The following is a 57,671-nucleotide window of genomic DNA, read 5'->3' as shown; positions in this document are numbered from 1 at the left end:
GCAGCAGCTTCAGATAAACCGGGTGATACATGCGCATGCCGCCGGCACCCTGAATCAACGGCTCGACGATCACTGCCGCGACGCTGTCATGATTTTCTGCCAAGGTCTGTTCCATGGCGGCGAACATATTGCGCGAATGGTCTTCCCAGCTCATGCCTTCGGGGCGTCCGTAGCAATCCGGGCTCGGCACCTTGATGGTGTCCATCAACAGCGCTTTGTAGGTTTCGGTGAACAGCGGCACGTCACCGACCGCCATCGCTGCCATGGTTTCACCGTGGTAGCTGTTGGTCAGGGTGACGAAGCGCTTCTTGTTCGGTTGGCCGCGATTGAGCCAGTAGTGAAAGCTCATTTTCAGCGCGACTTCGATGCAGGACGAACCGTTATCGGCGTAGAACACCCGGTTCAAGCCTTCCGGGGTCATCTTCACCAGACGCTCGGACAGTTCGATCACCGGTTGATGGCTGAAGCCAGCCAGAATCACGTGCTCCAGCTGATCGACCTGATCCTTGATGCGCTGATTGATGCGCGGGTTGGCGTGGCCAAACACGTTGACCCACCACGAGCTGACGGCGTCGAGGTAGCGCTTGCCTTCGAAGTCTTCGAGCCAGACGCCTTCGCCGCGCTTGATCGGGATCAGCGGCAGCTGTTCGTGGTCTTTCATCTGGGTACAGGGATGCCACAACACCGCGAGGTCGCGTTGCATCCACTGGTTATTCAGGCCCATTTACAGTCTCCTCGAGGCGGCTCGCGTCAGGCGCGGGCAAACAATCGCGCAAGCCTATGCAATGCATCGCGCGGGGACAACCCATTGTGTCGATTGAGCTACTTTGTATGAGCCGATAGACGTCGCTGGCGGCGTTTTGATGGCTAACGTATTCTTCGCGGTTCTTTGGGTCGTCTGACCCGCAAAACTGCTTTTTCCTACGTGTATTTCCGGAGTTCGCTGAATGTCTGTCGGTTGGCTGCGCGCCTGTGCGCTGGTGATGTTGGGGCTGTTCAGCGTTACAGCGCTGGCCAAGGATAAAACTGCAATCGTGATCGGCGGTGGCCTGTCGGGCCTGACCGCCGCTTATGAGCTGCAAAACAAAGGCTGGCAGGTCACCCTGCTGGAAGCCAAACCGAGCCTGGGTGGTCGCTCGGGTATGGCCACCAGCGAGTGGATCGGCAACGACAAGACCCAGCCAGTGCTGAACAAGTACGTTTCGACGTTCAAGCTGGGCACCACGCCGGCGCCGGAATTCGTGCGGACCCCGGGCTACCTGATCGACGGCGAGTATTTCTCTGCCGCCGATCTGGCGACCAAGCAGCCGGCCACCGCCGATGCCTTGAAGCGCTACCAGAAAACCCTCGATGATCTGGCGCGTTCGATCGACGACCCGCAAAACCCGGCGGCAACCAGCACCCTGCACGCACTGGACCAGATCACCGTATCGAGCTGGCTCGACAAGCAGAACCTGCCGGCCACCGCACGTCAGTTGATCAACCAGGACATCCGCACCCACTACGACGAGCCTTCGCGTCTGTCGCTGCTGTATTTCGCTCAGCAGAACCGCGTGTATCGCGGCATCTCCGACCGTGACCTGCGCGCTTCGCGTCTGGTCGGCGGCAGCCAAGTGCTGGCGCAGGCGTTCGTCAAACAGATCAAAACCATCAAGACCAACTCGCCGGTGTCCGCGATCACTCAGGACAAGGACGGCGTGACCGTCAAGGTCGGCAGTGTTGGCTATCAGGCTGACTACGTTGTGCTGGCTGTGCCGCTGCGTGCACTGAACAAGATTGCCCTGACGCCGGCGCTGGACGCTCAGCATCTGGCTGCGATCAAGGGCACCAACTACGGCTGGCGCGACCAGATCATGCTGAAGTTCAAGACGCCGGTGTGGGAAAGCAAGGCGCGCATGTCCGGCGAGATCTACAGCAACACCGGTCTCGGCATGCTTTGGATCGAACCTGCCCTGAAGGGCGGCGCCAACGTGGTGATCAACCTGTCCGGCGACAACGCTCGTGTGATGCAGGCGTTTGGCGACAAGCAAATGGTCGATCAGGTGCTAATTCGTCTGCACGCGTTTTATCCACAGGCTCGTGGCTCGTTCACCGGTTATGAAATCCGTCGCTACAGCACCGACCCGTCGATGGGCGGCGCCTACCTGGCTTACGGCCCGGGGCAGATCAGCAAGTTCTGGCGTCTGTGGGAACGTCCGCTGCAACGCGTGACGTTCGCCGGCGAACACACCGACACCTTGTACCCGGGCACCCTGGAAGGCGCGCTGCGCACCGGTCAGCGGGCGGCGAGTCAGGTTGAAGATCTGGCGGCAGGCAAATCGTTTGAGCCAGCCAAAGTAGTGCCGGCTGCAGCAGCGGCAGGCGCGGCGGGTGCCGTGGCGGCGAAGAAGGGCAACTTCTTCAGCAACCTGTTCGGCGGTTCGGATGACGAGAAGAAGCCTGAGCCTGTGAAGGCGCCAGAGCCGGCACCTGCTCCGGTCGCTCCAGCACCTGCTCCGACCCCGGCACCTGCGCCAGCTCCGGTGGAAGCACCGAAGCCTGCGGCACCAGTGAAAGCTGAACCGGCGAAGAAAGCGGCGGCCAAGCCAGCGGTGAAGAAGCCAGCGGCTAAAACCGAGGCGAAAAAGCCTGCGGTGAAACCGGCAGCGAAGAAGGCTGAGCCGGCGAAGAAGCCAGCGGCCAAGCCTGCGGCAACGACCGAGACCAAGGCGCAGTAAGCCTTTGCTTCAATAAAAACGCGGCCTTCGGGTCGCGTTTTTTTTCCTGCATTTTTGTCCTTCGCCATCCGGTCACGGAGCTTACTTGTGTACCGGAGCCTTCCCACAAAGTACTCAGAGTGAGGTGATAGCGGGTGCCCCGGCGCCAATTCTATGCTGGGAAAAATAGGAGGCACTTGATGAAAACGTTCACGCTCATGCTTTTGCTGATTGCACTTCCAGGTTGCTCCAACGGGCGTTTCTTACCTGGCGGTTATAGTTCAGAACTCGCGCATAAATGCCAGATAGATCCCTACAGCGCCGATTGCCTGCAACCACCGGCGGTACTTCATAACTAATCAGCCATGAATAAAGAACCGGTTACTTGAATAACTCTGTCCCGTTCGGCAGTTTCCCTTGGCCACCTTTGCTTGCGCTTGTGCAGGCGCCCGAGGGTTCAGCAACGATCATTTGTCCAGACGTCCCACGCCAAAATCGCCTTTAATCTTTCCTTAACACGCCACTTTCAGACTCTTGATCGTATTTCTCGATATTTCAAAGCAAAATTTTCCGCTTTAATTCGATAGATAACTCGCTAGTCTTGGTTCGCAGTTCTCACAGGATTTGGGCAATGCAGCTACGTAACTCTTCTTCGCGCTATGGTTGGGTCAGCATCTTCATGCACTGGGGCGTGGCGCTGGTGGTCTTCGGGCTGTTTGCGCTGGGCCTGTGGATGGTCGGGCTGGATTACTACAGCAGCTGGCGCAAAGAGGCGCCGGATCTGCACAAGAGCATCGGTCTGGTGCTGCTGGGTGTGATGGTGTTGCGGGTGCTGTGGCGCTTTATCAGCCCGCCGCCGCCGACGCTGCAAAGCTACAGCCGGATGACCCGTATCGGCGCCAAGTTCGGCCATGGGTTTCTGTATCTGGCGCTGTTCGCTGTGATGCTTGCCGGTTACCTGATTTCCACCGCAGACGGTGTCGGGATTCCGGTGTTTGGCCTGTTTGAAGTTCCTGCACTGGTTTCCGGGCTACCGGATCAGGCAGATACCGCTGGGGTGATTCATCTCTGGCTCGCGTGGGCACTGGTAATTTTTTCCGGCCTCCATGCGTTGGCAGCATTGAAGCACCACTTTATCGATCGTGATGCGACCCTGACGCGAATGCTCGGTCGCAAAGCCTGAAATTCAACCTCGACTCAAAGGAAAAGAAAGCATGTTGAAAAAGACTCTGGCCGCTCTGGCAATCGGTTCTGCACTGCTCTCGGCTGGTCAGGCCATGGCTGCGGACTACAAAATCGACAAGGAAGGTCAGCACGCCTTCGTTGACTGGAAAATCAGCCACCTGGGCTACAGCTTCATTCACGGTACTTTCAAGGATTTCGACGGTACATTCTCGTGGGATTCGGCCAAGCCTGAAGCCAGCAAGATCTCGGTTGATGTGAAAACCGCCAGCCTGTGGTCGAACCACGCTGAACGTGACAAGCACATCGCCAGCAAAGACTTCCTGGATGTTGGCAAGTTTGCTGATGCCAAGTTCGTCTCCACCGCCGTTAAATCGACCGGTGAAAAGACTGCTGATGTGACTGGCGACCTGACCCTGCACGGTGTGACCAAGCCTGTGACCTTCAAGGCTACGTTCAACGGCGAAGGCAAGGATCCATGGGGCGGCGAACGCGCTGGCTTCAACGCCAAGACCACCCTCAACCTGAACGATTTCGGGATCAAGGGCCCAGGTCCTACCTCGCAAACTGCGGATCTGGATATCTCGCTGGAAGGCGTGAAAGTTAAATAACTTTCCTCCCGCCACACAAAAACGCCCCCGGTCGAAAGATCGGGGGCGTTTTTTATTGCCTACGACACACACACACATCCCCTGTGGGAGCGAGCCTGCTCGCGAAGGCGGCGGGTCAGTCAGCAATGATGTTGGCTGAATGACCGCTTTCGCGAGCAGGCTCGCTCCCACAGGGTATATGCGGTGATTCAGGGGGATTCGTGGCGGCAAAAAAATGCCCCGGCTCTTGCGAGTCGGGGCATTTTATATGGCGGCGTTAACTCAGCGATTGCGGGTCAGCAATGCTGGTTTTTCGCCACGCGGGCGGCTTGGCAGTTGATCGAGCTGCTCAGGCGTCGGGAAGCGGTCGGCTTTCGATTCCTTGTGCATGATCTTCGGGCCGTTGCTGCGCGGGTTCTGTACGGCTGGCTCGCTGCGTGGCTGATCGTCACGGGCCGGACGACGATTGCGCGAGGACGAGGAGGATTCGTCGCGACGACCCGACTGACCATCACGCGGTGCGCCGTTGCGCGGGCCGCTACGCTTGGCTGGCGGGGTGCCGGTGCTCGAACCGTTGCTGTTGCGCGGACCGTTCTGACGACCCTGCGACTGACCGCCACGTGGTGCACCCGAACCTGCGCCTGCACCTTGAGCCGGTGCGCCTGGACGACGGCCACGGCCGCCGGCAGGGGCTGGTTTTGGTACGTAATCAACACGGTTACCGAAGTTATCGATATCGTCGTCGAGGAACTCGTCCGGTGCACGATCAGCCGCCGCACGTGGCGGTTGGCTCGGACGCTGTTCGCGGCTCGGAGTGCCTTCGCGCGGTTTCTGCTGACGAGCAGGGCGCTCGCCACGTTCGCTGGCCGGTTTTTCCTTGCCCTTGTCTTTGCCTTTGTCTTTACGACCGCCGCCACCGCCGCCATTCGGGCCGTCGCCGCGTGGGCCACGTGGATTGCGTGGGTTACGCACGTCCGGACGCTCACGCACTTCCGGCTTCTCGGCTTCAATGGTGCTCGAATCGAAGCCCATCAGGTCGCCGTCGGCGATTTTCTGCTTGGTCATGCGTTCGATGCTTTTCAGCAGCTTTTCTTCGTCCGGCGCGACCAGCGAGATCGCCTCGCCCGAACGACCGGCACGGCCAGTACGGCCGATACGGTGCACGTAGTCTTCATCGACGTTCGGCAGTTCGAAGTTGACCACGTGTGGCAACTGATCGATGTCCAGGCCGCGTGCGGCGATGTCGGTCGCAACCAGGATGCGTACCTGGTTGGCCTTGAAGTCGGCCAGCGCTTTGGTGCGCGCGTTCTGGCTCTTGTTACCGTGGATCGCTACAGCCGGCAGGCCGTGCTTGTCCAGGTACTCGGCCAGACGGTTGGCGCCGTGCTTGGTGCGGGTGAACACCAGCACCTGTTCCCACGCGCCGGCGGTGATCAGGTGCGCCAGCAGCGCACGCTTGTGGCTGGCCGGCAGACGGAACACGCGTTGTTCGATGCGCTCGACCGTGGTGTTCGGCGGCGTCACTTCGATGCGTTCCGGGTTGTGCAGCAGCTTGCCGGCGAGGTCGGTGATGTCTTTGGAGAAGGTCGCCGAGAACAGCAGGTTCTGACGCTTGGACGGCAGGCGCGCGAGGACTTTCTTCACGTCGTGCACGAAACCCATGTCGAGCATGCGGTCGGCTTCGTCGAGGACGAGGATTTCCACGTGGGACAGGTCAACGCTGCCCTGGCCGCAGAGGTCGAGCAAGCGACCCGGGCAGGCAACGAGTACGTCGACGCCGCGGGACATGGCCTGAACCTGTGGGTTCATGCCGACGCCGCCGAAGATGCAGGCGCTGACGAATTTCAGGTCACGGGCGTAGATCTTGAAGCTCTCGTGAACCTGGGCCGCGAGTTCGCGGGTCGGGGTCAGGACCAGTACGCGCGGTTGGCGCGGGCCATGACGCTGGGATTTGTCCGGGTGACCGTTGGGGAACAACCGCTCCAGGATCGGAAGGGCGAAACCGCCGGTTTTACCGGTACCTGTCTGTGCCGCAACCATCAGGTCGCGACCTTGCAACACGGCGGGGATGGCCCGCTGTTGCACCGGAGTAGGCTCGGTATAGCCCGCATCTTCGATGGCGCGGACTAAAGCCTCGGAGAGACCGAGGGAAGCAAAGGACATGAGTAATCCTGTTTTAGTTAGGGCTTGGCCCAATGGGAGTCTTGCCTGGCGCGAATCACGTTTAAGAGGACGCAATCCCGTCCGGTCCTGCTGCGGTTCCGAAGGCACGTCTGGAGTGCTCGCGCGGGCTGCAAAGCTGCGCTGTAGCGGGTCGAGAGGCCTGTTACGGTTCCGGGCGTCCGGGCGTGAGCCTGGCGGGAACGCCGGAGTATAACAGAGCAATCACTGCGCGCTGCTTTCCTGCTGCTCAACGGTTTTGCCGCTGGCCGTGGCATTGCCCAGCGGCGCAGCCATGGCGGGAGCCGCGCCGTAGCGTGCGCTCAGCTCGGCGTAAGCCGGTTCGCGCTTGAATCGCTTGAGCTCGGCGCCAAATCGCTGCACCAGCAAATCCATGCCGGCATTGCGTCTAACCGCGAGAAACTGGCTCTGGCGGCTAATGACAGTGGGGTTTTCGGTGATCTGATCGCGAATATCCAGCTCATCGAGCAAGTGCTGACCGACACGGCGATCGGTGATCAGCAAGTCGATGCGGCCGCGCACCAGTTTGCCGAAGTTGGCTTCGTGGGTCGGTGCCGGTTCACGGGTAAACAGTGTTGATTCGCTGAAATCGGGGCTGTACAGATAACCCGGCGAGGTGCCGATGGTCAGGCCTTTGAGCTCTTCGAGTTTGCTGAACGGGTGCGGCCGGTCGTTGGCGTAGAACAGGACGAACTCGACGTCCGACAGCGGCTCGCTCGGGTAAAGCAGGGTGGCGTCGCGCTCGTCGCTGTGAAAAATGTCCAGCGCGCCATCGGCCTGACCGGTCTCAAGCATCGACAGGCAGCGCTTCCACGGCAAGAACTGCCATTCGACTTCGATGCCCAGACGTTTGAAGACAATGGCCGTGGTTTCGTAATCCAGCCCGAGGTTTTTACCGTTCTCTTCGTAGACATAGGGCGCCCACGGCTCGGTGACAATACGCAACTTTTCGCCTCGAGCGGCGAAGCTCAGGCAAGCAAAAACCAGCACGGCGAATAACTGCGTGATCAAAGGCATGGCTTGAGATTACGACGAGAAACGCGAAAGAGCCAGAAAGTGCCTGCACAAGCTCTGTTTCGGGCCTTTAAAAGCAAAGATCGCAGCTGCGACACCCCTGTAGGAGTTGCCGAAGACTGCGATCTTTTGATCTTTCTATGATGCTTAACGCGGCAACTTCAGGTTATTCCAGATCGCCAGACTAGGCTCAGCCTGGTTCATTGAATAGAAGTGCAGACCCGGCGCGCCACCTTGCAGCAGGCGTTCGCACATCTCGCTGACGACTTGCTCACCAAAGCGCTGAATGCTTTGCGTGTCATCGCCGTAGGCTTCCAGTTGCTTGCGGATCCAGCGCGGGATTTCCGCACCGCAGGCATCAGAGAAGCGCGCGAGTTTGCTGTAGTTGGTGATCGGCATGATCCCCGGAACGATCGGCAGATCCACACCCTGCGCCTGCAAACGCTCGACGAAATAGAAGTAGCTGTCGGCGTTGAAGAAGTACTGGGTGATTGCGCTGTCGGCGCCGGCACGGGCCTTGCGGATGAAATTGGCCAGATCGTCTTCGTAGTTGCGTGCTTGCGGATGCATCTCCGGGTAAGCGGCAACTTCGATGTGGAAATGATCACCGGTTTCTTCACGAATGAATTCAACCAGTTCATTGGCGTGACGCAGCTCACCGCTGGTCATGCCCATGCCGGATGGCAGGTCGCCACGCAGCGCGACGATACGCTTGATGCCGGCAGCCTTGTACTCGTTCAGCAGGCCGCGCAGGTCGTCCTTGCTGTCGCCGACGCACGACAGGTGCGGTGCGGCCGGTACTTTGACTTCGCTTTCCAGTTGCAGAACGGTGTTGAGGGTGCGATCACGGGTCGAACCACCAGCGCCATAGGTGCAGGAGAAGAAATCGGGATTGTACGTTGCCAACTGACGGGCAACGTTGAGCAGCTTTTCATGCCCAGCATCGGTCTTGGTCGGGAAGAACTCGAAGCTGTAGCGACGGTCTTGGGACATGGTCATACCCTTGGAAACAAGAACCTTCGAGGCGCTGCAATCCCGTGTGGGAGCGAGCCTGCTCGCGAAAGCGCCGGGTCAGACAACACGGATGCTGAATGATAAACCGCCTTCGCGAGCAGGCTCGCTCCCACAGGGAGAGCGAGCAAGCACCTGTTAGTAGCGGTAAGCGTGCGGCTTGAACGGGCCTTCGACGGTCACGCCGATGTAGTCAGCCTGTTGCTTGGTCAGTTGGGTGACCACGCCGCCGAAGCCGCGAACCATTTCCAGGGCCACTTCTTCGTCGAGTTTCTTCGGCAGTACTTCAACAGTCAGGCGCTCGGCTTTCTGGGCTGGCGACAGGTCGGCGTACTTCTGGCCGAACAGGAAGATCTGCGCCAGAACCTGGTTGGCGAACGAACCGTCCATGATGCGGCTTGGGTGGCCAGTGGCGTTACCCAGGTTAACCAGACGGCCTTCGGCCAGCAGGATCAGGTAGTCGTCGTTCTGCGCGTCGAACGCGCCCGGGCCGGTACGGTGGATCTTGTGTACCTGTGGCTTCACTTCTTCCCATGCCCAGTTCTTGCGCATGAAAGCGGTGTCGATTTCGTTGTCGAAGTGACCGATGTTGCAGACAACAGCGCGCTTCTTCAGGGCTTTGAGCATGTTCGCGTCGCAAACATTGACGTTACCGGTGGTGGTCACGATCAGGTCGATCTTGCCCAGCAGCGCTTTGTCGATGCTCGCTTCGGAACCGTCGTTGATACCGTCGATGAACGGCGAAACCAGTTCGAAACCGTCCATGCATGCTTGCATGGCGCAGATCGGGTCAACTTCGGAGACTTTAACGATCATGCCTTCCTGACGCAGCGACTGAGCCGAACCCTTGCCCACGTCACCGTAACCGATGACCAGCGCTTGCTTGCCGGACAGCAGGTGGTCGGTACCACGCTTGATCGCGTCGTTCAGGCTGTGACGGCAGCCGTACTTGTTGTCGTTCTTGGACTTGGTCACCGAGTCGTTGACGTTGATGGCCGGGATTTTCAGCTCGCCTTTGGCCAGCATGTCCAGCAGACGGTGTACGCCGGTGGTGGTTTCTTCGGTCACGCCGTGAACGCGATCCAGTACTTGTGGGTACTTATCGTGCAGCAGCTGAGTCAGGTCGCCGCCGTCGTCGAGGATCATGTTGGCGTCCCATGGCTGGCCATCCTTCAGGATGGTCTGCTCCAGGCACCACTCGTACTCTTCTTCAGTTTCGCCTTTCCAGGCGAAAACCGGGATACCGGCAGCAGCGATAGCGGCAGCAGCCTGATCCTGAGTCGAGAAAATGTTGCAGGACGACCAGCGTACTTCGGCACCCAGGGCAACCAGGGTTTCGATCAGCACGGCAGTCTGAATGGTCATGTGGATGCAGCCGAGGATCTTGGCGCCTTTCAACGGCTGTTCGCCGGAGTACTTGCGACGCAGACCCATCAGGGCCGGCATTTCCGATTCGGCGATGATGGTTTCGCGACGGCCCCAGGCAGCCAGGGACATGTCGGCAACTTTGTAATCGTTAAAATCTGCAGGCGTGATAACAGCGCTCATGAAGAGCCTCCATTCGTAATGTATGCGAATGGGCGCCGTTGTGCGTTTAGTGTCCGGCCTGAGCCAGTCAACGCCCCATCCGAGCCTGACAGGTTGAACCTGCTGCAGCGCCCCTCGGACAGGTGGCGGGAAAACGGTAGCAAGTGAACGTTACCGTTTTGAAACGGGGGCGATTATAGCCGTCTAGACTGATCTTCCAAAGGGTTTCTGTCGGCCAGATGAAGATCGTTAATGACGACCATAGTCGAAGCCGCATGGAGCATGACCGCTCAGTCTGCCAAGATACCGTCCATCGTTCGGCAAGACACTCAGGAGTGAAGATGAATTTCCACACCCGCAAATGGGTAAAACCCGAAGACCTCAACCCCAACGGCACCCTGTTCGGTGGCAGCCTGTTGCGCTGGATCGACGAAGAAGCGGCGATTTACGCGATCGTCCAGTTGGGCAACCAGCGCGTGGTGACCAAGTACATTTCCGAAATCAATTTCGTCAGCGCCTCGCGCCAGGGCGACATCATCGAACTGGGCATCACCGCCACCGAGTTCGGCCGCACCTCGATCACCCTGACCTGCGAAGTGCGCAACAAAATCACCCGCAAAAGCATTCTGACGGTTGAGAAGATGGTGTTTGTGAACCTCGGTGAAGACGGTTTGCCGGCTCCGCACGGGCGCACTGAAATCAAATATGTGAAAGATCAGTTCCAGGAAGATGAATTGGTCACCAAATAACATCGGCGGTGCTTTCTTCGCGAGCAAGCTCGCTCCCACAAGGATTACGCTTTACCTGTGGGAGCGAGCTTGCTCGCGAAAGCGGTTGTCCTGTTACCGAAGATTGATCAGGCCACTGAACAGCCATGAACCGCCGGGGTCGTAGGTAAACACCACCCCCACGGTTCCCACGCCATGACCACCCCCACCGACGGCAAGACCCCCGATCTCTCGGCCGATGAGCAACACGAAGTCGAGAAAAGCCAGCCGCCCCGCGCGGCCGTTCTGCATGAAATCATCCGCACCCAAGGCGATCAGGAACTGGAACGCAGCATCGCCGCGCTCTGGTGGTCGGCGTTGGCGGCGGGGTTGACCATGGGCCTGTCATTGATGGGCATGGGCCTGCTCAATTCGCGTCTGCCCGAAGGTGACGAGTTCAAGGTGATCGCCAGTTTCGGCTACTGCGCGGGTTTTCTCGCAGTAATCCTCGCCCGCCAGCAACTGTTTACCGAAAACACCTTGACCGCCGTATTGCCGGTCATGACCAAACCGACCCTGAAAAACTTCGGCCGGCTGATCCGCCTGTGGACAGTGGTTTTGGTCGGTAATCTGTGCGGGACGATTCTGGTCGCGTACGTGATGCTCGAACTGCCGATCTTCGACACCAAGACTGACCACGCCTTCCTCGAAATTGGCCGCAAGGTGATGGAGAACCACGCCAGTCAGATGTTCGCCAAGGGCATTGTCTCCGGCTGGATGATCGCCACCATGGTCTGGATGATCCCGTCCATGGAGAGCGCGAAGATGTGGATCATCATCCTCATCACCTATCTGATGGCGCTCGGCGATTTCACCCATATTGTGGTGGGTTCAGCGGAAGTGTCGTATCTGGTGTTTGCCGGCGAGTTGCCGTGGAGCGATTTCTGGATGGTCTTCGCAGGTCCCACGTTGGCGGGGAATATCATTGGTGGCAGCTTTATCTTTGCGCTGATCAGCCATGCGCAGATTCGCAGCGAGAGCGGTGCGCCTAAGGAGCCTGCGGATCAGGCCGGGAAACCTGATCCGCAGGAGATCAAAAAATGATCAGTGGTGAGCGGCTTCGCTGATGGTCACGGGCTCGTTGCGAGTTGCGTACTTGACCAGTTTGCCGATGGTCAGACCCTGCAACAGGATCGATGACAGCACCACGATGTAAGTGATGCTCAGCAGCAGATCGCGCTCCGGGCCCAATGGCAGGGCCAGCGCCAGTGCCACCGAAACACCGCCGCGCAAACCGCCCCAGGTCAGAATCCGGATGGTGCCGGCCGGCACCGTCCGCCAGCGGCGCAGCAGGACAATCGCCGGGGCCACGGTGAGCAGGCGCGACAGCAGAATCGCCACCGCCAGCAAACCCGCTGCAGCCATGTGCAGCCAGTTGAATGGCAGCAGCAACAGCTCCATGCCGATCAGCGCGAACAGCAGCGCGTTGAGCATGTCATCGAGCAATTCCCAGAAACCGTCGAGATAACGACGGGTCATGTCATTCATCGCCAGATTGCGCCCGACGTTACCGATGATCAGACCTGCGACCACCATCGCAATCGGTGCGGAAACGTGAATCTCGGTAGACATCGCCGAACCACCAATGACCAGCGCCAGCGTCAGCATCACGGTGATCTGGTGTTGCTCGACGCTTTTGATCATTCGATAAACCAGATAACCGATCAGGCCGCCAAACAGCACACCGCCAATCGCTTCGTGAACGAACAACATCGCGGTGGCGCTGATGGTCGGGGTTTCGCCGAGTTGGGCGATGCCCAGTAACACGGTGAACACCACTACAGCGGTGCCGTCGTTGAACAGCGACTCGCCGACGATGGTGGTTTTCAGCGGTTTCGAGGCATTGGCGGTACGCAGCACGCCGAGCACCGCAATCGGGTCGGTCGGCGAAATCAGCGCGCCGAACAACAGGCAGTACAGGAAACTCACGTGCCAGCCGAACAGGGCAAAAATGTAATAGGCGAGACTGCCGATCACCGTGGTGGCAATCAACACACCGAAAGTCGCCAACAGACCGATGGGCCAGCGGTAGCTGCGCAGGTCGTTGAGGTTGACGTGCAGGGCGCCGGCGAACAGCAGGAACGAGAGCATCCAGTTCATCAGCAGATCGCCGAAGTCGATCTGGCCAATCAGTTGCTGCACGCGTTCTTCGAGACCGGGGTAACCGAGCACGCTCAGGCCTTGCAGGATCAGCGAGAACAGTAGCGCGGTGACCATCACGCCGATGGTCGGCGGCAGGCCGATGAAGCGGAAATTGACGAAGGTGAGGAGGGTGGTGAGGCAGATGAAAGCGGCGACAAGTTCAAGCATCCGGGGTCCTTTGGATGAGGGGTGGAAGATAGCGCACCGAATCTTTGGTGCAGGGGTTGGATGGGTTGAGGGCGATTGAGGGCACAGTTCAAATGATGAGGAGATCAAGAGCCCCTCACCCCAGCCCTCTCCCAGAGGGAGAGGGGGCAAACCGAGGTGTCTGGCGTCAGACATCGACCTGGAAGACCTTATCGCTTATGGATTCAGCAAAGCGGTTTCACGTCGGCGTATCTCTCAAATATCCCCCATTCAGTCCCCTCTCCCTCTGGGAGAGGGTTAGGGTGAGGGCTAGCCGGACACATTGACCGCAGCCGCTTCGCGACGTTGCAGATAGATGAAAAACAGCGCCGTCAGCACCGTCAATACACCGACCAGCGCACCCGTCCATGGCAAGTCCGCCAGATCCGCGCCACTGGCCACCACCAGTCCGCCGATCCACGCACCCGCTGCGTTGCCAAGGTTGAATGCGCTCTGGTTCAACGTCGAGCCCAGGTTCGGTGCTTCATGCGCCTGATCGATGATCAGCAGTTGCAGAATCGGGCACAGCGCAAAAGCGAAAATCCCCCACAGCACCAGCGTGATTGCCGCTGGCACCACCGAGCGACTGGTCTGACTGAACGCCGCCAGAATCACCACCACCGCCAAGGCCACACCGACCAGCGACGGCAACAAACGGCTATCAGCCAGACGCCCGCCGAGCATGCTGCCACCGGTCAAACCGACGCCGAACAACAGCAACATCACCGTCACGCCATGCGGGCTGACGCCGGTGATGTCCTGGAGGATCGGCGCAATGTAAGTGAACACACTGAACAGACTGGTCGACGCGAGCACACTCATGCCCAGCGCCAGCAACACGTTGACCTTGCCCAGTACCTTGAATTCGCTGGCGAGATTGGCCTTGTCCATGGGGATGTGTTTTGGCAGCCACAACCATTGCGCGAGCGCCGCAATCACACCAATCACCGACACCGCCCAGAACGTCGAGCGCCAGCCGGCATACTGCCCGAGCGCCGTGCCCAGCGGCACGCCGAGAACGTTGGCCAAGGTCAGGCCGGTGAACATCATTGCAATCGCCTGCGCGCGTTTGTTCGGTGCGACCAGCCCGGCGGCAACCACCGAGCCAATGCCGAAGAACGCGCCGTGACAGAGGGCTGTGACCACACGAGCGGCCATCAGCGTCGCGTAGTTGGGCGCCAGTGCGCAGAGGATGTTGCCGAGGATGAACATCAGCGTCATGCCCAGCAACGTTGCTTTGCGCGGCATGTTTGCGGTGCCGATCGCCAGGATCGGGGCGCCGAAGACCACGCCCAGGGCGTAGCCGGTAATCAGCAGGCCCGCATGGGGAATGCTCACGGAGAGGTCCCGGGCGACATCGGGCAGCAGGCCCATGATGACGAATTCAGTGGTGCCGATGCCGAACGCGGCAACAGCGAGTGCAAGCAAGGCGAGTGGCATGCGCAAGGTCTCTGTCGATAGTCTTGACGCTTTGATCAGGCATACGCAGGCCGACGACCGCTCTCGAAGGAGGGCGGTACAGGCAGGAATTATTGGTTTTTTCTGTGCGCAACTGAGTGCGGCGTGGTCGCTTGCAGTATAAACAGCTGCTGACACATCGCGAATCAATAATCTGACTAATTGGCTCGCTAACAACAATAAGGAGTGGAACGTGCTGGCGACAGCTTTGGTATTGATGGCGGCGCTGTTGCATGCGACGTGGAATACGTTAATCAAGTTTAGCGCCGAGCGACTGTTGGTAGTGGCGTGCATGGACACCGTGGCGCTGCTGGTCGTTGCCATCGCGTTTCCATTCGTGAGCTTGCCGCCCATGGAAATCTGGCCGTGGATTCTCGCTTCGGCAGCCTTTGAACTGCTTTATCGCTATCTGCTGATTCAAGCCTACCGGGTCGGCGATCTCGGGCTGGTATATCCGCTGATGCGTGGATTATCGCCTTTGGTGGTGCTCGCGCTGACCCTGATCTTCGCGGGAGAGGTGCTCACCACGCAGCAAATCTTCGGCATCATGCTGATCCCGTTCGGCATGGTTTGTCTGCTATGGCAGGGTGGCGGTGGCAAGCATTTGCCATGGTCGATGCTGCCGGTGGTGGCGCTGATCGGCCTGTGCATCGGCTGCTACACCTACATTGATGGCCAGGCGTTGCGGCGCTGGTCCCATCCTTTGGATTATCTGGTCTGGGTCACGCTGCTCAGCGCCTGGCCGTTTCCGCTGTTGGCATGGGTCGCCAAGCGTCCGGCGTTCATGTTGTTCTGGCGTGAGCAATGGAAGCTGGGGTTGGCGGTGGGCTTCTGCGTATTGGCCAGCTACGCTCTGGTGCTGTGGGCGATGCAGTTGGGTTCGATTGCGGAAGCGGCGGCATTGCGCGAGATCAGCGTGATTCTGGTAGTGCTGTTCGGTATGCGTTACCTCAAAGAACCTTTTGGCCGGCCGCGGCTCTTAGCCTGTGGGCTGGTACTGATCGGCATGCTGGTAATGAAGTTCTGACCGCTCGCGAACTCTAAAACTCGAAAAAGGACGGCGTTATGACGGTGGCTCTGTGGTGTGTGTTGATTGCGATTTTCCTGCCGTATATCTGCACTGGCGTAGCGAAAGCCGTGGGCGGCTACCGGCTGAGTGATAACCACGATCCGCGCGACTTTCTCGAAAGTCTCAACGGTGTGGCGAGGCGTGCCCATGCCGCGCAGATGAACAGCTTTGAAGTGACGCCGGCATTTGCGGCGGCAGTGATTGTTGCGCACCTGGTGGGGACGGCGGAGCTGGTGACGGTCAATGTGCTGGCGGTGCTGTTTATCACCAGTCGCCTGCTCTACATCATTTGCTACCTGGCGGACTGGGCGATCCTGCGCTCGCTGGTGTGGTTTGTGGGGATGGGGTTGATTGCTTCGTTCTTCTTTGTGTCTGTTTGATTATCGGTGTTGCTGATGGCCTCATCGCGAGCAGGCTCACTCCTACATTTTGGAATGCGTTCCCCTGTAGGAGTGAGCCTGCTCGCGATAGCTATCTGATTACCTCAGCAAATTCCAAGGGTTACTTCTTCTCTGTATCAGCCACCTGCGGCACTTGCGGCAGCGCTGCGCCTTTGGGCCAGAGCATCCAGATCTGCCCCTGCTGTTTCATGTCCCCGGCCAGTTGTCCGGCCGCATCACCGGTGCCCCAGAACAGATCCGCACGCACCTCGCCGGCAATCGCGCCGCCGGTATCCTGTGCCGCCACCGGGCGAACCAGTGCCGTGCCATCCGGTTTTGTCGTCGACAGCCACAGCAGGCTGCCCAACGGAATCACCTTGCGATCCACTGCCGCGCTATAACCGGCAGTCAACGGCACGTTCAGCGAACCGCGCGGGCCTTCGTTGCTGTCCGGGTTGCGCGTGAAGAACACGTAGCTCGGGTTGCTGCCCAGCAGTTCCGGAATGCGCGAAGGATTGGCCTTGGCCCAGTTGCTGATCGCGCTCATGGTCACGTCTTCTTTCTTCAGCTCGCCTTGCTCGACCAGCCAGCGCCCGATTGGGCGATACGGATGGCCGTTCTGATCGGCGTACGCGATGCGCAACTGTTTGCCGTCCTCGGTCTGAATTCGCCCGGAACCCTGGATCTGCAGGAATTGCAGATTCATCGGGTCGGTCAGGTAGGCAACCACCGGAGCTTTTACACCTTTGGATTCAATGGTGGCGGCATCGTCGTAAGGCTTGAGCACGCGACCTTCGAGGCGGCCGCGCAGGCGTTTGCCTTTCAGCTCCGGGTAAATGCTGTCCAGCGAGACAATGATCATGTCTTCGGGCACGCCGTACACCGGCACATTGGCCGTGTCGGTGGGCGTCAGGCTGCCGGGGTAGACCGGTTCGTAGTAACCGGTGATCAACCCGTTCGGGTTGTCGTTTTCAGCGCGCAGGCCGTAAACGTCGAGGTTTTGCTTAAGGAAGGCGCGAATCTCGCCAGCACTTTGTGGCACGTTGGCCGCAGCGGCGCAGGTGGAGCCCCATACGGCATCAGCTTTGAGTCGGGTGCAGGCGCTACGCCACGAACCGAAACCGGCGACCAGATCGCTATCGGATACTGCCGGCAGTGCTTCCCAGGTGGCGCTGGAATAAGTGGCCAGTGCGTGGGTTTTTGGTTTGGCGCTATCACCGCCGGTGCAGCCAGCGAGAATCGCCATTAGAGGCAGGGATGCGATCAGCGGGTGACGCCAGGCCTTGAAAGGGCTGTTCATGGAGTAATTCCTGTGCCGGTTGACCGAGTGCTCCATGCGCTCGAGCAACCCGTATTTTTAATAGGGCTATTGGTGTTTGGCGGTGACGCGAGGATACTGGCCGCCGAATTCCGTGACCTGAAGCCACCATGACTCTTAAAAGCATTTCTGTTGTATTGCTGGCCTGTCTGACCTTGTCCGCCTGTGGCGGTGTCGATCCGAATTCTCCACTGGGCCAACGCAAGGCGATCTTCAAACAGATGCTCAAGACCGGTGAAGATCTGGGAGGCATGTTGCGTGGGCGCATTCCGTTCGACGGGCCGAAATTCGCCGAGGGCGCGGTCAAGCTTGATGCGTTGTCCCATGAGCCGTGGAAGCACTTCCCGCAGGTTCGCGAAGAAGATCACACCAGCGCCAAGGACGATGTCTGGAAACAACAGGCACGTTTTCAGGAAATGGCCCGCAACCTTGAAGCCGCCACCGGTGAATTGGTGATTGCCAGCCAGGTGCAGCCGTACAAGGCCAGCAATCTCGGGCCTGCGGTGCAGAAAGTTGAAGATGCCTGCAGCGCTTGTCATAAACAGTTTCGCGATCATTGATATTTAAAAGATCGCAGCCTGCGGCAGCTCCTACCCTGATCAATGTAGGAGCTGCCGCAGGCTGCGATCTTTTGATTTTTACTTATCGATTTCGTCCAGCGCGTCCTGAAGTTCTTTGCGCGATTCGGCGAGTTTGTCTTTGCGCTTGTTGATCTTCTCTGGATCGCCTTTCTTCATCGCCTTGTCGAGATCAGCCTGGCGCTTGCTCACTTCGTGCTTGGCGTCGAGCACCTTGTTTTCGCGTTCTTTCTTCAGGCCCGCGTCGGTGCAGTGTTCGGTCACCTCACGCAGGGCAGTTTCCAGGCCTGCCTGCTGATCAGCGTTGCCACGCGACTTGGCCTGTTCGATCTGGTTCATGATGCCTTGCTTCTTGGCCGCGCAACCGGTCAGGCCCGGGGCGTCTTCGTCGGCCATGACAGGGGCGGCCATCACGCCACAAAGGGTCAGCATGGCGAGCGGTGCGAGAAATTTCATAAAAGCTCCATGTGCAAAGGCAATCGGGTCGGGGCGGCACTGCGCTGTTGGAGCGCCTCGGTGGTGGTTGGGTTCCCGGGGTGCCGGGATTGCGTGCTCAGAAACCGTCGATGCCGGCGTTCCGCAAGGTATCGCTCAAGGCTAACACCTGCGGGTCGCGGAAGAAGGCGCTCAATTGCGCTGCGCGACCGGGGCCGATACCGGGTTCTGCCTGCCATTGTTCGGTGTCTCGTTGTGCCAGCGCCTGCCATGAATCGGGGAGTTGTGCCTCACCGCTTGGCGGCAAGCCCAAAGCCTTGAGCCACTGAGCGAAGGGCCGTTGGCGGGCGCTGTGAAAACTGTGCATCAGGCGGGCGCTGCTGCGTTCGCCAAAGCCGGCAATGTTAGCAAGCTCCGGCTCATCAAGGGTCAACCAATCCAGCAGGTTATTCAGGCGGCCTGTTTCGAAAAGTTTCTCCCAGGTGCCGCGACCGACATGCTGCATCGCCAGTCCCTGCTTGCCACTGAGCCAGGTCAAGCGGGCGAGAAACTGGCTTTCGCAACCAGGGGTAGGTTGCCAGCAACTCAAGGTATGGAAGTCGTCGGCGTTGGGGAGGTTGATCTCTGCCCGCTCGGCGGTTCGCAGCACGACGCCGTCGAGCCGGGGAATGGTCAGGCCGGCGAGGCTGATGGCGACCTGATCACCAGGACGAATATCCAGTGCCTGCCAGCGTTTTAGCGAACTGGCGCTGACCCGTTTTATCTCTCGGTCATCGAGCCTGACCGGGTTCAGCTCGATCACCGGGGTGATGCGCCCGGTGCGCCCGATCTTGAAATTAACCTTGCGGACTTCGGCCAGTACCTGCGCGAATGGGTATTTCCAAGCGATGGCCCAGTAGGGAGCACGTGCCTGCCAGCGTTCGGCGGGTGGGCGCTGACCCTGACGCAGAACCACGCCGTCGGTTGCGAAGGGAAGGGGTGAGCGATACCAGTGATCGCGCCATTTCTGCGCCTCTGCGAGTTCGCTGACCGGTTGGCTGTAAGGTTCCGTCGTGGCGAAACCCAGCGTCGCCAATCCGGTTATTCGCTTGGGCAAGTCCAGGGGGCTTTGCGGCCAGTCCCAGGCGAAGAATCCGATTCCGGCGGCTTGTTCTGTATTCAGGAATTTACGCCCCATCAATCCGGCGACGGTGGCGCGAGCGTTGACGCTGCCGGATTTGGCTTGCACGTGTTCGTTCAAGCGCCAATAAAGTTCGCCTTGTACCAGCAGGTCCAGCGGTTGCGTCAGGCGTTGCGGAATGGCGGCGATCTTTTGCGCTGATGGCGTCCAGTCCTGGCCCCGAATCCCGTCACCACGACTGATGGCCTGATGCAGAACGCCTGCGCGGTAAATCAGCGTCACCGCGACGCCGTCGATCTTGGGTTGTACCCAGACATCCCGGCGGTCGCGTAGCCACGCTTCCACGGCGGCTGCTTCGTGTAATTTATCCAGACCGGTATGGGCGATGGGGTGGGTGATTGAACCTGAGGCGGTGCGCAGTGGCACAGGTGCGGGTGGCAGATCGAAGCAGCGCTGCCACTCACTTAAGCGCAGACGTGACTGATCGTAGAGTTCGTCGGCAATCAGCGAGCGGCCTTCGCGGTGATAGGCGTCGTCCCATTGGTTGATCTGTTTTTGCAGGGCGGTGATTTCGCTTTTTGCTTGAGTAGCTGGCCATTTCGGGCAATCGGCGTGGGCGTTGAGGGCCGTACAGGCCACGAGGAAAACAAACAGCAGGCGCAGCGTGACAAGCATGGTGAGCGTCCTTGCTCAGGGGGAATGCTTGAAGGTTAGAAGACAATCTGGAGCGTGGTAGACGGGGTGTTTTACGGGGTGTGTCTGGCCGGAAATTGATGTCGGTTCGGCTGGCCCCTTCGCGAGCAAGCTCGCTCCCACAGGGGGGCGAGTTCAAAACTGTATTTCAGGCATGAAAAAGCCCCGCACGGGGCGAACCGTGAGGGGCTTTTTTGTACCGCCAGGGAGTCTTACAGACCAGCAGCAGAACGCAGGGCGTCGGCGCGGTCGGTTTTTTCCCAGGTGAACGTGGTGAAGGTGTCTTCGCCAACGGTCTTGGTCTCTGACGCGCGACCGAAGTGGCCGTACGCTGCAGTTTCCTGGTACATCGGGTGCAGCAGGTCGAGCATAGTGGTGATTGCGTATGGACGCAGGTCGAACACTTCGCGGACCAGTTTGACGATCTTGTCATCGCTGATCTTGCCGGTGCCGAAGGTGTTCAGCGAGATCGAGGTAGGCTGAGCCACACCGATCGCGTAGGAAACCTGAATCTCGCAACGCTCGGCCAGGCCGGCCGCGACGATGTTCTTGGCCACGTAACGGCCAGCGTAGGCAGCCGAACGGTCAACCTTCGATGGATCTTTGCCGGAGAACGCGCCACCGCCGTGACGGGCCATGCCGCCGTAGCTGTCGACGATGATCTTGCGACCGGTCAGACCGCAGTCACCTACCGGGCCGCCAATGATGAACTGGCCGGTCGGGTTGATGTGGAACTGGGTGTCTTTGCTCAGCAGTTCGGCAGGCAGCACGTGCTTGACGATCAGCTCCATCACGCCTTCGCGCAGGTCTTTGTACGACACTTCAGGGTTGTGCTGGGTCGACAGAACAACCGCGTCGATACCAACAACCTTGCCGCCTTCGTAACGGCAAGTCACTTGCGACTTGGCGTCCGGGCGCAGCCAAGGCAGCAGACCCGATTTACGGGCTTCGGCCTGGCGCTGCACCAACTGGTGCGAGAAGGTGATCGGCGCTGGCATCAGCACGTCGGTTTCGTTGCTGGCGTAGCCGAACATCAGGCCCTGGTCGCCGGCGCCCTGATCTTCAGGCTTGGCACGGTCAACACCTTGGTTGATGTCTGGGGACTGCTTGCCGATGATGTTCATCACGCCGCACGTCGCGCCGTCGAAGCCGACTTCGGAGCTGGTGTAGCCGATGTCGCAGATGACGTCACGAACGATCTGCTCCAGGTCGACCCAGGCGCTGGTGGTCACTTCACCGGCAACGATGGCCACGCCGGTCTTGACCAGGGTTTCCACGGCAACGCGTGCGTGTTTGTCCTGGGCAATAATGGCGTCCAGCACCGCATCGGAAATCTGGTCGGCGATTTTGTCCGGATGTCCTTCGGACACGGACTCGGAGGTGAAGAGGGAGTATTCGCTCATCTCGATGTTTTCCTGAATTTACCGATGGTGAGTGTCGCCAGCCGGTCGCTGAAAATGGCGGACCTGGATCTGGAAACCATTACGTAAGCCTACATAGAGGCTTTCCCCGGGAACGAGTCCCGCAGCGGTGGCCCAACGGGCCAAATCGTCCTGTTCAAACCCCAACCACAGATCACCGCAGGCCTCCCTGGCCCAACTCTGGTTGTGGCTACATAACTCTGTCACGAGCAGGCTACCGCCCGGTTGCAGCAGGTTGGCCATATGCTTGAGTGCGTCGGCCGGCGCGGCGAAATGGTGCAACACCATGTTCAACACCACGCAATCGGCCGTAAGGCTTGTGCCATTCAATGCATCGGCCAATTGCAGGCTGACGTTAGCCAGCTGTTCACGTTCACATACCTGGCGCGCCAGTTCGAGCATCGCCGGGCTGTTGTCCAGCGCGGTTACGATGCCGAAGCGACGGGCCAGTTCCGGCAAAAAAGCACCATCGCCGGGGCCGACTTCAATGGCCGTGGCTGCACCATCGAAGTTCAGTTTGTCGAGCAGGGCCAGCACGCTGTCACGGTATTGCGGCAGGCCTGCGATCAAGTCTTGCTGGGCACGGAATTTTTCCGCCACCCGGGTGAAAAAGTCCTGACTGGCGGCGGCACGTTGGCCGTGAACCTGTTCGATGCGCGCTTGCACGTCGTCAGGCAGTGCCAGGTTGTCGACTTCTTCTAACAATGCAGCGTGCAGCTTGCCGCCGAGCAATTCGGTGTGGGGCAGGGCGCGGCGATAAAAGATCGCGTTGCCTTCGCGGCGCGTCGCCACCAGATCAGCCTGGGCCAGCACCTTGAGGTGGTGACTCATGCCGGACTGACCAATGCCGAAAATCTGCGCCAGCTCCAGCACGCCGAACGAATCGTTGGCCAGCGCGCGCAATACATTCAGGCGCAGCGGATCGCCGCCGGCCTTGCACAGGGCCGCCAGCTCGTCGCAATCGTCATGGCGAATGGAAGGCACGCGTAAGTTCATAGGGCTGGCAGTCTAGAGAGGGGGGCAAATCATCGCAAGACCAATATCAAAAAGTTTTGATATTGCTCGATAAATGGCACTTCTCCCGAAACGGTTAACTCTACAAACGAACAGCGGAAAGGTTTCACCTACCGAAACCACTGCTATCCATTGGAAAAACGCCTCCGGATGACTATCTGTCATTGCCCCGAGGCGCTCCGGTGAGGGAAAATGCCCTCCTTTTTTCCGTTTCAATCTATTCACACCCAGGAGATCAGCGATGCCTAGCCGTCGTGAGCGTGCCAACGCCATTCGTGCCCTCAGCATGGATGCCGTGCAAAAAGCCAACAGCGGCCATCCCGGTGCCCCTATGGGTATGGCAGATATCGCCGAAGTGCTTTGGCGCGACTACCTCAAGCACAACCCGAGCAATCCATCGTTCGCCGACCGTGACCGCTTCGTGCTGTCCAACGGCCATGGCTCGATGTTGATCTACTCGCTGCTGCACCTGACCGGTTACGACCTGTCGATCGAAGACCTCAAGCAGTTCCGTCAACTGCACAGCCGCACCCCGGGCCACCCTGAATTCGGTTACACCCCGGGCGTTGAAACCACCACCGGCCCGCTGGGTCAGGGGCTGGCCAACGCCGTCGGTTTCGCTCTGGCAGAAAAAGTCCTGGCAGCGCAGTTCAACCGCCCAAACCACAACATCGTTGACCACCACACCTACGTGTTCCTGGGTGATGGCTGCATGATGGAAGGCATTTCCCACGAAGTCGCATCCTTGGCCGGTACGCTGGGTCTGGGCAAGCTGATCGCTTTCTACGATGACAACGGCATCTCCATCGACGGCGAAGTCGAAGGGTGGTTCACCGATGACACGCCGAAGCGTTTCGAAGCCTACAACTGGCAAGTGATCCGTAACGTTGACGGTCACGACCCGGAAGAGATCAAAACCGCCATCGAAACCGCGCGCAAGAGCCCCCTGCCGACCCTGATCTGCTGCAAGACCACCATCGGTTTCGGTTCGCCAAACAAGCAGGGCAAAGAAGACTGCCATGGCGCTCCACTGGGTGATGCGGAAATCGCGCTGACCCGTCAGGCGCTGAACTGGAACCACGGCCCGTTCGAAATCCCGGCCGACATCTATGCCGAGTGGGATGCCAAGGAAAAAGGTCGCGCGGCCGAAGCCGAGTGGGATCAGCGTTTCGCTGCCTACTCCGCTGCATTCCCGACCGAAGCCAACGAACTGGTGCGTCGTCTGAGCGGTGAGCTGCCGGCCGATTTCTCCGAAAAAGCTTCGGCTTACATCGCTGAAGTTGCGGCCAAAGGCGAAACCATCGCCAGCCGTAAAGCCAGCCAGAACACCCTGAACGCGTTCGGCCCGTTGCTGCCGGAACTGCTCGGCGGCTCCGCTGACCTGGCCGGTTCCAACCTGACCCTGTGGAAAGGTTGCAAAGGCGTCAGCGCTGAAGATGCCAGCGGCAACTACATGTACTACGGCGTGCGCGAATTCGGCATGACCGCAATCATGAACGGCGTGACCCTGCACGGCGGCCTGGTGCCTTACGGCGCGACCTTCCTGATGTTCATGGAATACGCCCGCAACGCCGTGCGCATGTCCGCGCTGATGAAGAAGCAAGTGATCCACGTCTACACCCACGACTCCATCGGTCTGGGCGAAGACGGCCCGACGCACCAGCCGATCGAACAACTGACCAGCCTGCGTACCACACCAAACCTCGACACCTGGCGTCCAGCCGATGCCGTTGAATCGGCCGTGGCCTGGAAAAATGCGCTGGAGCGCAAGGATGGCCCTTCGGCGCTGATCTTCTCGCGTCAGAACCTGCAGCACCAGGAACGCGATGCCGGCCAGATTGCCGACATCAGCCGTGGCGGTTACGTGCTGAAGGACTGCGCAGGCGAGCCTGAGCTGATCCTGATCGCCACCGGTTCGGAAGTCGGTCTGGCTGTTCAGGCGTTCGACAAACTGACCGAACAAGGTCGCAAGGTGCGTGTGGTTTCCATGCCGTGCACCAGCGTTTTCGATGCTCAGGACGCTGGCTACAAACAAGCCGTGCTGCCGTTGCAGGTCAGCGCGCGTATCGCGATCGAAGCGGCACACGCCGACTTCTGGTTCAAGTACGTGGGTCTGGAAGGTCGCGTGATTGGCATGACCACTTACGGCGAATCGGCTCCGGCTTCGGCACTGTTCGAAGAGTTCGGTTTTACCCTGGAAAACATCCTGGGTCAGGCTGAAGAACTGCTGGAAGACTGATCCAGAAAAGATGTCGTCTGAGCTGACGCCTTCGCGAACAAGCTCGCTCCCACATTGGAACGCATTTCCCTGTGGGAGCGAGCTTGCTCGCGAAAGCGTTGGTTCGGGCAACATCGCACTGCCTGATTCACCACGGTAATCGAGAACCCCATGCCTCAACCGCGTCCTTACAAAGTTGCACTCAACGGCTACGGCCGGATTGGTCGTTGCGTCTTGCGTGCGTTGTTTGAGCGAGGCGAGAAAGCCGGGTTTGAAATTGTCGCGATCAACGATCTGGCGGACATGGCCAGCATCGAATACCTGACACGCTTTGACTCCACCCACGGCCGCTTTCCGGGCGAAGTGCGAGTAGAAGGCGATTGTCTCTATATTAATGGCGACTGCGTGAAGGTCCTGCGCAGTGCCACCCCCGAAGGCATCGATTGGGCGTCACTCGGCGTCGATCTGGTGCTCGAATGCTCCGGCGCCTACAACACCCGTGAAGACGGCCAGCGTTTCCTTAACGCCGGCGCGCCGCGCGTATTGTTCTCGCAGCCGATGGCCAGCGAGGCGGATGTCGACGCCACCATCGTTTACGGCGTCAATCAGGATTGCCTGACCGGCGACGAACTGCTGGTGTCCAACGCCTCCTGTACGACCAATTGCGGTGTGCCGCTGTTGCGTCTGCTCGACAAGGCGATCGGCCTCGATTATGTGTCGATCACCACCATTCACTCGGCGATGAACGATCAGCCAGTGATCGACGCCTATCACCACGAAGACCTGCGCCGCACCCGTTCGGCGTTCCAGTCGGTGATCCCGGTGTCCACTGGTCTGGCGCGTGGTATCGAGCGCCTGCTGCCGGAACTTGCCGGGCGAATTCAGGCCAAAGCCGTACGCGTGCCGACGGTCAACGTGTCCTGCCTCGACATCACGATGCAGACCGCCACGGCGACCGACGCCAATGAGGTCAACCGGATCCTGCGCGAAGCCGCCACCAGTGGCCCGCTCAAAGGCCTGCTGGCTTACACCGAATTGCCGCACGCCAGTTGTGATTTCAACCATGACCCACATTCGGCCATCGTCGATGCCAGTCAGACCCGTGTTTCCGGCCCAAAACTGGTGAACATCCTGGCCTGGTTCGACAACGAATGGGGTTTTGCCAACCGAATGCTGGACGTTGCAGAACACTATCTGCAAACAGCAACTTCAAAAAAACCGTAGGAAGTGCGACCCATGACCGTGTTGAAGATGTCCGACCTCGATCTGCAAGGTAAGCGCGTATTGATCCGCGAAGACCTCAACGTCCCAGTCAAGGACGGTGTTGTCACCAGCGATGCGCGTATCCTGGCTTCGCTGCCGACCATCAAGCTGGCCCTGGAAAAAGGCGCGGCCGTGATGGTCTGCTCGCACCTTGGCCGCCCGACCGAAGGCGAATTCTCCGCCGAGAACAGCCTCAAGCCTGTCGCCGACTACCTGAGCAAGGCCTTGGGCCGCGAAGTGCCGCTGGTGGCTGATTACCTGGGCGGCGTTGACGTCAAGGCCGGCGACATCGTGCTGTTCGAAAACGTGCGCTTCAACAAAGGCGAGAAAAAGAACGCTGACGAACTGGCCCAGCAATACGCCGCCCTGTGCGACGTGTTCGTGATGGACGCTTTCGGCACCGCGCACCGTGCCGAGGGTTCGACCCACGGCGTGGCCAAGTTCGCCAAAGTTGCGGCCGCTGGTCCACTGCTGGCCGCTGAACTGGATGCACTGGGCAAAGCGCTGGGCGCGCCGGCTCAGCCGATGGCGGCCATCGTTGCCGGCTCCAAGGTGTCGACCAAACTCGACGTGCTGAACAGCCTGAGCCAGATCTGCAATCAACTGATCGTCGGCGGCGGCATCGCCAACACCTTCCTCGCGGCGGCCGGTCACCCGGTTGGCAAATCGCTGTACGAACCGGATCTGCTCGACACCGCGCGCGCCATCGCTGCCAAAGTCAGCGTGCCGCTGCCGGTTGACGTGGTGGTTGCCAAAGAATTCGCTGAAACCGCTGAAGCCACCGTCAAGCTGATCGCTGACGTCGCGGCGGACGACATGATTCTGGACATCGGCCCGCAAACCGCTGCCAACTTCGCCGAATTGCTGAAATCGTCGAAAACCATTCTGTGGAACGGTCCGGTCGGCGTGTTTGAATTCGACCAGTTCGGTAACGGCACCAAAGTGCTGGCTCAGGCCATCGCTGAAAGCTCGGCATTCTCGATTGCTGGCGGTGGCGATACCTTGGCCGCGATCGATAAATATGGCGTGGCTGAGCAAATCTCCTACATTTCCACCGGTGGTGGCGCGTTCCTCGAATTCGTCGAAGGCAAAGTGCTGCCCGCCGTTGAAGTCCTGGAAAGCCGGGCCAAGGCCTGAGGCCGCCCGTTTGGCCAGGCAAAGGAGTGTTTACATGGTCAAGTCGTTAGCACTGTTGTTGCTGACCGGTACGCTGGCGGCCTGCGGGAGTAACCCGAAGGCCGAAGCCACGCCGGCGCCGAGCGAGTCGCAGAAGGGCTGTTATCAGGCCGACTGGCAGGCCGAAACCAACCCGGTGCTGAACAAGCGTTCGGGGCCGGACGGCCTGGACAAATACGAGACGCAAACCCCGGCCAAGGAACATGGTTGTCCTTGACGGGTCTGACTCTTTAACTCAGGGCTGGCGGCGTGCGCCGTCAGTCGAGGAACACGGATGAAAGGCTTGATCGCCATCGCGGCGTTGGCATTGTTGGGCGGTTGCGCGCAGTTGAACCTGTTTCAGTCGTCTGCTCCGGCGGATCACTGGACCACCTGGACCTGCGACAGCCAGGCCAAAGTGCTGTGGCGTTACGCCGATGCCGGCCAGAAGGAAGTCGACGTTCGACTGGGTGGCGGTGATCAGGTCTATCGCCTGAAAGAAGAGCCGGGCGCCTCGGGCACGCTGTACAGCGACGGCATGCTGGCGTTTCACGTCAAGGGAGAGGAAGGCTTGGTGTACTGGGTCGCCACCAATGACCTGATCGGCCGCGGCTGCAAAGCGCAGTAATTGACACAACACAGATCCAATGTGGAAACCGATCCAACTGTGGGAGCGAGCTTGCTCGCGAAAGCGGTGGATCAGCTTGCATCAATGCTGAATGCCAAGCCGCATTCGCGAGCAAGCTCGCTCCCACAGGGGTTCTGTGTAGCTCTCAGGATTTTGCTTTATCGAATCACCAGACCGGGCCTCAACCCCCGATCTGCAATCACTTGAATAGCCGCCGCCGCTCCGGCAGGCTGGCACGATTAACGACCCTCAACCGGGAGAGACACACACAATGGCACTTATCAGCATGCGCCAGATGTTGGACCACGCAGCCGAATTCGGCTACGGCGTTCCAGCCTTCAACGTCAACAACCTTGAGCAGATGCGCGCCATCATGGAAGCCGCTGACAAGACTGACTCCCCGGTGATCGTTCAGGCTTCGGCCGGCGCTCGCAAATACGCCGGCGCGCCTTTCCTGCGTCACCTGATCCTCGCCGCGATCGAAGAATTCCCGCACATCCCGGTGTGCATGCACCAGGACCACGGCACCAGTCCTGATGTCTGCCAGCGCTCGATCCAACTGGGCTTCAGCTCGGTGATGATGGACGGCTCGCTGGGCGAAGACGGCAAGACCCCGACCGACTACGACTACAACGTCCGCGTTACCCAACAAACTGTAGCCATGGCTCACGCCTGCGGCGTATCGGTTGAAGGCGAGCTGGGCTGCCTGGGTTCGCTGGAAACCGGCATGGCCGGTGAAGAAGACGGCATCGGCGCTGAAGGCGTTCTGGATCACAGCCAAATGCTGACCGACCCGGAAGAAGCCGCTGACTTCGTCAAGCGCACCCAAGTCGATGCCCTGGCCATCGCCATCGGCACCAGCCACGGCGCCTACAAGTTCACCAAGCCACCGACCGGTGACGTGCTGGCGATCGACCGCATCAAGGAAATCCACAAGCGCATCCCGAACACCCACCTGGTGATGCACGGTTCCTCGTCGGTGCCACAAGAGTGGCTGGCGATCATCAACCAGTACGGCGGCGACATCAAAGAAACCTACGGCGTGCCGGTTGAAGAAATCGTCGAAGGCATCAAGCACGGCGTGCGCAAGGTCAACATCGACACCGACCTGCGTCTGGCATCCACCGGTGCGATGCGTCGCCTGATGGCCACCAACCCGAGCGAATTTGACCCACGTAAATTCTTCGGCGCGACTGTTACTGCGATGCGTGATGTGTGTATCGCTCGTTATGAAGCGTTTGGTACTGCGGGTAATGCTTCGAAGATCAAACCGATCTCGCTGGAAGCGATGTATCAGCGTTATCTGAAGGGTGAGTTGAACGCCAAGGTTAACTAAGCCTGAGCGTTAGACTGCTTTAAAAGAAACCCGCCGTGAGGCGGGTTTTTTGTGGGTGAAATGTTTGGTAGTGATACTTGAAAATCCTCACTTGAAATGTCACCCATAGTGAACTTTAATGATTTTTATCAGCTTAAAGTCCGATATGGGTGACATTTTGATCCTGAACAATCCTGCGATTTTCGCCGAACGCATTCGTCAGCTGCGAAAAGCCAAGGGCTACAGTCAGCTAATGCTGGCGCATAAGGCCAAATGCAGTCGCAAGACCATCATCGATCTTGAGGCCGGTGAAAACGTCGCTTTTTATACCGTGTTCCGGGTGATTGCCGCGTTGGGCATGGCGCTTGAAATCGTCGACAACCGAATCGATCTCAAGTCGCTCGCCGATCTGGTAGAGCATGATGAATAAGGTCAAACGACTCAACGTCATGACGCCGCAAGGCTGCGCGGGCGAGCTATCCAAAGGTTCGCAGTTCTCGTTTGCCTACCAGACGGCAGAAGCGTCTCGGGAAGTCTCGTTGGTCATGCCCTATGACCCGACGCCCGCAGTGAGCAATGTACTGCACCCAATATTTGATATGAATGTGCCCGAAGGTTTTCTGGCCGATCAGATCAAGCGCCGGATGGCCAAGCATATGCAGGTCGATGAAATGCGCCTGCTATCGGTCATTGGCGGTAATCAGATTGGGCGCCTTACTTATGAAAATCCGACTGAGCCCTCTACCGCTGTGCGCGCACAGGTCGGTCTGCAAGACATTCTGTCTGCCGACGCCTCTCAGGGTGTTTTCAACTTTCTGGTTGAAACCTACTTCGAGTCGGGTATTTCCGGAGTGCAGCCCAAGGTACTGGTGCCTGACCTGGACAAACTCACCGGTAGCCGAAAAACAATGCTCAGCTCCGATCTTATCGTCAAATCAGGAGCCGAGGAGTATGAGCACTTGGCCCAGAACGAGTTTCTGTGTCTGGAGGCGGCGAGGATGGCAGGATTGGAAACACCACCGTTCTGGCTTTCCGAGAGCGGTGAGCTATTTGTCATGGAGCGGTTTGACCTGACGTCGTCTGGCCGGCTCGGCTTCGAAGACATGGCGGTACTGTTGGGTCTTAACAAAGATCCTCACGACAATTACAAGTATTCGCAGAGCTATGAAACCCTCGCGGCTGTCATCCGCCAGGTATGTCGCCATGCCGAACCGATACGAGAGCTGGAGCGATACTTTTCGTCAGTCTGCCTTTCGGTGATGGTGCGCAATGGCGATGCACATCTGAAGAACTTCGGCGTGATATACACGCAGCCCGCGGCTCCAGAAACCGTGCAGTTAGCCCCGATTTACGATGTTACGACCACCACGGTCTATGAAAACTACAACCCGAAGTCCGGGCGGTCACTGGTTGACCGTACCCTGGCAATCAAAATGAATAAAACCAAAGACTACCCGGATCGCCAGCAACTGGTTGAGTTCGGTCGCAAACACTGCGCGGTGGATAGGCCGGCATTGATCATCGACCGGATAGCTGAGGCAATGAGTCAGGCACTGACTGCTCATCGGTCGCGAGTGGATGCTGAATTGTTTGTGGGGATGCAGCGCGAATGGGATGTCGGGCGTGCAGTTGCCTTGAATGACTCGGTTGGGTCGGGGTTGAAGCGTAAGCCTGTATTGGATGCGAGGAAGAAACGCTCGAAGTGAGTTTGCTAGGATCGGGTGCTCATCAGGTGCCGGCGTTCTATATTTCACTTTTATTGGAGGGGAGTCGAACATTTGGCTTCGGCTCGGGCGGGTTTTTTAACTGCATAAATAAAAAACCGCCTGAAAGGCGGTTTTTACAGTTTGTCAAAGCAGAAAGTATGAGTTTCTAACGTTTAAACTAGTCAACCGTGAACTTATATACGTCTGACCATTTTGTATTGTCAGCAACACCATTTACCAAGGCTGTTGCAACAACATTTTGTACGCCTTTATTTGGGAAGCTAATTGTAAATCCAAAATTTCCGTCTGCGTAAGAATCTCCTGATCCTAACTGAGTCGCACCGTTTGGAGATAGTGTGACGTAGATCTTGCGGTTAGGAACGGATGTTCCGGTAATGAAAAAGGCATTTACGTCTTTTCGGATGGCTGTGATACGTGTTTCATTAGCCATATTTATTACTCCTTGTAATGTTTGTGGGGCCTTGCCTGGTTTCTGAATGAGGCAAGTTCAGCCAATTGTATTTCTGTGTTTACTCTTGGCTTGAGGGAATGTTAAGCGGTTATCTTATAAGGGGGACCTGTAATAACTGACAGGTTTTAATGTTCATTGGCGATAGATTTATTCTGGGTTATTACTTTTATGCTGAATTCAGGTGGCGCTTCGAAGGGGGCATCTTGTTGTTTTAAATCGTTCTGATAAATAACCCGCCAAGAGGCGGGTTTTTTGTGGGAGGGGTTTCTCGCGGTAACGAAGCTATCCAAAAGTCAGAGAAAATGGCGCTGCCGCGTGTTCAATGGCGTTGACCACATGGGGCGCCTGTTCGCGATATTGAGGATAGCGCTCGAGCACCGCTTCAACCGAGGCAAGCAGATGCTGAATGCGCTCCTTGGGTTGGTCGATTTCACAGGTGTGAGCGAACTCCAGTAGTCCTTGTCGTGAGGCGAACATTGACTTGTTGCCCGCCAGATCCAATGCCAGAACATCTTCTGGAATATAGGCCGTGGTGTTGACGATGTCGTAAGCGGGCGCCAGATGCGCATCGCGTTGCGTCGGTTCGGAATAGAGCAAACCGAAGTTTTTCAAATGAGCGTCGCCATTTCCAACGATGCAACTCAGGGCAACGCTCTCGAAGAGTTGATCAAGCGACGTACGCAAGTGTCTCAACGGGCAAAACACTCGAACAGCCTTGGCGATTGCCGCATAACTCTTGCTGTACTTCTGGTTAGCCGATAGCCCCATCAGTACTGCCATGTCTTCAAACCCAATCGGATTGAGCTGGTCGTCGCGGTCAAATCGACGCATGACAAACAGTTTGGCGTTGTCGGAAAGGTAAAACGGTGGAACGGGAATACCCGCCTCTTTCGCCATGGACATGCAAAGGAATTCGTTGATCGCCAAGCCCGGGAATTCGTCTCTTCCACTCTTGATGATCAGATCCGAGGTTTTGGATGTCACTCTCGGCAACTCTATTTCTTGCCGCTCCGGCACCAGCAATTTGGGTTGAACACCTGAAATGCCTGCCCGCAGGATGTAGCGATCAAGCATGTCGGCGAAGATATCTTGCGTACCGTCCCACGTGAGAATCTCTTCGAGTTTTTCTCCCGGAAATTCTTGTGCCTGCAACAATGCATCAACGGTTTCAGAGCGTACATGAACCCTGCCAATCGGCGATGTACTGCCGGAAAGCGCCAGTAGCAGCATCGGGTCGACGTTCACAGTTTTGGCCAAGCGGTTGCGCAACTGCTCCAGTACATAGCCTTCTGGCAGGTTCATCTGAAAAACAGGGTGCAGCTCGCGCCGACGAAATTCGTCATGTCGCACAGGCATCGAGAGGCTGATCGCCATTTGTGGCGATGCATCTTCGTGATAACGGAAAGTGAAATCCTCGGCATCGCTGAACAGTCTGCCGCTATTACCTTCAGGGGTACTGACTTGAAGAGAGGACATTTTCATTCGAATAAATCTCCAAGCTCTTCAAGGGTTGGCATCGTTGCTGGAACCACCGAGAGCTCGCAGTCCAAAGCAGCCAAGACGCGCGCGTAAGCGATCATGCCGACAGAAAGGGTGCCTTTCTCCACCGCGATGACTTTGTATCGCGTCAGTCCCGCCAGATCGGCAAGCTGCGCCTGCGTCAGGCCACGATTTATACGTTTTTCACGTAATTGAATGCCGAGACGGGTGATCAATAGAGAGTAATCCATGTTGCGCTACCGTAACATTTTGATGTCAATGTAGCGTATACGGAACATTAAATCTATTTGACCTAGGAAACCCGCCAAGAGGCGGGTTTTTTTGTGGACGGGTTATTCCTTTAGTTCGACATGATCCAGTGCCTGATTCACCGCCAATTCACCGAGCATGACCACTTGCGCAATGCCCAGGGCAGTCTTGCGGTGTGAGGTATCGAGCATGGCGGCGAAGTTGTTGAGCATTTCGCTGGCTGAACCCAGGGTTTCGCTGGCGTTGGCCAGCAGGGATTCGGTGTTGTACTTCGGGTTGGCGAGGTACATGGGCTCGGGTTTGTGCGTGCTGGCCATGATGAAGGCGGACGGTTTGAGGTAATGGTCGAGGGCGCGCTCGGCGGCGTCGTTGAGTTTTTTTGAGTCGAGGGATTCGTAAGGGGATGCGGGATCTGTTTCTGGTGGGTGTGGCGTTGATCTGATCATGTTTCGTCTCCGGTAAATGGAGCCGACACCGGATCGCTACTAAACGAAGAGGGTGGCAGCTGAACGCAGGTTAGTAGACCGGGGAGACGCGACCGGCGCACCCGAAGGCGCCCTGCGTACAGCTACCATCAAGTGCAGGCTTAGAAATACCTGACTGAACGGATGCACATACGCTTCGCGTAACCACGGGCTACTAAACCCGATCACTGGAAATCAGTGACGCGAATCAAGTTACCGATGGCCCGCCAGGCGCACAAGCCGGCGGATTCTGGCGTAGTGGTAGGCAACGACGCAAGGTGTTGTAGGCATCTGGAAGTAACCGCCCACAGATCTAAACAGCACTGTTTAAAGGTAGGAGCTGCCGAAGGCTACGATCTTTTGATTTTGTCTTTTTAGAAGCGAAAACAAGATCAAAAGATCGTCCGATCGCGGCCCGAGCCTTCGGCAGATCCTGCAGTGGGGTTTGGGTTATTTATCGTGATCGATGTCGAGTTTGGAGAAGGTCACTTGGCCACCTTCGCTGGTGTACCCGGTGTTGTCCTGCACATAAACCCCAGCCTTGAAATACAACGGCTTGTTGCGCCAAGTTGCACTGATCTGTGAATCCCACTGATACCCCGCCGCACTCACACCCAACGCACCGCCAGGACTCAGGTGAATCAAGTAGTTGAATTCGCGATCCAGTTTGATCCCGGTCGCCAGCGTGATGACGCGACTCTCATCCTCGTCCGGATGCATGCGCACCTTGATCACCAAGTTGCCGGTCTCGGTTTTTGTCTTGTACTGATACTCAAGTTTGACCATCGGCTTCTGGCTTTCATAAGCATGAATCTGGCCGATGACGATCTTGCCGGAGCTCGGCACTTTGTTCACCGTGACGGTCGCGCGCAATGAATTGTCGGCATCCGGGTAATACCAGTTGCGCAGGGTGCCGTTGCTGTAGGTTTCGCGCAGTTCGGTGCGCGGATAAATGGCGTTTTCGGTTTTTGACCCGGTAACCGGTGACCAGAAGAACAAGGTGCCGGTGTCGGAATGGAAGTACTGATCTTTGAAGCCGTTCACCAGTTTTGAGGTTTCGACGGTGTATGGCGGGCTGCCAACGGGAACGCTGAGGTTCCAGGTTGCGAGGTCGATCATGTCGGTTCTTCCACTCAGTTCATCCTGAACGCGGGTGCCAGAAGCTCTAGCCCGCGCCTTTTCGGGCGGCCTTTATAAGCGTAGAGGGATTTTTTGTTAATGCCCGTTTGGCAGATGATTGACGTCAACATCCTGTCGAAATGCCATCTCTGCCGGTTTCCGGGGGCTTCAGCGGTGACCGTTAGTCGGCAAATTCACTCTTTGGTTAAATGATGGCCTGATGACAGCTTCTGCTTTCCTGGATCCAGTACTAGAGTGAAGGCTCAGTATGTGTGCGGTTTTTATCGGAAACCGACCGAAAGTCCCGACAAGAGAAGCAGCATGGAATGCGCGCAACCCCCGCCAGGTGAAGGCAGCTCTGTCCTTTTGATCGTTGATGATTACCCTGAAAATCTGATCAGCATGCGCGCGTTGCTGCAGCGCCAGGATTGGCACGTCCTCACCGCAGCCTCCGGTTTCGAAGCGCTCAATATTCTGCTCTCCCACGACGTCGATCTGGTGCTGCTGGATGTGCAGATGCCGGGCATGGATGGCTTTGAAGTTGCGCGATTGATGCGTGGCAGCCAGCGCACGCGCCTGACGCCGATTATCTTTCTGACTGCCAACGAGCAATCCCAGGACGCCGTGATCAAAGGCTATGCCAGTGGCGCGGTGGATTACCTGTTCAAGCCGTTCGACCCGCAGATCCTCAAGCCCAAAGTTCAGGCGTTGCTGGAACATCAGCGCAATCGCCGCGCGTTGCAGCGCTTGAGTCATGATCTGGAGTTGGCGCGCGCCTTCAATGCTTCGGTGCTGGATAACGCTGCCGAAGGGATATTGGTGGTGGGCGAGGACGGTTTGATCCGCTTTGCCAACCCGGCGATTTCACGACTGCTCAATGCCCCGGTGAAGGAACTGGAAGGTAAGGAATTTCTCGACTACCTGCAGAAACCGCACATTCCGCTGTGGGCCGATTCCGAGTTTTATGCCAGCTACAGGCGTGGCGAGACGCTAAGACTCCACGACGCCTTGTTGCGCACCGCGCCCGGCCAGCAAGTGCCGGTGGCGCTGTCCTGCGCCGCGCTGCCCAGCGAGCAACACGCGATGGTGGTGACCGTGCTCGATATGTCGGTGGTCCGGCACTTGCACCAGCAACTGGAATTTCAAGCGGTGACCGATCCACTGACCGGGTTGCTCAACCGACGCGGGTTTTACCAGACCGTTGAAAACCTGCTGCTGCGTGGCGAGCGCAGTGATAGCAGCTGGGTGTTGCTGTATCTGGATCTCGACGGCTTCAAACGGGTTAACGATTCGCTAGGCCACGATGCCGGCGATCGGGTGTTGCGCTGGGTTTCCGAGCAATTGAAGGCATGTCTGCGGCCGTTCGACATTCTTGCGCGCATGGGCGGCGATGAATTTACCGCGCTGCTGGATCTGGAGTTTCCCGAGCAAGCGGCGAAGATTGCCGAAAAACTCATCGAACGGGTGTCGATCTGTCAGCAGATTGAAGGGTTGGACATCGCTCTAGGCGCCAGTATCGGCATCGCCACTTACCCGGACTGCGGCTCGGACCTTGACGGGTTGCTGCGTGCCTCCGACATCGCCATGTACGAAGCCAAGCGCGCCGGGCGCCAACAATATCGTTTCTACGATCATGAAATGAACGGCCGGGCGCGCTCGCGGTTGATGCTCGAAGAGAGCGTGCGTGCCGCCATCGAGAACCGCGATTTCAACTTGGTGTATCAGCCGCAGGTGGCCATCGACACGGGCCAGATTCGTGGCTTCGAAGCCTTGTTGCGCTGGCAGCACCCGAGCGTTGGCGATGTGCCGCCGGGGTTGTTCTTGCCGTTGCTGGAAGAGGCGCGGCTGATCAGCCGCCTCGGCAGCTGGATTTATCATCGTGGTGCCGGTCAGCGCAAAGCCTGGGAAACCCTGTTTGCCGAAGATCTGGTGCTCGGTGTGAGTTTGAGCAACACCCAGTTCAGCCTGCCGAATCTGGTCACCGAGTTGCGTCAGGTGATGGAACGACATGCCTTGCAGCCTCGGCAACTGGAGGTCGAGGTCACCGAAGAAGCGCTGATGCAGAATCCCGACGAAACCCGCAAACAACTGCGGTTGCTGCGCAATCTGGGCGTGCGGGTGGCGCTGGATGACTTCGGTTCCGGGCCGTGTTCGCTGGCGCATTTGCGTGATCTGGAGCTGGATACCCTCAAGCTTGATCGCCATCTTATTGCGCGGTTGCCGGACTCCAAACGCGACGCCTCGCTGGTCAGTACGGTGATCAGTCTGTGCAAACAATACGGTTTGCTGGTGATTGCCGAGGGGGTGGAAACCATCGAGCAATACCAATGGCTGCAAGCCCATGGCTGCGAATACGTGCAGGGTTTCCTCGTCGCGCGGCCGCTGATGGCCGAGGATGCGGTCAGCTTCGCCGAACCGTTTGACTGGAGCGCGCTGCCCGGTTGAATTCGCTACACTGGCGCACCTTTTCGAACCGTGTCGCTCGTCCATGACTGTGTTGAAGTACCTCCAGGCCTATCCCGCGCAATTGCAGGACCAGGTGCGCCAGCTGATTGCCGAAGGGCGTCTGGGTGATTACCTGAATCAACGCTATTCAGGGCGACACGACGTGCAGAGCGACAAGGCTTTGTACAGCTACGCGCTGGACCTGAAGCAGGAGTACCTGCGCAACGCCCCGGCCATCGACAAGGTGCTGTTCGACAACCGCCTCGACCTGACCCACCGCGCTCTGGGTCTGCACACCACGGTTTCACGGGTGCAGGGCGGCAAGCTCAAGGCCAAGAAAGAGATTCGTATCGCCTCGTTGTTCAAAGACGCCGCGCCGGACTTTCTGAAAATGATCGTGGTGCATGAACTGGCGCACTTCAAAGAGTCGGATCACAACAAGGCGTTCTATAAATTGTGCGAGCACATGCTGCCGGGGTATCACCAGGTCGAGTTTGATCTGCGTGTGTACCTGACGTGGCGCGATATGCAGGCTTAACAGTACGCAACCAGGAAGGTGTGGATGGACGTCAGCAAGACCAAAAGCAGTTTCTACCGCCGCTTGTATGTGGCGTACCTGATCGACAGCGGTCTGGCGCCGAGCGTGCCGACGCTGACCGACGTGACCGGCATGCCCCGGCGCACGGCGCAGGACACGATTGCCGCGTTGGCGGATCTGGATATCGTCTGTGAATTTGAGCAGGAAGAGGGTGCGCGCAATCACGCCGGGCGCTATCGGATTCGCGAGTGGGGGGCGATTGATCGTGGGTGGATCGAGCGTAATTTGCGGCAGATCAAGGCAGTTCTGGGATATCCCTGAAAAGCCCCTCACCCCAGCCCTCTCCCAGAGGGAGAGGGAGCCGATTGGGGGATATTGGAGAAGTACGCCGACTTGAGCGAATTTCTCTGAATCCATAATCGACTCGGCTTTTCAGGTCGATGTCTGCCGCAAGACAATAAGGTCAGTCCCCTCTCCCTCCGGGAGAGGGCTAGGGTGAGGGGCTCTTCAGGAACGACGCATCCCGATATGCGGAATGTCATCCTCCAGATATTCCTCACCCGCCACAACAAACCCGTACTTGCCGTAATACCCCTGCAAATGCGCCTGCGCCGACAGATAGATCGGCACCTGCGGCCAATGCTTCTCGGCCTGTTTCAGTGCTTGCTCCATCATTTCATGCCCTAGCCCTTTGCCGCGCCCCTGCGGTGCGGTAATCACGCGGCCGATCACCACGTCACCACCCTGGGATTCCGGATCGAGCAGGCGCAGATACGCCATCAACTGATCATCTTCCCAACCCATCAGGTGATAGGTGTCGCCTTCCAGATCCTGGCCATCGAGGTCCGGATAGGCGCATTTCTGCTCGACGACGAACACGTCAGAGCGCAGCTTCAGCAGTGCGTATAGCTGTTCCTTGCCCAGATCACTGTGATGTTTGCAGACCCATTCGATTGTCATTTGCCGATTCCTTGAACGTGTCGCCCGATACTAAGCGCCTGTGGCAAAGATGTCTGTATGGCGTAAGAGTCTGTGACAAAGGTCAAAATGCCATCATTCCTTTCTCGCAGCCTCGGTGACTTTGTGTAATCTGCTGGAGAGCCCTGTGCATTGGCTGCAATGAGCTAATGTTAGGGCCTGGGTTTTGCCGGTAAGGGGCCTTGGGGTTTTGGCTGAAAACATGCTGGGCAACTTGCCCGCTAAGGATTTCAAGCATGCCGCGTTTGCATCGAGCCTTTGCTTTGATCGGATTGCTCTTGCTGGCTCAGACCGCTGCAGCGGATAAGCTGCGGCTGGTGTTTGATATCTGGCCACCCTTTACCGACGACACGCTGGTCAACGGCGGCCTGGCCACCGACATTGTCAGCACCGCGCTGTCCAGAGCCGGTTACGCCAGCGGTTACGAGCAGGTGCCGTGGGCACGGGCGCTGCTTGGCGTGGGGGAGGGCCGTTACGATGTGCTGGTCAACGCCTGGTACAACGACGAGCGGACCAAGCTCGGGCAATTTTCCGGGGAATACCTGCTCAACCGCATCCGCTTTCTCAAGCGCAAAGACACGCCACTCGACTATTCCAATCTGCAGCAACTGCACACCTATCCGATTGCGGTGGTGCGCGGCTACGCCTATTCGGCGCCGTTCGATGCCGACACGGCGTTGCAGAAAGTCCCTGTGCACAACTTCGCCATGGCCGTGCGCATGCTCGCGGCGGATCGGGTCAAGCTGACGCTGGAAGATGAGTATGTGGCGAAGTATTACCTGGCGCGGGAATCCGCCAAGGTGCGCAATTCGGTGGAGTTTTTACCCAAGCCGTTGAGTGAGAACAGCCTGCATATATTGGTGAGCCTGAAGAATCCGCAGCATGAGCAGATTGTCGCGGGGTTTGATAAGGCGATTGCGGCGATGAAGGCGGATGGGAGTTATGACAAGTTGCTTCGCCAGCATGGCATGTGAGGGCTGATCCAGAATTTTTTGTGTGGCTGATGGCCTCTTCGCGAGCAAGCTCGCTCCCACATTGGATTTGTGAACGACACAGAACACATGTGGGAGCGAGCTTGCTCGCGAAGGCGTCCTGTCAGCCAGCGCTGATCTCACTGGTGTCCTTGATAAGGTGCGCCGCCAAGGTACGCAACGGCCCCAACTGCCGACAGATCAACGCCAGTTGCGTCTGCACCAACCGCTGCCCCTCATCGATCTCATCGGCCATCTGCTCCAGCTCATTGGCCAGCGCTTCTTCCTCGTCACTCTGAATCGCCACCGGCTGCTTGTTGGCCAGCCCTTGGGCAATTTCATCAATACTCGTCGCCAGTTTCACCCCGGCGCCATCAATCAAATGCTCGCGCACATCCGCCGGCAACTGCGTCTCGCGGTGTGCACCCAGCCCTGACAGATAACTCAACAACGTGTGCGACAGCACCAGAAAGCGGAATCCGACATCGGCTTCCTTACGGAAATGCCCCGGCTCCATGAGCATGTTCGCCAGCGTTGTCGACAGCGCCGCATCGGCGTTGTGCGCGTTGCGGCGGGCCAGCCGATAGGCGAGGTCATCACTCTTGCCGGCGGCGTATTGCTGCATGATCTGGCGCAGGTAGATGCTGTTGCAGGTCAGAGTGTTGGCCAGCACTTTGTTCAGGCGTCGGCCCTGCCAGTCCGGCAGGAACAGGAACACCGTCAGGCCGGCAATCAGGCTGCCGAGCAAGGTATCGAACAACCGTGGCAGGAACAGTCCGTAACCGTCACCGACCTGGTTGAAGCAGAACAACACCATGATGGTGATCGCCGCTGTCGCCAGGGTGTAGCGGGTGGTGCGGTTGGTAAAGAACACCACGCCGGCAGCGATGGCAAAGCACGACTGCACCAACGGACTCGGGAACAGATCGAACAATGCCCACGCCACGGTCAGGCCGATGGCGGTGCCGAAAATCCGCTGACCGAGTTTGCGCCGCGTCGCGCCGTAGTTCGGCTGGCAGACGAACAGCGTGGTGAGGATGATCCAGTAACCCTGCGACGGGTGAATCAAATGCACCATGCCGTAACCGATACTCAGCGCCAATGGCAGGCGCAGGGCATGCCGGAACAGCAGAGACGTCGGCGTCAGTTGCGTGCGCAGGCGCACCCAGACGTCTTTGAGGTTGCGCGGCGAGCGGTCGAGCAGGCTGCTGTCAGTCGCGTCGGCCAAGGCGTCGGGGTTGCTCGCGTCGCTGAGCAAACGGTCGAGGGTGCCGAGGTTGGCCGCCAGTGCGCGCAGCGAACGCAACAGTCCGCGCCACGCCGGATTGCTCTGGATGCGCAGGTGTTCAAGGGAGGCGTCGAGGTCGCCCAGCGCTTCGGCGAAACTCGCGTCATAAATAAATGGCTGGCGCATCTGGATCGATTCGGCCAGAGCGCGGCAGGCCTTGCCTTGCTGGCGCAACAGGCGTTGGCAGCGGAACAGCACGTCGCTGTGGAAGAACGCTTCGGCCAGTGCGTTGTACGGATAGTGCGAAGAACTCGCGCGTTCGTGGATGTCCTGAGCGAGGAAGTACAGTTTCAGGTAACGGCTGACTTTCGATCCGGGGCGGCCATTGCCGACGCGGTGCAGGATGATTTCCTTGGCACTGTTCAGCGCCGCCACCACGCGACCGTTTTGCTGGGCCAGTTCCAGCCGCCGGGCTTCGACGTCCATCTGCCGGATCGGCTCGAACAGCGACGATTTCAGCTTCAGGTAAAAGCCCAGCTCACGGAACAAGCGCGCCAGACTTTGTTGCACCGGCTGGTTGGAAAACAGCGCCTGCCACAACACCGAGAGCAAGCCGTACCACGCGGCACCGGCGACCAGCAGCATCGGTTCGTGCCAGAAATCGGTGACCGCACCGCCGCGCTGATCAACGCCGATCATCGTGTATACCGACAGAATCAGCGTCGCCGAAGCAATCGCGCCATAGCGCTCGCCGAGCGCACCGAGCATGGTCAGGCCGAAACTGGCCAGCGCCAAAGCAATGGCAAACACGATGGGGTAGGGGAAGAGTAATTCGACCGACAGCGCGGCGATGCTGAAACACACCAGTGTCACGGCGAGGGCATTGAGGCGGCCCTGCCAACTGTCGTCGGTTTCGGCCAGGGCGCTGGCGATAATCCCCAGGAATAACGGGATCAGCAGGCCCATTTCATCCTGATACCAACACAGCGCCATGCTGCCGGTCAGGGCGATGAACACCCGCACGCTGTAGCTGAATTTATCCAGCGCCCACAGGCGCCGCAAAGACTGACGAAACGAGGTCGAGGACATGAAGTGCGAGGGCCTTCCGAGGCGATGCCGCTAAATTGAGCCAGTAATGACGCCGACGCAATGGCGCCGATCACATCTGACAGCAAAAAGTGTTCCTTACTGCATCACACATAACAACTGTAGGAGTGAGCCTGCTCGCGATAGCGGTGTGTCAGCCAATGCATTCATCGACTGATTCACCGCTATCGCGAGCAGGCTCACTCCTACAGGGTTTTGTATTTGGCCTTGAGTTAAGCGTACTGCGCAGCGGCGTAGCCTGAGGCCCAGGCCCACTGGAAGTTGAAACCGCCCAAGTGGCCAGTGACGTCGAGCACTTCGCCGATGAAATACAAGCCGGGGCTTTTCAGCGATTCCATGGTCTTGGAGGAGACTTCGCGAGTGTCGACACCGCCGAGGGTCACTTCGGCCGTGCGATAACCCTCAGTCCCCGCTGGCACGACTTTCCAGCTACCCAGCTTGTCGGCGATTTCCGCCAGTTCGGCGTGGGTGTATTGCTTCATCGGTTTGGACACGAACCAGTTGTCCGCCAGCAGATTGGCCATCTTCTTGGTGAAAATCTCACCCAGCAGAGTTTTCAATTCACTGTTCGGACGCTCGGCCACTTGCTGCTGCAACCAGCTCGCCGCGTCGTGATCCGGCAGCAGGTTGATCTCAACCGTGTCGCCGGATTCCCAGAACGAGGAAATCTGCAAAATCGCCGGGCCGCTGAGGCCACGGTGAGTGAAGAGGATGTTCTCGCGAAAGCTCTGATCGTTGCAGCTGACCAGACAATCCACCGAAGTGCCGGACAGCTCGGTGCACAGTTCCTTGAGTTGATCGGTGATGGTGAACGGCACCAGACCGGCGCGGGTCGGCAGCAGTTCATGGCCGAACTGTTTGGCCACTTGATAACCGAAACCGGTGGCGCCCAGCGTCGGGATCGACAGACCGCCGGTGGCGATCACCAGCGACTGGCACTGGATCTGGCCCAGTGTGGTGTCGAGCAGGTAACCGCTTTCGATCTTCTCGATGGTCTGGATCGACGTGTCCAGATGCAGCTCGACACCGACCTGATCGCACTCGGTCAGGAGCATTTCGAGGATGTCGCTGGATTTGTTATCGCAGAACAACTGGCCGAGTTTCTTCTCGTGGTACGGCACGGCGTGTTTGCCGACCATGCCGATGAAATCCCACTGGGTATAGCGCGCCAGCGCGGATTTGCAGAAGTGTGGGTTCTGCGAGAGGAAATTGCTCGGCTCGGTGTACATGTTGGTGAAATTGCAGCGGCCACCGCCCGACATCAGGATTTTCTTGCCGGCCTTGTTCGCGTGGTCGAGCAGCAACAACTGACGCCCACGCCCGGCGGCGGTCAGTGCACACATCAACCCAGCGGCGCCTGCGCCAATGATCACGACTTCGGTAGAGCGCAAAACGGTGTCCTCACACAATGATCGTTCCCACGCTCTGCGTGGGAACGCCGCCATGGACGCTCTGCGTCCGTTGTTATGTGACGCGGAGCGTCACGGGATGCATTCCCACGCAGAGCGTGGGAACGATCAGGTCAGAGGATGCGGACGCGCAGCGAACGGCCTTTGATCTTGCCGTCGTTCAGACGCTGCAAGGCCTGCATGGCCACGGTGCGGTCAACGGCTACATAAGCCTGGAAGTCAAAAATCGCGATCTTGCCAACCTGTGCACCCGGAATGCCGGCATCGCCAGTCAGTGCACCCAGAATGTCGCCCGGACGAACCTTGTCTTTACGGCCAGCACCGATGCACAGGGTGGTCATCGGCGGTTGCAGCGGGGCGAGGCCCTGGGACTTGAGGTTATCGACCTGATCCCAGTTCAGCGGCGATTTCTGCAGTTGTTCGATGGCTTGCGCGCGGTGCGCTTCGCCCGGTGCAACCAGGCTGATCGCGATGCCTTTCTCGCCAGCGCGACCGGTACGGCCAACGCGGTGAATGTGGATTTCCGAATCGCGCGCCAGTTCGACGTTGATCACCATGTCCAGCGCATCGATGTCCAGGCCACGGGCGGCGACGTCGGTGGCAACCAGTACCGAGGTACTGCGGTTGGCGAACATCGCCAGCACCTGATCGCGGTCACGCTGTTCCAGATCGCCATGCAGGCCGACGGCGGAAATGCCTTTGGCGGTCAGGTGATCGACGGTTTCCTGCACTTGCTGCTTGGTGAAGCAGAACGCCACGCAGGACGCCGGACGGAAGTGGTGCAGGACTTTGGTCACCACGCTCATACGATCTTCCGGGGAAATCTCGTAGAAACGCTGCTCGATCTGCGTGTCATCGTGGAACGCTTCGGCTTTCACCGTTTGCGGATCACGCATGAACTTCGACGCCAGTTGCTTGATGCCCACCGGGTAAGTGGCAGAGAACAGCAGGGTCTGACGGCGCTCCGGGGTTTTGACGATGATGTCTTCGATGGCGTCGTAGAAGCCCATGTCGAGCATGCGGTCGGCTTCGTCGAGGATCAAAGTGTTCAGGCCGTCGAGGACCAGCGAACCCTTGCGCAGGTGCTGCTGAATACGCCCCGGGGTGCCGACGATGATGTGCGCGCCGTGCTCCAGCGAAGCGATTTGCGGGCCGAACGACACGCCGCCGCACAGGGTCAGGACTTTGATGTTGTCTTCGGCCCGGGCCAGACGACGGACTTCCTTGGCGACCTGGTCGGCCAGCTCACGCGTCGGGCAGATCACCAGTGCCTGGCAACCGAAGTAGCGCGGGTTGATCGGGTTGAGCAGGCCGATGCCGAACGCGGCGGTCTTGCCGCTGCCGGTCTTGGCCTGGGCGATCAGGTCCATCCCCTTGAGGATCACCGGCAAGCTCTGCGCCTGGATCGGCGTCATCTGGGCATAACCGAGGGATTCGAGGTTAGCCAGCATGGCGGCGGACAGCGGCAGAGTATTAAAAGCGGTGGCGATGGTGGTCACGGGACTGGCCTGCAAAACAAAATGTCGCGCAGTGTAGCAGCCCCGTGCCACTTTCTTCGAAAGTTCTGGACGAACAGTGGTTAATGTTCGATGTGTTCTTCCGGACGTTTGGCGCGGCGGCCGTCTTCTTTCGACAGTTGCGAGAAGATCGTCGCGGCCAGCATCGCCATGATGCCGACGGTGACGAAGGTCAGCTGGAACGCGCCGAGCACGGTCTCCACGCCATCGTTACCGATCTCTGCGGTAAACCCGCCGAGCAACGCGCCGGCGCAGGCAACGCCCAGACTCAATGACAACTGCGCCACCACCGAGAGCAAGCTGTTGCCGCTGCTGGCGCTGGCATCGTCGAGATCAATCAGCGTCACGGTGTTCATCGCCGTAAATTGCAGCGAGTTGATCGCGCCCAGCACTGCCAGCAGGCACAGCAACAACCAGTATGGCGTCTGCTCGCTGACCAGGCCCATGCTTGCCAGCATGATCCCCAGTGCCAGGGTGTTGCCGGTGAGCACGATACGATAACCGAGCCGCTCAATCAGCGGCCGTGCCATCCACTTGGCAAACATCGCCGCCGCCGCCAGTGGCAGCATGCTCATCCCCGCTTGCGACGGTGAATAGCCCAGCGCCACTTGCAGCAGCAACGGCACCAGAAATGGCAATGCGCCGCTGCCCAGGCGGGCGAACAGGTTTCCGAGAATGCCGACGGCAAACGTGCGGGTCTTGAACAGCGATGGCGCGAACAGCGGGTTTTCGATGTGCCCGGCGCGCAACCAGTACGCCGCCAGACACGCCAGACCGGCGAACAGCAGCAACATCACCCGCAGATGCGGCAAGTGCAGTTCGCCAAGGCCTTCCATGGCGATGGTGATCAGGATCATCGCCGCGCCGAACAGCAGGAAACCCAGGCTATCGAAACGCGTGCGCTCGGTGCCGCGCAGGTCGGGAATGAATTTCCACACGGCGTAGCAACCGATCACGCCGACCGGCAGGTTGATCAGGAAGATCCAGTGCCACGTCAGGTACTCGACCATCCAGCCGCCCATGGTCGGGCCGATCAGCGGACCGAGCAGGCCGGGGATGGTGATGAAGCCCATGATCCGCACCAGTTCGGATCGCGGATAGGCGCGCAGTACGACGAGTCGCCCAACCGGTAGCATCAGCGCACCGCCCAGGCCCTGAATCACCCGGGCGCCGACCAGCATGCTCAGACTGCTCGACAAGGCGCAGAGCAGCGAGCCGAAGCTGAACAACAAGATCGCGCCGAAGAAGATTTTCTTGGTGCCGAAACGGTCGGCGATCCAGCCTGAGGCCGGTATCAGCAAGGCCACGGTGAGCATGTAGGCGATGATCACGCCTTGCATGCGCAACGGGTCTTCGGCCAGATCCCGAGCCATGGCCGGCAGGGCGGTGTTGAGGATGGTCCCGTCGAGGGACTGCATGAAGAACGCAATGGCGACGACCCACGGCAACCAGCGTGCGGTGATGGCGTCGAGAGGCGGGCGGTTGGGCATGGGACCTCTTGTCGTTGGAGTTAATGCATATCCATTGTCGAGCGCGGTCAGTGTGGGAGCGAGCCTGCTCGCGAAGAGGCCATTTCATTCAACATCGATGTCGATTGATCTACCGCTTTCGCGAGCAGGCTCGCTCCCACAGGTTTTGCGTTTACAGGGTCAAGGTCAGCCGGCTGACCAGTGCCCCCGGCAGCAACGCCGACGAGGTATTGCGCTGGCTGTACGTACTCGCCGACAGCAACAACTCACGCTCGGCGGTCAACGCTTCCAGCTGTGAACCCAGCAGGCTGTAAGCGCTGTCGTCGAAGCGCATGGTGCTGACCGGCGCCTGGATCTCGCCGTTCTCGACCCAGAAGGTCGCAAACCGAGTCATGCCGGTCATGCGCGCCGCCGGTTGATCCGAGAAGTTCAGGTACCACAGGTTGCTGATGTACAGCCCGGTGCCCAACTGTTTGAGGATCTCTGCTTGCGCCAGATCTCCCGCCGCCATGTTCAACGCACTCGGCATTTCCCCGCCGCCGGCGCCGTTGGCGGTCAGGCCATATTCCGCTGCACTGCGCGAGCCGACCAGTTGATCACCAGCCTTGCCTTCGACGATCAGGCGCAAATCACTGCGCGGATAACCCTCGCCGGAAAACGCCGGGCTCAGCGATTCGCTGACTTTCTCATCCAGCGACAGCAGTGGACTGAACGCCTGATCGCCGACATACAGCTTTTGCAACGGGCTGCTCTTACTGGCGATCGACTGCGCCGAGAAACCGCCCCAGCTCAGCATGCCCATGATTTCTTCCAGCGCCGCCGGTGCCAGATACGCGCGGTACTGCCCCGGCGCCAAGGTGCGCAGCGGTCGGCCGAGAAATTCCAGTTGCTCGCGGGCCTGGCCGAAGCGCTTGGCGAAGCCTTCGCTGCTCCAGTCATGCCCGGCGTAGCTGGCTTTCACTGCTTCACCGTTCTGGTGGAACAGGCTGAAATCGAAGTTGAAGCTGTTGGCCTGATGCCAGCCAAATGCGCCTGAAGAACTGGCGAAACCACGGCTGATCGGGCCGGCGGCATAGAAACCCACCAGATCCAGACCTTCAGCGGCAGCGCAGATTTCATCGACAACCTGTTCGGTGTCCGGCAGCGGATGCTCCTGCACATTTTTGCTCTGCCAGCCGTTGTGGTTGAGCAACAGGTACGGATCCTGCGGCAGCAGCGGCAGGGTTTCGCGCAGTTGTTGCAGGCCTTCGGCGAGGCGTTGCAGATCGCCTTCCTGATCACCGGACAGGGTGACTTGCAGGTCGGCGTGGCGACCGTCGTTGATCAGTTTCAGGACGATATTGGCCTGCTGCACTTGCCCGGCCTGACGCACCTTGGCGTGATTGAAACGCACGAACGCCGAGGATTCTGCGGCATAGCTGAGGGTGAACTGTTCCGGCTCGCGCACGCTGTCGCGCAGCCAATTGACCATGACCTTGAAGGCGTCGGACTGACTCTTCGAAATGCTCATCAGGCGTCTCCCCCAAACACATCAACGTTGCTGAATACGCAGGCCGGCGAAGCGTGGCCGACGCGGATCACCTGGTTCGGTTCGCCCTTGCCGCAGTTCGGCGTGCCCAGCACCTTGACGGTGTTGGCGTCGCCGACGGCGCGCAGGCTTTTCCAGAAGTGCGCGGAAATCGCCCGGTAGTTCGGGTTTTTCACCACACCTTTCAGTTCACCGTTTTCGATCAACTGGCCCCATTCACAGCCGAACTGGAATTTGTTGCGCGCATCGTCGATCGACCATGAGCGGTTGGTGCTCATCAGGATGCCGTGCTCGATGCCTTCGATCAGTTTGTTCAGAGGCTGATCGCCCGGTTCGATATTGAGGTTGGCCATGCGGTCTATCGGCGGGCGGTTCCAGCCGCAGGCGCGGCTGTTGGCAACGCCATCGAGACCGGCGCGGAACTGCGACAGCGCACCGCCCAGCGGGCGCAACAACAGGCCATCGCGGATCAGGAATTGTTTGCTGGCCTTGCTGCCATCGTCATCGTGGCCATAGCTGGCGAGTTCTTCGGGAATGCCCGGATCGAACGTCACGTTGAGCAGTTTCGAGCCGTATTGCAGGCTGCCGAAGTCGCTGGCTTTGACGAAACTGGTGCCGGCGTAATTGCGCTCGTCGCCGAGGATGCGGTCGAGTTCCAGCGGGTGGCCGATGGATTCGTGGATTTGCAGCATCATTTGATCGGGCATCAACAGCAGGTCGCGCGGGCCTTGCGGGGTGTTCGGCGCAAGCAGCAGTTGCAGGGCCTGATCGGCGACTTGCGGGCCGGCGCCGATCAAACCGCAGCGGCTGATCACATCAGCGCCGCCCTGTTGGCCGAAATTCTCGCGGCCAAGGCTACGGGTCTGGCTGTCGTTGCCATCGTAAGCGGTGACGTCGAGGCCCGGATAGACGAAGCGCTGCGCTTGGCGCAATTCAGCCCCGGCGCTGCTCAGGTAGATCTGTTCGACGTGGGTAATGCCAATGCTCACTTCCCAATTCACCAGGCGCTCATCCTTTGGCACCGAGGCGGATTCCGCGCCGAGCAGCTCAAAACATTCGCTCAGGGACGGGAAGGCTTGGTCGAGATTGGGTGAAAAGTAATCAGCACGATCGCTGGACACCGGCTGATCGCGCAGGTCGAGCAAGGCGTGCGGTTTGAGCCGACGCGCTTGCTGCTCGGCGCGTTCGAGGGCGGCTTGCAGACCTTGTTGCGAGAGGTCGTTGGTCGCCGCGTAGGCCTCAACGCCATTGACGCGCACGGTGAGCATCGCGCCTTCGTCGCGTCTCAGGCTCGGCGGCTCGGCGACATTCTTGCGCACCGACAGATATTGCCCGGACTCGCGTACATACCGCAGGGAAAAAAACTCAGCGCCCGTGCGCAAGGCAGCGAAGCGCTGCTTGAGCTGGGGGTGGAAATCGAACATTCGGGAACCTCCTTGTCAGGGGGAAGCGGTAGAGCAGCGGCGGGGAGGGGGTGAAACGGTTGCGCGAGGTCTAGAGTAGGCCTGCGTGGGGGTAGGATCAAGTGAAGAGGGGGTGTAGGGGGATTTACTGTGTAGCGGGGGAATTTTTGCTGAATGTGAGGGCCCCTTCGCGAGCAAGCTCGCTCCCACATTGGATTCCGGGTGTTCACAAATTTTGTGTTCACTGGAGATCTACTGTGGGAGCGAGCCTGCTCGCGAAGGCCGCGCCTCGGTATTACGTCTTACTGAGCAGCCGGGGTGATATCACGCATCGGCTTGCCCTTCACCGGCGCATCGCCCGCGACGTAGTACGGCGCGGTGCTACGCGGCAGCGGCTGGCGGCCACGGATCTTGTCGGCGATTTTCTCGGCGATCATGATCGTTGGCGCGTTGAGGTTGCCAGTGGTGATGATCGGCATGATCGAGGCATCGACCACACGCAGGCTCTGCATGCCGTGCACGCGACCTTCGCCATCCACTACAGCCATCTCGTCGGTGCCCATCTTGCACGAGCAGGACGGGTGGAACGCGGTTTCGGCGTGCTCGCGGATGAACTTGTCCAGTTGCTCATCGGTTTGCACTTCGATGCCCGGGCTGATTTCGCGGCCACGGAAAGCGTCGAGCGCCGGCTGTTGCATGATTTCACGGGTCAGGCGAATGCCGTCGCGGAATTCCTGCCAGTCTTGCTCGGTGGCCATGTAGTTGAACAGGATGCTCGGGTGCTGGCGCGGGTCTTTCGACTTGGCCTGGATGCGACCACGGCTTGGCGAACGCATGGAACCCATGTGTGCCTGGAAGCCGTGCTCTTTCACACCGTTGCTGCCGTTGTAGTTAATCGCTACCGGCAGGAAGTGGTACTGGATGTTCGGCCATTCGAATTCCGGACGCGAACGGATGAAACCGCCGGCTTCGAACTGGTTGCTGGCGCCGATGCCGGTGCCGTTGAACAGCCACTCGGCACCGATGGCTGGCTGGTTGTACCAGAGCAGCGACGGGTACAGCGAAACCGGCTGAGTGCAAGCGTATTGCAGGTACAGCTCAAGGTGATCCTGCAGGTTTTCACCGACGCCTGGTAGATCGTGAACCACCGGAATGTCGAGGGATTTCAGCAGTTCGGCAGGGCCGACACCGGAACGCTGCAGAATCTGCGGCGAAGCGATGGCGCCGGAGCACAGCAGCACTTCTTTGCGCGCTTTGGCTTCAACGCGTTCTTCCGCATCGCCGACCAGGTAACGCACACCGACGGCACGCTTGCCTTCAAACAGAATCTTGTCGGTCAGGGCGTGGGTGACGATGGTCAGGGTCGAACGCTTCTTGGCGACGTCGAGGTAGCCACGGGCGGTGGATGCACGACGGCCGTTCGGCGTCACGGTGCGGTCCATCGGGCCGAAGCCTTCCTGCTGGTAACCGTTGAGGTCTTCGGTGCGCGGGTAACCGGCCTGCACACCGGCTTCGACCATGGCGTGGAACAGCGGGTTGTTGCCCGCCTTCGGCGTGGTCACGCTAACCGGGCCTTCGCCACCGTGGTAGTCGTTCGGGCCGATGTCGCGGGTTTCCGCTTTGCGGAAGTACGGCAGGCAGTCGAGGTACGACCAGTTTTCCAGGCCTGGCAGTTTTGCCCAGCCGTCGTAGTCCATCGCGTTGCCACGGATGTAGCACATGCCGTTGATCAGCGAAGAACCGCCGAGGCCTTTGCCGCGACCGCATTCCATGCGGCGACCGTCCATGTGTGGCTCTGGATCGGTTTCGTAGGCCCAGTTGTAGCGACGACCTTGCAGCGGGAATGCCAGGGCAGCGGGCATTTGCGTGCGGAAGTCGAAGCGGTAGTCCGGACCGCCTGCTTCGAGCAGCAGAACGGTGACGCCTTCGTCTTCAGTCAGACGGGTCGCCAGGGTGTTACCGGCCGAGCCGGCACCGATGATGATGTAATCGAATTCTTGGGACATTGAATGCACCCTCTTTAGATGTGGTCAGGTCGGGCCTGACGAGTGCTTTGCACTCGAATCGCGAGCGGGCTCACTCCCATAGGAGACACTGTTCCAATGTGGGAGCGAGTCTGCTCGCGAAGACGGCCTCACGAGCAATACAAGACTCGGGTCTTAGAACACCGAGACGTAATCGCCCAGCTCGACCTGTACCGATTTGATGCGGGTGAAGTTGTTCAGCGAGCTGATGCCGTTCTCACGGCCAACACCCGACTGCTTGTAACCGCCGACCGGCATTTTTGCGTCGGACTCGCCCCAGGCGTTGATCCAGCAGATACCGGCTTCCAGTTGATGAATCACGCGGTGTGCGCGGTTCAGGTCTTTGGTGACGATACCGGCGGCCAAACCGAAGTCGGTGTCGTTGGCGCGGCGGATCACTTCTTCTTCGGTCTCGTAGGAGAGGATCGCCATCACTGGGCCAAAGATTTCTTCGCGAACGATGGTCATGTCGTCGGTGCAATCGGTGAACACGGTAGGTGCCACGAATGCGCCTTTGGCGAATTCGCCGTCGGTCAGACGGTCGCCGCCGCACAGGACGCGGGCGCCTTGTTCTTTACCCTTGGCGATGTAGCCGAGCACGCTTTCCATGTGCGCGAAGCTGACCAGCGGGCCGAAGTTGGTGTTTTCGTCTTCCGGGTTGCCGACGCGGATGCGTGCAACGCGCTCAACGATCTTGGCTTCGAAAGCGGCTTTCAGGTGCGCCGGAACGAACACGCGAGTGCCGTTGGTGCAGACCTGGCCGGAGCTGTAGAAGTTGGCCATCATCGCGGTGTCGGCAGCACGATCGAGATCGGCGTCGTCGCAGATGATCAGCGGAGACTTGCCGCCCAGTTCCATGGTCACGTCTTTCAGCGACGAAGCCGAAGCGCTGGCCATAACCTTCTTGCCGGTGTCGGTGCCGCCGGTGAAGGAGATTTTTTCGATGCGCGGGTGCTCGGTCAGCCAGGTGCCGACTTCACGGCCGCTGCCGGTCAGGACGTTGAACACACCGTTTGGAACGCCGGCTTCGGTGTAGATCTCGGCCAGTTTCAGGGTGGTCAGCGAGGTGACTTCGCTTGGTTTGAAGATCATCGCGTTACCGGCAGCCAGGGCCGGCGCGGATTTCCACAGCGCGATCTGGATCGGGTAGTTCCACGCGCCGATACCGGCGACAACGCCCAGCGGCTCGCGACGGGTGTAGACGAAAGAAGTGTCACGCAGCGGGATCTGCTCGCCTTCGATGGCGGGCACCAGGCCTGCGTAGTATTCCAGCACGTCAGCGCCGGTAACGATGTCGACGTACTTGGTTTCGGAGAAGGCTTTACCGGTGTCCAGGGTTTCCAGCGCGGCCAGTTCATCGTTGCGCTCGCGCAGGATGTCGACGGCGCGACGCAGGATGCGCGAACGCTCCATGGCGGTCATCGCGGCCCAGATTTTCTGGCCCTTTTCAGCGCTGACCACAGCACGCTCGACGTCTTCCTTGGTCGCACGTTGCACCTGTGCGAGGACTTCACCGTTAGCCGGGTTGATGGCTTCGAAGGTGGCATCGCTGCCGGCGTCGGAGTACGCGCCATCGATGTAAAGTTTTTGCAGTTCGAAACGGGCCATAGTGTCCTCGCAAGTGCATTGGTGGTTGGCGTTGACCACCGCGGTGAGGCTGCGGTGGCGGTTCAGGGGCCGAGCGTTTTCTGTGTGCTCTAGCTCACCTTCTTGGCCAATTGGAAATCCATGTATTCGTAAGCGATCTGTTGCGCCTGCGCCGTGTCGAAAGCGTCTCCCGACAGCGCGCCGCGCAACCACAAGCCGTCAATCAACGCTGCCAGCCCCCGCGCTGCGCTGCGCGCATCTTCGAGCGGCAGCACACGGCGGAACTGGCAGCACAGGTTGGAATACAGACGGTGATCGTTGATCCGCTGCAACCTGTGCAAAGACGGCTGGTGCATGCTGGTGGCCCAAAAGGCCAGCCAGGTTTTCATTGCCGGGCCATTGACCTGGCTGGCGTCGAAGTTGCCTTCGATGATCACCTGCAGATGTGCCCGTGGGCTGTCATCTGCCAGCGCCTGACGGCGCGCGGTGACGCTCTCGCTGAGGGCGGTCATCAGATACCGCATCGTGGCGGCGATCAGGCCGTTCTTGTCCTGAAAGTAATGACTGATGATGCCATTCGAGACACCGGCCAAACGGGCGATCAGCGCAATGCTGGCGTCCCCCATTCCGACCTGATCGACCGCCTGCAATGTGGCTTCGATCAGTTGTTGGCGGCGGATGGGTTGCATACCGACCTTGGGCATCTTGCACATCTCCTTAGGCCTTCCGAGCGGCGAATCACGCCGATCGGATTGAGGGCCAGTCTATTTTGTTTTGATTGAACGTTCAATCAACAAAGAATAAGATCTGCGACAAATCGTCGCTGCCTACAGCTTTTTCCTACGTGTAAGTGGCGATAAAACCGACATCCGAAAAAGCTCGAAACCTGCGTGGGGCATGGCGCGGTTCGCGATTCGATGGACGTGTTGAAAGGGCAAGACGCTCAGGGCCAGGTTTCGGATGACCGTCCGTCCACCTTCGGCCACGAAAGCGATTCGCAGCGCCATTTCGGCAGGTTCGGGCTTTTTTCGGGGTGTCTTTATATCACCCGCCGGTCGGCTGCCAACTAACCGATTGGTCGGGTTCCGTGTTGCCTTGTGTTCTTCTCTCGCACTGCCTGGAGCATTTGTGCCATGAGTTCTGCCTCGCTTATAAAGACCCCGCCCGAGAAGGTGACGGTCAACGGTTGGGTGTTTTACACCTCTACCGCGCTGATTCTGTTGTTGACCGCCATTCTGATTATCGCCCCGCAAGAGGCCGGCAGACTGTTGGGTATCGCTCAGGCCTGGTTGTCGCGCAGCTTCGGCTGGTACTACATGGTGGTCATCGCCGCCTACCTGGTGTTTGTGGTGGGCCTGGCGTTTTCTTCGTACGGCAAACTCAAACTGGGCAGCAAGGACGACACCCCGGATTTCAGTTACGGCGCCTGGGCGGGGATGCTGTTCTCGTCGGGTATCGGTATTTCGCTGTTGTACTTCGGCGCATCCGAGCCACTGGATCACTATTTCAATCCGCCGGAAGGCGCTTCGGCCAGCAACTTGGCCGCGCGTCAGGCAGTACAGCTGACGTTCCTGCATTGGGGTCTGCACGGCTGGGCGATCTACGCACTGGTCGGTCTGGCCGTGGCGTACTTTGCTTACCGGCATAACCAGCCGCTGGCCCTGCGTTCGGCGCTGTATCCGCTGGTCGGCGAGCGTTGGGTCAAGGGCGCGGCCGGTCACGCGGTGGACGGCTTCGGCATGTTCGTGACCCTGCTGGGTCTGGTGACCAACCTGGGGATTGGTTCGCTGCAAGTGTCCTCGGGCCTGGAAAACCTGTTCGGCATGGAACACAGCAACACCAACCTGCTGATCGTGATCATCGTGATGAGCACCGTGGCGACCATCGCTGCCGTGTCCGGCGTGGAAAACGGCATCCGTCGTCTGTCCAACCTGAACATCGTGCTGTTCAGCGGTCTGCTGATTTTCGTGCTGTTGTTTGGCCCGACTTTGCACCTGCTCAACGGCTTCGTGCAGAACATCGGCGACTACCTCAATGGCATCGTGCTGAAAACCTTCGACCTTTATGTGTACGAAGGCGACAACGCCAAGTCCGAGCGCTGGATGGGCCTGTGGACTCTGTTCTATTGGGCGTGGTGGATTTCCTGGGCCCCGTTCGTCGGCATGTTCATCGCGCGTATTTCCCGTGGTCGTACCGTGCGTGAACTGGTCGCTGGCGTGCTGCTGATTCCACTGGGCTTCACCTTGGCCTGGCTGTCGATCTTCGGTAACTCGGCACTGGACCTGGTGATGAACCATGGCGCAGTGGAGCTCGGCAAGACGGCGCTGGAACAGCCGTCGATGGCGATTTATCAGTTGCTTGAGCACTATCCGGCGTCGAAAGTCGTTATCGGTGTGTCGATCTTTGTTGGCTTCGTGCTGTTCCTGACCCCGGCCGACTCCGGCGCGGTGATGATGGCGAATCTGTCCTGCAAGGGCGGCAACGTCGATGAAGATGCGCCGCACTGGCTGCGGATCTTCTGGTCGGTGGTGATCACCCTGGTGACCATCGGTCTGCTGTTTGCCGGTAACTTCGAAGCCATGCAAACCATGGTGGTGCTGGCCGGTCTGCCGTTCTCGGTGGTGCTGGTGTTCTTCATGTTCGGCTTGCACAAGGCCATGCGTCAGGACGTGCAGATCGAACAGGAGCAGGCGCAGCTGGCGGAGCGCGGTCGTCGTGGTTTCAGCGAGCGTCTGACGCAACTGGATCTGCAACCGAGCCAATCGGTGGTGCAACGCTTCATGGACAAGCAGGTCAGCCCGGCGCTGGAAGATGCTGCTGCGCAGATGCGTGCGCAGGGTCTGGAAGTGCAGACGCTGCTGGGTAAATCCAAGCGCTGCATGGGTGTGCGCGTCGAGATGGAAGAGGGCAACCCTTTCGTTTACGAAGTGAGCCTGGACGGCTATCTGGCGACCCCGACCGAATCGGCGCAGTCCGATGAAGCGCGCCAGCGTTACTACCGCGCCGAGGTGTACCTGCACAACGGCAGCCAGGATTACGACCTGATGGGCTTCACGCAGGATCAGATCACACGCGATGTGCTCGATCAGTTTGAAAGCCATCGGCAGCTCCTTGGCCGGGTGTATAGCTAAGTCAAAAGCCCCCTCACCCCAACCCTCTCCCGGAGGGAGAGGGAGCTGACCGAAGTGTCTTGCGCTATACGCCGACTTGAAAGATCGAGTCGATTATGGATTGGCTGCAGCAGGTTGCGAGCTTCTCCAAATCTGAGTTCCACTCGGTCATTCAGGTCGGCGTAGTTCGAAAATACAACTCGGTCAGTCCCCTCTCCCTCTGGGAGAGGGCTAGGCGGGCGGCGTTCCGATGAGGGGCTTTTTTCCTGACCCAATAAAAAAGGGATCGCTCACCGCGATCCCTTTTTTTATCCCGCCTTAACCGAGATTCTTGCCCAGCAACGCGTGATACAACTCACTGTCGCCCAAGATCCCCACCACATGATTGTCATCGTGCAGCACCAGCTTGTTGCCGGTCTGATAACGAATCTGCAACGCATCGCGCATACCGATATTAGAGTCCACCAGCGTCGGCTTGCGCTCCAGCCCCTCTACCGCTTGCCCCGGTGCCCAGTTCTGCAGGTTCAGCACCGAACCATTCTGCCGCGCACCCTTGATGGTGTTGCCCTCGGCCAGGTCCAGCCACGAATCGCCGCCCGGATCGAGGCACACCGAACCATTGATGCGTTTGCACTTGTCCAGGGTGCGCATCAGGCTGCGGCCGCAGAGCACGTTGAGCGGATTGGTGTGCGCAACGAAAGTGCGCACATAGTCGTCCGCCGGGTTCAGCACGATCTCTTCCGGCACGCTGTACTGGATGATCCGGCCGTCTTTCATGATCGCGATGCGGCTACCCAATTTGAGCGCCTCGTCGAGGTCGTGGCTCACGAAGACAATGGTCTTGCTCAGCTTGCGTTGCAGTTCCAGCAGTTCATCCTGCAGGCCCTGACGGATCAGCGGGTCGAGGGCCGAGAACGGTTCGTCCATCAATAGAATGTCGGCGTCCATCGCCAGCGCTCGTGCCAGACCAACACGCTGCTGCATGCCGCCGGAGAGTTCGTCGGGCTTCTTGTTGCGCCACTGGGTCAGGCCGACCAGTTCGAGTTTTTCATCGACGAGCTTCTTGCGTTCCTTCTCCGGGCGACCCTGCATTTCCAGACCGAAACTGATGTTCTCGCGCACCGTTAGCCAAGGCATCAGGGCGAACTTCTGAAAGACCATGGCGATGCGTTTGGTGCGCATCATTTTCAGCTCGGCCGGGGTGCAGGAAGCGATGTCGATCTGGCGGTTTTCATGCTCGACGAACAGCTTGCCGCGGCTCACGGTGTTGAGGCCGTTGATGCAGCGCAGCAGGCTCGACTTGCCCGAACCGGACAAGCCCATCAGCACGCAGATCTCGCCTTTGTTGATGTCCAGCGTGGCTTTTTCCACGCCGACAATCTGTCCGGTCTTTTTCAGGATCTCGTTGCGGGTCATGCCCTGATCGAGCAGTTTGAGTGCCTCGCGCGGATCCTTGGAGAAGATTACGTCGACGTCTTCGAAGCGA

General features: G+C 59.0%; 49 protein-coding genes and 1 riboswitch (2 of these 50 cut by a window edge). Of the genes, 21 read left to right on the top strand and 28 right to left on the bottom strand.

All coding sequences use genetic code 11. The features are described 5' to 3' along the window. Positions 1-724, bottom strand: partial view of an adenosylmethionine--8-amino-7-oxononanoate transaminase gene (locus tag CLU80_RS11340; protein ID WP_099757405.1) — the 5' portion only. Its footprint begins 683 nt before the window's first position; the window shows 724 of its 1,407 coding nt (coding positions 1-724); the start codon lies at positions 722-724; its stop codon lies off the left edge, out of view. A gap of 223 nt (positions 725-947) precedes the next feature. On the opposite strand from CLU80_RS11340, the gene CLU80_RS11335 reads away from it, so the two are divergent. From CLU80_RS11335 to CLU80_RS11325, 3 genes are all read left to right on the top strand, one after another. Continuing rightward, the gene (locus CLU80_RS11335; protein WP_099757404.1) at positions 948-2,717 is read left to right on the top strand and encodes a flavin monoamine oxidase family protein; all 1,770 of its coding nucleotides are present in this window, start codon (positions 948-950) and stop codon (positions 2,715-2,717) included. 610 nt (positions 2,718-3,327) lie between these two features. After that, positions 3,328-3,879: a cytochrome b gene (locus CLU80_RS11330; protein ID WP_077574882.1), complete on the top strand. Its 552-nt coding sequence runs from the start codon at positions 3,328-3,330 to the stop codon at positions 3,877-3,879. 31 nt (positions 3,880-3,910) lie between these two features. Beyond that, positions 3,911-4,489: a YceI family protein gene (locus CLU80_RS11325; RefSeq protein ID WP_038358767.1), complete on the top strand. Its 579-nt coding sequence runs from the start codon at positions 3,911-3,913 to the stop codon at positions 4,487-4,489. 261 nt (positions 4,490-4,750) lie between these two features. Here CLU80_RS11325 and rhlE2 read toward each other — a convergent pair whose 3' ends face one another. The 4 genes from rhlE2 to ahcY form a co-directional block, all read right to left on the bottom strand. Continuing rightward, complete coding sequence (rhlE2, locus tag CLU80_RS11315) at positions 4,751-6,631, bottom strand: RNA helicase RhlE2 (RefSeq protein WP_099757403.1); 1,881 nt, start codon at positions 6,629-6,631, stop codon at positions 4,751-4,753. A gap of 222 nt (positions 6,632-6,853) precedes the next feature. After that, the gene (locus CLU80_RS11310; RefSeq protein WP_093429856.1) at positions 6,854-7,666 is read right to left on the bottom strand and encodes a substrate-binding periplasmic protein; all 813 of its coding nucleotides are present in this window, start codon (positions 7,664-7,666) and stop codon (positions 6,854-6,856) included. Between the two features lie 144 nt (positions 7,667-7,810). Then, the gene (metF, locus tag CLU80_RS11305; RefSeq protein ID WP_093429977.1) at positions 7,811-8,656 is read right to left on the bottom strand and encodes a methylenetetrahydrofolate reductase [NAD(P)H]; all 846 of its coding nucleotides are present in this window, start codon (positions 8,654-8,656) and stop codon (positions 7,811-7,813) included. A gap of 156 nt (positions 8,657-8,812) precedes the next feature. Continuing rightward, positions 8,813-10,222, bottom strand: a complete 1,410-nt coding sequence (gene ahcY, locus CLU80_RS11300) for an adenosylhomocysteinase (protein WP_064388105.1) — start codon at positions 10,220-10,222, stop codon at positions 8,813-8,815. 23 nt (positions 10,223-10,245) lie between these two features. Next, positions 10,246-10,344: riboswitch (S-adenosyl-L-homocysteine riboswitch) on the bottom strand. Positions 10,345-10,542: 198 nt separating this feature from the next. Between ahcY and CLU80_RS11295 the strand changes: the two genes are divergently transcribed. Both CLU80_RS11295 and CLU80_RS11290 read left to right on the top strand, forming a co-directional pair. Next, entirely contained in the window at positions 10,543-10,950 is a 408-nt protein-coding gene (locus CLU80_RS11295; protein ID WP_016984776.1) for an acyl-CoA thioesterase, read from the top strand. Positions 10,951-11,124: 174 nt separating this feature from the next. Continuing rightward, a complete protein-coding gene (locus CLU80_RS11290) occupies positions 11,125-12,012 on the top strand; it encodes a formate/nitrite transporter family protein (RefSeq protein ID WP_099757402.1) in 888 nt (295 codons plus the stop codon). On the opposite strand, the gene CLU80_RS11285 is transcribed toward CLU80_RS11290, so the two are convergent. Both CLU80_RS11285 and CLU80_RS11280 read right to left on the bottom strand, forming a co-directional pair. Beyond that, entirely contained in the window at positions 12,013-13,278 is a 1,266-nt protein-coding gene (locus tag CLU80_RS11285) for a cation:proton antiporter (protein ID WP_099757401.1), read from the bottom strand. It abuts the gene before it with no gap. A gap of 288 nt (positions 13,279-13,566) precedes the next feature. Continuing rightward, a complete protein-coding gene (locus tag CLU80_RS11280; protein ID WP_093429859.1) occupies positions 13,567-14,736 on the bottom strand; it encodes an MFS transporter in 1,170 nt (389 codons plus the stop codon). Positions 14,737-14,947: 211 nt separating this feature from the next. Here CLU80_RS11280 and CLU80_RS11275 point away from each other — a divergent pair, with 211 nt between their 5' ends. Together CLU80_RS11275 and CLU80_RS11270 are read left to right on the top strand one after the other, a co-directional pair. Next, positions 14,948-15,781 (top strand): EamA family transporter, encoded by an 834-nt coding sequence (locus tag CLU80_RS11275; protein ID WP_093429860.1) that lies wholly within the window; start codon positions 14,948-14,950, stop codon positions 15,779-15,781. 38 nt (positions 15,782-15,819) lie between these two features. Beyond that, positions 15,820-16,203 (top strand): MAPEG family protein, encoded by a 384-nt coding sequence (locus CLU80_RS11270; RefSeq protein WP_008081053.1) that lies wholly within the window; start codon positions 15,820-15,822, stop codon positions 16,201-16,203. 121 nt (positions 16,204-16,324) lie between these two features. Here the strand turns inward: CLU80_RS11270 and mltA are convergent, their stop codons facing one another. Then, complete coding sequence (gene mltA / locus CLU80_RS11265; protein WP_093429861.1) at positions 16,325-17,503, bottom strand: murein transglycosylase A; 1,179 nt, start codon at positions 17,501-17,503, stop codon at positions 16,325-16,327. A 128-nt stretch (positions 17,504-17,631) separates the two neighbouring features. Here mltA and CLU80_RS11260 point away from each other — a divergent pair, with 128 nt between their 5' ends. After that, positions 17,632-18,081: a c-type cytochrome gene (locus CLU80_RS11260; RefSeq protein WP_093429862.1), complete on the top strand. Its 450-nt coding sequence runs from the start codon at positions 17,632-17,634 to the stop codon at positions 18,079-18,081. A gap of 78 nt (positions 18,082-18,159) precedes the next feature. Here the strand turns inward: CLU80_RS11260 and CLU80_RS11255 are convergent, their stop codons facing one another. The 4 genes from CLU80_RS11255 to CLU80_RS11240 form a co-directional block, all read right to left on the bottom strand. Continuing rightward, positions 18,160-18,555 carry a DUF1090 domain-containing protein gene (locus CLU80_RS11255; RefSeq protein WP_093429863.1) on the bottom strand — a complete coding sequence of 132 codons (396 nt, stop codon included), beginning with the start codon at positions 18,553-18,555 and terminating at the stop codon, positions 18,160-18,162. A gap of 97 nt (positions 18,556-18,652) precedes the next feature. Continuing rightward, on the bottom strand, positions 18,653-20,329 hold the full coding sequence (ligB, locus tag CLU80_RS11250; RefSeq protein ID WP_099757400.1) for an NAD-dependent DNA ligase LigB: 1,677 nt from the start codon (positions 20,327-20,329) through the stop codon (positions 18,653-18,655). A gap of 230 nt (positions 20,330-20,559) precedes the next feature. Further along, positions 20,560-21,750 (bottom strand): methionine adenosyltransferase, encoded by a 1,191-nt coding sequence (gene metK, locus CLU80_RS11245; RefSeq protein ID WP_093429865.1) that lies wholly within the window; start codon positions 21,748-21,750, stop codon positions 20,560-20,562. Positions 21,751-21,768: 18 nt separating this feature from the next. Next, a complete protein-coding gene (locus CLU80_RS11240) occupies positions 21,769-22,764 on the bottom strand; it encodes an ArsR/SmtB family transcription factor (protein WP_099757399.1) in 996 nt (331 codons plus the stop codon). Positions 22,765-23,023: 259 nt separating this feature from the next. Here CLU80_RS11240 and tkt point away from each other — a divergent pair, with 259 nt between their 5' ends. From tkt to CLU80_RS11200, 8 genes are all read left to right on the top strand, one after another. Beyond that, positions 23,024-25,021: a transketolase gene (gene tkt, locus CLU80_RS11235; protein WP_093429867.1), complete on the top strand. Its 1,998-nt coding sequence runs from the start codon at positions 23,024-23,026 to the stop codon at positions 25,019-25,021. Between the two features lie 150 nt (positions 25,022-25,171). Then, complete coding sequence (gene epd / locus CLU80_RS11230) at positions 25,172-26,224, top strand: erythrose-4-phosphate dehydrogenase (protein WP_099757398.1); 1,053 nt, start codon at positions 25,172-25,174, stop codon at positions 26,222-26,224. A 12-nt stretch (positions 26,225-26,236) separates the two neighbouring features. Next, entirely contained in the window at positions 26,237-27,400 is a 1,164-nt protein-coding gene (locus CLU80_RS11225) for a phosphoglycerate kinase (RefSeq protein ID WP_008081033.1), read from the top strand. A gap of 34 nt (positions 27,401-27,434) precedes the next feature. After that, positions 27,435-27,656 (top strand): hypothetical protein, encoded by a 222-nt coding sequence (locus CLU80_RS11220; protein WP_007913756.1) that lies wholly within the window; start codon positions 27,435-27,437, stop codon positions 27,654-27,656. A gap of 57 nt (positions 27,657-27,713) precedes the next feature. Then, positions 27,714-28,046 carry an MliC family protein gene (locus tag CLU80_RS11215; protein WP_093429869.1) on the top strand — a complete coding sequence of 111 codons (333 nt, stop codon included), beginning with the start codon at positions 27,714-27,716 and terminating at the stop codon, positions 28,044-28,046. A gap of 271 nt (positions 28,047-28,317) precedes the next feature. Further along, positions 28,318-29,382 (top strand): class II fructose-bisphosphate aldolase, encoded by a 1,065-nt coding sequence (fba, locus tag CLU80_RS11210; RefSeq protein WP_008081027.1) that lies wholly within the window; start codon positions 28,318-28,320, stop codon positions 29,380-29,382. 145 nt (positions 29,383-29,527) lie between these two features. Continuing rightward, complete coding sequence (locus CLU80_RS11205) at positions 29,528-29,791, top strand: helix-turn-helix transcriptional regulator (protein WP_286079730.1); 264 nt, start codon at positions 29,528-29,530, stop codon at positions 29,789-29,791. Then, a complete protein-coding gene (locus CLU80_RS11200) occupies positions 29,784-31,067 on the top strand; it encodes a type II toxin-antitoxin system HipA family toxin (RefSeq protein ID WP_099757397.1) in 1,284 nt (427 codons plus the stop codon). The genes CLU80_RS11205 and CLU80_RS11200 overlap by 8 nt, the downstream gene beginning before the upstream one ends. A gap of 178 nt (positions 31,068-31,245) precedes the next feature. Here the strand turns inward: CLU80_RS11200 and CLU80_RS30210 are convergent, their stop codons facing one another. The 5 genes from CLU80_RS30210 to CLU80_RS11180 all read right to left on the bottom strand — a co-directional run bounded on the left by CLU80_RS30210 (position 31,246) and on the right by CLU80_RS11180 (position 34,871). Next, the gene (locus CLU80_RS30210) at positions 31,246-31,518 is read right to left on the bottom strand and encodes an Ig-like domain-containing protein (protein WP_286079729.1); all 273 of its coding nucleotides are present in this window, start codon (positions 31,516-31,518) and stop codon (positions 31,246-31,248) included. A gap of 303 nt (positions 31,519-31,821) precedes the next feature. Further along, complete coding sequence (locus CLU80_RS11195) at positions 31,822-33,021, bottom strand: type II toxin-antitoxin system HipA family toxin (protein WP_099757396.1); 1,200 nt, start codon at positions 33,019-33,021, stop codon at positions 31,822-31,824. Further along, on the bottom strand, positions 33,018-33,269 hold the full coding sequence (locus CLU80_RS11190; RefSeq protein ID WP_007913766.1) for a helix-turn-helix domain-containing protein: 252 nt from the start codon (positions 33,267-33,269) through the stop codon (positions 33,018-33,020). The genes CLU80_RS11195 and CLU80_RS11190 overlap by 4 nt, the downstream gene beginning before the upstream one ends. Positions 33,270-33,371: 102 nt before the next feature. After that, entirely contained in the window at positions 33,372-33,734 is a 363-nt protein-coding gene (locus CLU80_RS11185) for a DUF6124 family protein (RefSeq protein WP_099757395.1), read from the bottom strand. A 468-nt stretch (positions 33,735-34,202) separates the two neighbouring features. Continuing rightward, positions 34,203-34,871 carry a polysaccharide lyase family 7 protein gene (locus tag CLU80_RS11180; RefSeq protein WP_093429873.1) on the bottom strand — a complete coding sequence of 223 codons (669 nt, stop codon included), beginning with the start codon at positions 34,869-34,871 and terminating at the stop codon, positions 34,203-34,205. Positions 34,872-35,192: 321 nt separating this feature from the next. Here CLU80_RS11180 and CLU80_RS11175 point away from each other — a divergent pair, with 321 nt between their 5' ends. The 3 genes from CLU80_RS11175 to CLU80_RS11165 are packed head-to-tail and all read left to right on the top strand — an operon-like array spanning position 35,193 to position 38,175. Continuing rightward, positions 35,193-37,316, top strand: a complete 2,124-nt coding sequence (locus CLU80_RS11175; protein WP_093429874.1) for a putative bifunctional diguanylate cyclase/phosphodiesterase — start codon at positions 35,193-35,195, stop codon at positions 37,314-37,316. Between the two features lie 43 nt (positions 37,317-37,359). Continuing rightward, positions 37,360-37,854, top strand: a complete 495-nt coding sequence (locus CLU80_RS11170; RefSeq protein WP_099757394.1) for a M48 metallopeptidase family protein — start codon at positions 37,360-37,362, stop codon at positions 37,852-37,854. A gap of 24 nt (positions 37,855-37,878) precedes the next feature. Beyond that, a complete protein-coding gene (locus CLU80_RS11165) occupies positions 37,879-38,175 on the top strand; it encodes a winged helix-turn-helix domain-containing protein (protein ID WP_099757393.1) in 297 nt (98 codons plus the stop codon). 186 nt (positions 38,176-38,361) lie between these two features. Here CLU80_RS11165 and CLU80_RS11160 read toward each other — a convergent pair whose 3' ends face one another. Beyond that, on the bottom strand, positions 38,362-38,814 hold the full coding sequence (locus CLU80_RS11160) for a GNAT family N-acetyltransferase (RefSeq protein WP_099757392.1): 453 nt from the start codon (positions 38,812-38,814) through the stop codon (positions 38,362-38,364). Positions 38,815-39,068: 254 nt separating this feature from the next. On the opposite strand from CLU80_RS11160, the gene CLU80_RS11155 reads away from it, so the two are divergent. Then, positions 39,069-39,806, top strand: coding sequence for a substrate-binding periplasmic protein (locus tag CLU80_RS11155; protein ID WP_099757391.1), 738 nt, complete (start codon positions 39,069-39,071; stop codon positions 39,804-39,806). 121 nt (positions 39,807-39,927) lie between these two features. Here the strand turns inward: CLU80_RS11155 and yccS are convergent, their stop codons facing one another. From yccS to betI, 9 genes are all read right to left on the bottom strand, one after another. After that, positions 39,928-42,120 carry a YccS family putative transporter gene (gene yccS / locus CLU80_RS11150; RefSeq protein ID WP_099757390.1) on the bottom strand — a complete coding sequence of 731 codons (2,193 nt, stop codon included), beginning with the start codon at positions 42,118-42,120 and terminating at the stop codon, positions 39,928-39,930. Between the two features lie 230 nt (positions 42,121-42,350). Continuing rightward, on the bottom strand, positions 42,351-43,529 hold the full coding sequence (locus CLU80_RS11140) for a BaiN/RdsA family NAD(P)/FAD-dependent oxidoreductase (protein ID WP_099757389.1): 1,179 nt from the start codon (positions 43,527-43,529) through the stop codon (positions 42,351-42,353). A gap of 131 nt (positions 43,530-43,660) precedes the next feature. Continuing rightward, positions 43,661-45,046: an ATP-dependent RNA helicase DbpA gene (dbpA, locus tag CLU80_RS11135; RefSeq protein ID WP_093429879.1), complete on the bottom strand. Its 1,386-nt coding sequence runs from the start codon at positions 45,044-45,046 to the stop codon at positions 43,661-43,663. 80 nt (positions 45,047-45,126) lie between these two features. Further along, the gene (gene mdtD / locus CLU80_RS11130) at positions 45,127-46,554 is read right to left on the bottom strand and encodes a multidrug transporter subunit MdtD (protein ID WP_099757388.1); all 1,428 of its coding nucleotides are present in this window, start codon (positions 46,552-46,554) and stop codon (positions 45,127-45,129) included. A gap of 151 nt (positions 46,555-46,705) precedes the next feature. Then, entirely contained in the window at positions 46,706-48,043 is a 1,338-nt protein-coding gene (locus tag CLU80_RS11120; RefSeq protein WP_093429881.1) for a TldD/PmbA family protein, read from the bottom strand. Further along, entirely contained in the window at positions 48,043-49,485 is a 1,443-nt protein-coding gene (locus CLU80_RS11115; protein WP_093429882.1) for a TldD/PmbA family protein, read from the bottom strand. The genes CLU80_RS11120 and CLU80_RS11115 overlap by 1 nt, the downstream gene beginning before the upstream one ends. A gap of 281 nt (positions 49,486-49,766) precedes the next feature. Further along, the gene (betA, locus tag CLU80_RS11110) at positions 49,767-51,470 is read right to left on the bottom strand and encodes a choline dehydrogenase (RefSeq protein WP_099757387.1); all 1,704 of its coding nucleotides are present in this window, start codon (positions 51,468-51,470) and stop codon (positions 49,767-49,769) included. Between the two features lie 153 nt (positions 51,471-51,623). Then, entirely contained in the window at positions 51,624-53,096 is a 1,473-nt protein-coding gene (gene betB / locus CLU80_RS11105; protein ID WP_099757386.1) for a betaine-aldehyde dehydrogenase, read from the bottom strand. Positions 53,097-53,185: 89 nt separating this feature from the next. Continuing rightward, positions 53,186-53,779 carry a transcriptional regulator BetI gene (gene betI / locus CLU80_RS11100; RefSeq protein WP_008085771.1) on the bottom strand — a complete coding sequence of 198 codons (594 nt, stop codon included), beginning with the start codon at positions 53,777-53,779 and terminating at the stop codon, positions 53,186-53,188. Positions 53,780-54,208: 429 nt separating this feature from the next. Between betI and betT the strand changes: the two genes are divergently transcribed. Beyond that, on the top strand, positions 54,209-56,206 hold the full coding sequence (betT, locus tag CLU80_RS11095) for a choline BCCT transporter BetT (RefSeq protein ID WP_099757385.1): 1,998 nt from the start codon (positions 54,209-54,211) through the stop codon (positions 56,204-56,206). A 297-nt stretch (positions 56,207-56,503) separates the two neighbouring features. On the opposite strand, the gene choV is transcribed toward betT, so the two are convergent. Then, positions 56,504-57,671, bottom strand: the 3' portion of a protein-coding gene (gene choV / locus CLU80_RS11090) for a choline ABC transporter ATP-binding protein (protein WP_034153601.1). It continues 11 nt past the right edge of the window; only the last 1,168 of its 1,179 coding nucleotides appear in the window; its start codon lies off the right edge, out of view — the gene reads right to left on this strand; it ends in the stop codon at positions 56,504-56,506.

Origin of the sequence: Pseudomonas sp. 29 (assembly GCF_002754355.1) — a bacterium.
Taxonomy (GTDB): domain Bacteria; phylum Pseudomonadota; class Gammaproteobacteria; order Pseudomonadales; family Pseudomonadaceae; genus Aquipseudomonas; species Aquipseudomonas neuropathica.
The sequence above is the reverse complement of the archived record's forward strand: the minus strand, read 5'-3'. Positions and strand labels throughout refer to the sequence as shown.

What these genes read in the sequence shown, in the direction of transcription:
- CLU80_RS11280 (WP_093429859.1), bottom strand. Translation starts at nt 14,736, where the DNA reads ATGCCACTCGCCTTGCTTGCACTCGCTGTTGCCGCGTTCGGCATCGGC.
- CLU80_RS11255 (WP_093429863.1), bottom strand. Translation starts at nt 18,555, where the DNA reads ATGAAATTTCTCGCACCGCTCGCCATGCTGACCCTTTGTGGCGTGATG.
- CLU80_RS11325 (WP_038358767.1), top strand. Translation starts at nt 3,911, where the DNA reads ATGTTGAAAAAGACTCTGGCCGCTCTGGCAATCGGTTCTGCACTGCTC.
- CLU80_RS11225 (WP_008081033.1), top strand. Translation starts at nt 26,237, where the DNA reads ATGACCGTGTTGAAGATGTCCGACCTCGATCTGCAAGGTAAGCGCGTA.
- CLU80_RS11285 (WP_099757401.1), bottom strand. Translation starts at nt 13,278, where the DNA reads ATGCTTGAACTTGTCGCCGCTTTCATCTGCCTCACCACCCTCCTCACC.
- CLU80_RS11205 (WP_286079730.1), top strand. Translation starts at nt 29,528, where the DNA reads ATGGGTGACATTTTGATCCTGAACAATCCTGCGATTTTCGCCGAACGC.
- CLU80_RS11215 (WP_093429869.1), top strand. Translation starts at nt 27,714, where the DNA reads ATGAAAGGCTTGATCGCCATCGCGGCGTTGGCATTGTTGGGCGGTTGC.
- ahcY (WP_064388105.1), bottom strand. Translation starts at nt 10,222, where the DNA reads ATGAGCGCTGTTATCACGCCTGCAGATTTTAACGATTACAAAGTTGCC.
- betI (WP_008085771.1), bottom strand. Translation starts at nt 53,779, where the DNA reads ATGCCCAAGGTCGGTATGCAACCCATCCGCCGCCAACAACTGATCGAA.
- CLU80_RS11335 (WP_099757404.1), top strand. Translation starts at nt 948, where the DNA reads ATGTCTGTCGGTTGGCTGCGCGCCTGTGCGCTGGTGATGTTGGGGCTG.
- yccS (WP_099757390.1), bottom strand. Translation starts at nt 42,120, where the DNA reads ATGTCCTCGACCTCGTTTCGTCAGTCTTTGCGGCGCCTGTGGGCGCTG.
- CLU80_RS11115 (WP_093429882.1), bottom strand. Translation starts at nt 49,485, where the DNA reads ATGTTCGATTTCCACCCCCAGCTCAAGCAGCGCTTCGCTGCCTTGCGC.
- betT (WP_099757385.1), top strand. Translation starts at nt 54,209, where the DNA reads ATGAGTTCTGCCTCGCTTATAAAGACCCCGCCCGAGAAGGTGACGGTC.
- ligB (WP_099757400.1), bottom strand. Translation starts at nt 20,329, where the DNA reads ATGCTTGTCACGCTGCGCCTGCTGTTTGTTTTCCTCGTGGCCTGTACG.
- CLU80_RS11190 (WP_007913766.1), bottom strand. Translation starts at nt 33,269, where the DNA reads ATGGATTACTCTCTATTGATCACCCGTCTCGGCATTCAATTACGTGAA.
- CLU80_RS11290 (WP_099757402.1), top strand. Translation starts at nt 11,125, where the DNA reads ATGACCACCCCCACCGACGGCAAGACCCCCGATCTCTCGGCCGATGAG.
- betB (WP_099757386.1), bottom strand. Translation starts at nt 53,096, where the DNA reads ATGGCCCGTTTCGAACTGCAAAAACTTTACATCGATGGCGCGTACTCC.
- CLU80_RS11195 (WP_099757396.1), bottom strand. Translation starts at nt 33,021, where the DNA reads ATGAAAATGTCCTCTCTTCAAGTCAGTACCCCTGAAGGTAATAGCGGC.
- rhlE2 (WP_099757403.1), bottom strand. Translation starts at nt 6,631, where the DNA reads ATGTCCTTTGCTTCCCTCGGTCTCTCCGAGGCTTTAGTCCGCGCCATC.
- epd (WP_099757398.1), top strand. Translation starts at nt 25,172, where the DNA reads ATGCCTCAACCGCGTCCTTACAAAGTTGCACTCAACGGCTACGGCCGG.
- CLU80_RS11180 (WP_093429873.1), bottom strand. Translation starts at nt 34,871, where the DNA reads ATGATCGACCTCGCAACCTGGAACCTCAGCGTTCCCGTTGGCAGCCCG.
- fba (WP_008081027.1), top strand. Translation starts at nt 28,318, where the DNA reads ATGGCACTTATCAGCATGCGCCAGATGTTGGACCACGCAGCCGAATTC.
- mltA (WP_093429861.1), bottom strand. Translation starts at nt 17,503, where the DNA reads ATGAACAGCCCTTTCAAGGCCTGGCGTCACCCGCTGATCGCATCCCTG.
- CLU80_RS11175 (WP_093429874.1), top strand. Translation starts at nt 35,193, where the DNA reads ATGGAATGCGCGCAACCCCCGCCAGGTGAAGGCAGCTCTGTCCTTTTG.
- CLU80_RS11220 (WP_007913756.1), top strand. Translation starts at nt 27,435, where the DNA reads ATGGTCAAGTCGTTAGCACTGTTGTTGCTGACCGGTACGCTGGCGGCC.
- CLU80_RS11240 (WP_099757399.1), bottom strand. Translation starts at nt 22,764, where the DNA reads ATGAACTTACGCGTGCCTTCCATTCGCCATGACGATTGCGACGAGCTG.
- CLU80_RS30210 (WP_286079729.1), bottom strand. Translation starts at nt 31,518, where the DNA reads ATGGCTAATGAAACACGTATCACAGCCATCCGAAAAGACGTAAATGCC.
- CLU80_RS11260 (WP_093429862.1), top strand. Translation starts at nt 17,632, where the DNA reads ATGACTCTTAAAAGCATTTCTGTTGTATTGCTGGCCTGTCTGACCTTG.
- tkt (WP_093429867.1), top strand. Translation starts at nt 23,024, where the DNA reads ATGCCTAGCCGTCGTGAGCGTGCCAACGCCATTCGTGCCCTCAGCATG.
- betA (WP_099757387.1), bottom strand. Translation starts at nt 51,470, where the DNA reads ATGTCCCAAGAATTCGATTACATCATCATCGGTGCCGGCTCGGCCGGT.
- metF (WP_093429977.1), bottom strand. Translation starts at nt 8,656, where the DNA reads ATGTCCCAAGACCGTCGCTACAGCTTCGAGTTCTTCCCGACCAAGACC.
- CLU80_RS11330 (WP_077574882.1), top strand. Translation starts at nt 3,328, where the DNA reads ATGCAGCTACGTAACTCTTCTTCGCGCTATGGTTGGGTCAGCATCTTC.
- CLU80_RS11200 (WP_099757397.1), top strand. Translation starts at nt 29,784, where the DNA reads ATGAATAAGGTCAAACGACTCAACGTCATGACGCCGCAAGGCTGCGCG.
- CLU80_RS11270 (WP_008081053.1), top strand. Translation starts at nt 15,820, where the DNA reads ATGACGGTGGCTCTGTGGTGTGTGTTGATTGCGATTTTCCTGCCGTAT.
- CLU80_RS11185 (WP_099757395.1), bottom strand. Translation starts at nt 33,734, where the DNA reads ATGATCAGATCAACGCCACACCCACCAGAAACAGATCCCGCATCCCCT.
- CLU80_RS11165 (WP_099757393.1), top strand. Translation starts at nt 37,879, where the DNA reads ATGGACGTCAGCAAGACCAAAAGCAGTTTCTACCGCCGCTTGTATGTG.
- mdtD (WP_099757388.1), bottom strand. Translation starts at nt 46,554, where the DNA reads ATGCCCAACCGCCCGCCTCTCGACGCCATCACCGCACGCTGGTTGCCG.
- CLU80_RS11170 (WP_099757394.1), top strand. Translation starts at nt 37,360, where the DNA reads ATGACTGTGTTGAAGTACCTCCAGGCCTATCCCGCGCAATTGCAGGAC.
- CLU80_RS11120 (WP_093429881.1), bottom strand. Translation starts at nt 48,043, where the DNA reads ATGAGCATTTCGAAGAGTCAGTCCGACGCCTTCAAGGTCATGGTCAAT.
- CLU80_RS11155 (WP_099757391.1), top strand. Translation starts at nt 39,069, where the DNA reads ATGCCGCGTTTGCATCGAGCCTTTGCTTTGATCGGATTGCTCTTGCTG.
- CLU80_RS11310 (WP_093429856.1), bottom strand. Translation starts at nt 7,666, where the DNA reads ATGCCTTTGATCACGCAGTTATTCGCCGTGCTGGTTTTTGCTTGCCTG.
- metK (WP_093429865.1), bottom strand. Translation starts at nt 21,750, where the DNA reads ATGAGCGAATACTCCCTCTTCACCTCCGAGTCCGTGTCCGAAGGACAT.
- CLU80_RS11295 (WP_016984776.1), top strand. Translation starts at nt 10,543, where the DNA reads ATGAATTTCCACACCCGCAAATGGGTAAAACCCGAAGACCTCAACCCC.
- CLU80_RS11160 (WP_099757392.1), bottom strand. Translation starts at nt 38,814, where the DNA reads ATGACAATCGAATGGGTCTGCAAACATCACAGTGATCTGGGCAAGGAA.